Consider the following 56,923-nt stretch of genomic DNA (forward strand, 5'->3'; position numbering starts at 1 on the left):
GGATGGCATGGAACCCCGGACGTTTGCCGTGGACCTTGTTCAGTCCCCTGATCGTGACGATCGGCAACCGGTCGCTAGGCGGCAGGTCGACAACGCGCGGACCGTAAAGTGGCGGCACAGCCTCCAGCAGAGCCTTGGTATAGACCTCCCTGGGGCTGCTCAGGATCTCGGCGCAGGGACCGGTCTCGACGATATCGCCGTGATGCATGACGACCACCCGGTCCGCCACCTTACGCACGACGCCGAGATTGTGGGTGATCATCAGCAGCGCCATGTTCTCCTCCCTCACCAATTGGTTGATGAGGTTGAGAATTTCGTCCTGCGTCGTCACATCGAGCGCGGTGCCTGGTTCATCGGCAATCAGAAGCTTCGGCTGGTGCAGCAGCGCAAGGCCGATCAGCACGCGCTGGCGCATGCCGCCCGACAGTTCGGACGGATAGGCATTCATGATGCGGTCGCCGTCGGCCAGTTGCACCCGACGCAAAACAGCCGCGATCCGAACCCGTCGCTCCGCCTTCGATGAGACGATCCCATTTCGCCTGTCGGCAAACCGCATCACGTCATCGAGATGGGTTCCGATCTTGAACACGGGGTTGAACGACGACAACGGGTCCTGCATGATCAGCGAGAAGGCAGTGCCTTTCAAAGCCTCGCGCTCGGCACGCGGCATGGCGAGCACATCCTGTCCCGCGAAGCTGATTGTACCGGCCGTGATTGTCGCGTTCTTCGGCAGCGTGCCGATGATTGCCTTGGCCGTCACAGACTTTCCCGAACCCGTCTCGCCGATCAAGGCGACACGCTCGCCGGCTGACACCATGAAGCTAACATCGCGCAACACCTGGCGGCTGCGGCCATAGGTGGCGAAGGAGAGGTTGAGGCTGTCTACGTTCAGAAGCGGTTCGACCATCTCAGCTCTCCACATCAAACATGTCGCGAAGGCCGTCGCCCAGCAGGTTGAACCCGAGCGTCACGTAGAAGACCACCGCACCCGGGCAGAGTACCTCCCACCAGAAATCGGGCATGAACTGCCGGCCGTCTGCCACCATGGAGCCGAGGTCCGGGGTCGGTGGTTTGACGCCGACCCCGAGGAAACTGAGCGTCGCACCGAACAGGATGACGAAGGCGGCATCGAGCGTCGTCTTGACCGAGATAACGGAGAGGCAGTTGGGAAGGATTTCCCGAAAAAGGATGTGGAACGGTCCGGCACCGGCCAGACGCGCCGCCTCGATATAATCCTCCGACGCGATCGATTTGGACACCGAGTAGATCAGTCGCGCATGCCAGGTCCACCATAGGAGCGTGATGGCAATCATCGCATTTGTGAGCGTCGGCTCAAGCAGATTGGAGACCGCGAGCGCCATGACCAGCGGCGGCATGGCGAGCATGACATTGGTCAGGCCGGTGATCAGCTTTTCCACCCAGCCGCCGAAATAGCCCGCGATCAGCCCGAGTACGGTACCGACCGGAACCGAAATTCCGAGCACACCGACAACCAGGATCAGTGAGACCCGGAGCCCGAAAACCGTACGTGAGAAGATGTCGCGACCGGCCTTGTCAGTGCCGAACCAGTGTGCCGCATCGGGCGGCAGATGTCGTGCTCGAAAATCGACGACTGCGCCGACATGCTTCGGATAGGGTGTCAGCCAGGGAGCGAAGATGGCCAGGATGACGATCGAGAGCAGGATCAGCGTGCCGATCACGGCCGCCGGATTGCGGCTGAAGCGGTACCAGACCATGTAGCCGGCGCTCAGCCCACGGTCGGATGCGTCGAGCATTTTCATTTCGGCCATCAGCGAGCCTCCTTGCGGCGCAGTCGCGGGTCGATGATCGAGATCACGACGTCGACGATGAGGTTTGCAACGATGAAGAAAAGGCCGGCGACCAGCACCACGGCGGTTACCGCGTTCAGATCCTTCTGAAGGATGGAGGTCAGCCCGTAGGACGCAAAGCCGCCCCAGGCAAAGACCATCTCGATGACGAAGGCACTGCCGATCAGCGAGGCGAATTCCAGCCCCATGATCGTGAGCGGTGCGATCGAAGACAGTTTCAGCAGGTAACGGAAGATGATCACGCGTTCCGGCACGCCGAAGCTCTTGAGCGTCAGCACGTGGTCCTTGCGCTGGTTCTCGATCATCGACGAGCGGGTGATGCGGGTGATCTGTCCGATGCCTGCCATCGACAACGCGAATGCCGGCAACGCCAGATGCTGAAGCGCGTTGCCCACCACGTCGAAGCGTCCGGCAAGGACACCATCGACTAAAAGGAAGCCTGTCGGTCCGCCCTGCCAGTTCAGCCCGTGATCGATCCGCCCGATGATCGGCCAGCCGGTCAGGTAGCGGGCGGCAAGCAACTGCATGGTGATCGCGAACAGGAAACTCGGGATCGTAACGCCGGTCAGCGACAGAAAGCGGCCGATGTAGTCCACGGTCCGATTTCTGTAGTGCGCGGTGATCACGCCGAGCGGGATCGCCACGATGAACATGAAAATGACGGAGACGAGCACCAGTTCGACCGTTGCCGGCACGGTCTGGGAGAGGTCTGTGGTCACCGGACGCTGAGAGACCAGCGACATGCCGAGATCGCCATGCAGCGCCTTGCGGACATAGTCGAGATACTGCAACGGCAGCGGCTGATCGAGGCCCATTTGCAGGCGCAACGACTCAACCTGTTCCTGAGTTGCCGCCGGACCGAGCGCCATGCGTGCCGGATCGCCTGGAACGACGCGCGCCAGCACGAAGATCATCATGGATAGGGCGATCATGACGAGCACGAACGTGCCTAGCCGGGTCACGATCGCGACCAGCGAGTTCTGCTGCATCCGGTGAAGGTTCCTTTTGGATCGTCTGCGTGAAGCCTGACAATCTAACGGCCTCCCCTGTCAGGCAACCGACGGGAAGTATAGTTTTTCTAAAAATTGGTATAGGTTTTTGACTAATCCTGGCATATGGAACGGCCATGAGCATGCTTTTGCCGCGCCCGCGGCTTTGCCACCGGATCACTAGTGAAACCGCGGCCGTGATCTTTCTGCGCGCGCCCGCCGGCGCCGGCAAAACCGTCGCTTTGCAGATGGCTGCGAAGGCGTTGAACAGGCCGGTTTGCATCTTGCCGCAGCCGCGCGTCAATGACGTACAGGACGGTTGGCTGTTGTGGGATGTGCCCATATCCGCAAGGTCCGCTCGGCTTTCCGCCCAGGTCCTCGATGTTGCAAGGCACATCGTGATCGCCTGCCGCCCTGATCAGCGCATCAGCGGATTGGCGCGACAGATCCTGCATGGCGGCTCCGCGACCCTTGATGCCCGCGACATGGCCTTCGGTGAGGACGAATTGCGCGCGCTTCCAACCGAGCAAGCCCGGCAACTGTTTGACGGTTATGCCGGCTGGCCAGCATTTCTGCCCCTTGCCGCCTGTCCTGACGAGAGAGTGTGCGTCGACTATCTGCGCGAGACCTTCTTGAGCCACCTCTCTCCCGGGCAGACGACAGCCGTCTCGATCTGGCTCGAGACCCCGTCTGCCTCTCCCGCTTCCGATTGGGTTTCCCTGTTGCCGCCGTGTCTGACGGAGGCGCCGCAACGGCATCCCGAGCTGCTGCGGCTGCTGGCCATTGCCATCGATGAGCGCCTCAAGACATTCGAGGCCGAAGGCGCCGTGATCGAGGTCGCCGCAGCACTTGAAAAGGCAGGGCGTTCGCTGGACGCCATGGCCCTCCTGCTGGACCACGGCCATGAGACGCACGCCGCGCAGATTCTCGAACGCGCTCATGGCCGGGAGCTCATCTACCGAAGCAGCCTGACAGCGTTTCGCGACATCATCATGCGGTTCTCGCCCGAAACGATCGCGACCAACGAGACGGTGCTGCTTGCCGTCACGCGCACGCTGCTGAAGCAGGGCGAACTGCAGCGCGTTCGTCACCTTGTCAGCCGGCATCTGGGATCGGACTATCTAGACGCGTTCAAGGTCCTGTCCGGCGGCTCGCGGTTTTCCTTCGCGGCCCGGACCTTCCGGCTCAATTTGATGATCGGCGAAGATCTGACCCCGAACGACGCGATGATCGCCCGCCTCGGCGAATTCATGGCGGATTATCCTCTGGGCGACTACGGCAAGTGGGCGGCCTACTACAATGCACTGCTCGAATTCGAGATCCGTCGCCGCAATTTCCGTGAGGCGGAGGCGGCCGCGGCCCGGGCCCTTGTCTACCTGCGCAAGATGGGCGGCCAGCCGCTGCTCGAATTCTTCATTCACCTGCATCAGGTCGTGTTGCGTCTGGTGAGTGGCGACGCACTGCTGGCGCGGCGTGCCGCTCAGGAAGCCCGGGCGAGACTGGAGCAGGTACCGCACAAGGCCGAACAGGAGTTCCGCATGCTTCGACTGGCGGAGGCCTGTGTCGCCTATGAATCCGGCCGGCCGCGTGATCTCGTCGATTTCGTCCAGAACGAGTTCGACAATTTCGCCGCCGCCGAAATCTGGCCGAGCCTGATGCAGTTCGCGCTGCATTACGCCTCGCAGGTCCTGGCCGATCACTTTCCGATGATGATCCGGCCCGGCTTTCTCGATGGCCTGTGGATCCACTTGTCGGAGCGTCTCCAGTTCCATGCCATGATGGAGATCCGAACTGCGATTGCCTACCAGAACGCCAATCGCTGGCACGACGCAGCCGCGACGCTTTCAGCCGTGCGAATGCCCATCGGCCGCCACTGGATCGAAAGCGCGACCGATGAGCTGACGCGGCTGACGCGGCGCGACGAGATATCCTACGTCATGGCTTGGCTGCGAGACAATGTCCGGCTCTGGACGCCGCGACCCTATCTCTCCCGCCAACTTCAGGCGCTGATCGCAAACCCCAGCGTCACGAACCGGGAAAAAGTGGCATTGCAGCTCTGGCAGAGTTACGCCGCACACCAGCGCCGCGACAATGCCGCAGCGCGCTCACACATCCTGTCTGCACTGGAGGATGCGACACGGCTCGGATGCAATGGCGTGCTGTCCGAGGAGCGGATATTCCTGTCGCCGCTTTTGAAGAACCGGCGCATCCGAACCCTTCTCGAAACCTCCTCCGATGTGCGCACCGCTCTGACGATCTTTGCCGCATCGGTGAACTCGCCACAGGCGCGCGCGCTGCATGGTGGGCTGTCGCAGCGCGAGGCGCAGATGCTGCAGTTGATCGCCAGCGGCATGTCGAACAAAAGCGTTGCCGACACGCTCAGCATTTCCGAGGTGACGGTAAAGTTTCACCTCGGAAATCTCTTCCGCAAGCTCGGTTGCAACAAGCGGGCGGAAGCGGTTCGTGCGGCAATTGCATTGGGATGGCTCTGACATCAGGCGAGGCTCGCGTTCGGCGCGACGCGGGTCGCACTATGTCGGTGATCAAGCGACCTCAAGATGGGCGATCTCACTCCACACCAACATCGCGGCCTCTCGCAGCTCGCGACAATGGTGAGATGGGATGTCGGGCGTGGATAGGGATCCCGGTTTCCCACTAGGTCTCGTATGATCGGCGCCAATGCGCCGATGACGTCTACAATCTTGAGACGGTGCCACTGTCGCCACGTCAATGGCAGCGCTTACGCGAATGGCAGTATGTAAAGATCGTGCATTTGCATACTTTGCGTTATCGGTATGCGTGTGTCGTCGGCGCGCATTGTCTGAGCCTGTTACACTATTTTCACGTCGACCCCAGCGTTATGAAATGCCGAGGATAGTGTTTTCAAAACGTCGGCCAGGATCTCGCGATCCTTTCCGGCAAGAAGCAGGCCATCGCCGTCGACTGCGGGAGCGATCAATAGCAGGGCTTCCGGCGGGAACACCTGCCTGCTCCAATCCCTGACCCGGCGTAACCTTTCAAGACAATCCCACTTAGGCAACGACGCACATAAAACAAGGGCGATCTGCCCCTGCACCTGCCACTGCTGTTCGAAGAGTTCCTGCACATCGGGTGTCGTTGTGGCGATGGCAAGATCGGCAGGCCACCGGCGGGTCAGTCGCTCAATGATTCTCAAAGGAAAGGACCTGAGAGGCGCGGGTATGATGGTGGTCATCGGAGACAGTGTGTGCTCGAAGAAAATTCGAAACGCGACGGGACCAAGGGAAGCGATCGTTGCGGCAACGATCTGCTTGACCGTTTCTGGTACTCCTTCGTCGACAGAAGCCGGGTGGACGGACCAATGGAGGAGAAGGCCGAAAGCATCTTTCGGACGCAGGGCGGCAGTTTGCCAACCAACTGCGTCCCATCGCTCCTGAATCATCACCTGTGTTCGACTTTGCATCCCTCATGTTGAACAGACTTGCAGGCGGACGACAACCGGCTCAATGCAGCATCGCCTTGATGCGAACTGCCCTCACGAGAATCACAGATCAACACGCCACTCCAGACACTCGCGCAGGTCTCCTACCCCTTCTTGTTGGCAGGATTGTCGCGGAAACCTTACCTGACTCTATGGCTCTTCGAGGTAGCGGATCACCGTCACCTTGAACCACGGAATCCTCGGCCAATCTTCGCGTCGTCTGAGCAGGGTTTCGCCAGACGTCATTGAGATCTGATAAGATGCCGCACCATCTTGCAGCCAACCGTCGCGGCGCGCAGTCCCGATCGAGTCCCAGCCGCAACAGGCGAAGCGGAGAACGGGCATGTTGGCCGCCTTGACGAAATAGTGCTCGATCGGCTCGGCATAGCGACCTTCGACCCGATAGTCGCTGACGATAGCCCTGAGACCGTACACCTTATCCATCCGGCAACCGAGGAAATCGAGCCGCCGCGGTTTGTGCTCAAACCGAAGCAGAATGTCGCCGCACACCGTCACATCCGCCGGCCCCGTGCGCTCGCCAGCAGAGGCGCTGTCCGGAAGGGCGGCCGGCCCAACGCTCTTCAGCAGCGTCACAATGAGGATAGCAGTGATAATCCGGGCCATGGTCATTCCACTTGTGGGGCATATCATTTCAAGCCGTAATGCGCATGGTCGCCATCGGCAGAGATGCCAACTCCCCCGAGAGCCAACGGGATGCACACTAGAAGAAATCCTGACAACGGCAAATGGTCCCGCGAGCAAACCGCTGCGGTATAAGGGGAGGAAGGGATTCGAACAGCGGGCCTACAATTTGGATCAGGCAGTTCGACGCAGCGTTTCCCGGACCGAGATCCTGCACCGACTACATTCCCCAAACGACGGACTGCTCGTGTCGTTTTATGAGAGATTTCAGATCCCCAAAGGATGCACCAATGAAACGCGCAAACTGGTCGATGGCCGGTATCCGAAGTGCATCGGCGCGCTTGAGGAGCCCGAGCGCGCGTTCGGGATGCGGGATCGTTACCGGCAAGGCCGTGATCGATTTCTCGCTGCGGAGCGCGAAGACGACGCTGTGTGGCATGATTGTCAATGCCTGCGATGTCTTGAGAAAATTGACGACGCTCATCAAAGACCCCCCGGAATAGCGGATCTTGATCTCGGTTGCACCGAAGGACAGCAACATGCCGCGAAGGTCGGACATGAGTGGACTGCCCGGCGGCGGCGCTATCCAAGGATAGCCGAGCAAATGCGAAGGCTGCGGCCGTCTCTTCAGCAGCAGCGGATGAGTGATGCTGCAGGCGACAACGTTGCGACCGGGAAGGACCTGCTCGAAGGCTAGGCCTGATCCTTCGTCAAGAATGTCGATCGGACAGATCGCGAGATCAATCTGGTCGGCATGCAGTGCTGCGCGAAGATCTGGAAAATAGCCATAGGTAAGATCAATCCTCACATCCGGATGACGGGTCTGAAACTCCGCGATCATCGGTGCGATCAGGGCATCCATGAAGAACGGCGTACCGCCGACCCGGACAATGCCGCTATTGCCGACGCGGAAGCTATCGATCGTATCGGAGGCCTTGCGGCCTGCGGCGAGTATGGCGCTGCCATGTTCGGCAAGCGCGCGGCCGAGCGGCGTCGGTTGCAGCGGTCGTTTGCCCTTGACGAACAACGGTTCGCCGACTCGCTTCTCAAGCAGGGATATCGTGCGCGATAGGGCCGGCTGCGCCAACCCCAGGAGGGCGGCACCTTCGGTGACCCCGCCCGATTGGACCACAGCGGCAAGTTGCACAAGATGGCGCTCGTCGATTTTCATAACAAATCGTTATACAGAATGGCAATAAAATCATCAACGCACCAGATCTGTTTTGCTAGTGTCGCTCCAGGACATTATCTTGGAGGAGAATATGCGGCCGGGGAACTCGGCGCCAAGTTTCAGCGAGAGCAACTCCGCTGACATTTTCGCGCAACGCCTTGCCAGTACCGAGTTGAAGCCGCTGCCGCAAATCCTGACGGCGGCCGTGCAACACCTCCATGCGCTGATTAAGGAATTTCGCCCGACGCCCGAGGATTGGAAGCGCGTCATCGCATTTCTGACCGACGTGGGGCATGCCTGCGACGAACGCCGCCAGGAATGGGTACTGCTGTCGGACCTCCTCGGGGCCTCGGCGCTCGTCGAGGAAATCAATTCCCGCCGACCGAAAGGCGCGACACCCAACACTGTGCGCGGCCCTTTCTATCGCAAGGACGCTCCGCAATATCCGCTTGGCGCTTCGATCTCGCTCGACAGGGCTGGGGAGCCGCTTCTGGTGTCAGGGCGTGTACACGATCTCGATGGCCATCCGATTCCAGGTGCAATGGTCGAGACATGGCAGGCGAATGCGCTGGGGTTCTACGAGAACCAGCAGCCCGACATGCAGCCGGAATTCAATCTGCGCGGCATATTCAAGACCGACAGCGACGGCGGATTTCGCTATTCGACGGTGCGGCCCTCCGGTTATGGCGTGCCGGACGATGGGCCTGTCGGCATACTGCTCAAGCAGGCGGGTTATCCGCTACGGCGCCCCGCGCATCTGCATTTCATTGTCAAGGCGTCGGGTTTCGAGCCGATCACCACCCACATCTATGACGCCAACGATCCGCATCTCGACGAGGATGCGATCTTCGGTGTCAAGCAGGACCTCGTGCTCGACTTTGAGCAGACCGGCAGCGGCTGGAAGACAGACATGACCTTTGTCATGGCACGGTCGAGAAACGGAGGACGTGCATGAGCCGCAAATTCAACTATCAGGGTAGCGCCGCGCACATCGTTTTCGGCGAAGGACGTAGCCAGGCCGCTGGTGAGTGGATCCAAAATCTCGGTTGCGGCCGCGCCCTGGTGCTTTCCACGCCGCATCAGAAAGCGGATGCCGAAGCGTTGGCTGCAAGGCTTGGCCCGCTTTCGGCCGGCGTGTTTACGGGTGCTGTGATGCATACGCCGGTTGACGTCACCGAAGCGGCCATGGAGGTGGTTCGCCAGAGCCGTGCCGATTGCGTCGTCGCACTCGGCGGCGGATCGACAACCGGCCTGGGCAAGGCGATCGCCTACCGCACCGACCTGCCACAGATCGTCATTCCCACCACCTATGCCGGTTCCGAAGTGACATCAATCCTTGGCCAGACCGAAGGCGGGCGCAAGACCACGATCAAGGACCCGAAGATTCTGCCTGACGTGGTGATCTATGACGCGGCTCTCACCACCGGCCTGCCGGTCGGGCTTTCGGTCACATCGGGGCTGAACGCCATGGCCCATGCGATGGAGGCGCTTTATGCGCAGGACCGAAACCCGATCTCCAGCCTGATGGCCGTGGAGGGGCTACGTGCCTTCAAGTCTGCGCTGCCGGCAATCGTGGCGGCACCCGGCGACCTTGCTATGCGCACCGACGCACTTTACGGCGCGTGGCTCTGCGGCACGGTGCTCGGCACTGTCGGCATGGCACTGCATCACAAGATCTGCCACACGCTGGGTGGTGCGTTCGATACGCCGCATGCCGAAACCCATGCGATCATGCTGCCGCACACCGCCGCATTCAACGCTGTTGCAGTACCCGAACTCCTGTCTCCGGTGGCGGAGATTTTCGGCGATTCCGTGGGTGGCGGGCTGTGGGATTTTGCCAAGTCGATCGGTGCACCAATCGCCCTAAAGCACCTGGGATTGATCGAGGCCGATCTCGACCGGGCAAGCCAGATCGCCGTCGAGAACCCCTATTGGAATCCGCGGCCCATCGACAAGCGGTCGATCCGCGAACTCTTGCAGCATGCATGGGAAGGCAGTCGGCCGACATCATAGCGAACTCTCGGGAGGAGGAGCACAATGACAACAAGACGTGAATTCCTGAAGCAAACGGCCGCCACCGGTGTATTCGCGGCGACATCAGGCCTTGCGATGCCCGCCATCGCCCAGGTTGCACCCGTCAAGCTCGGCTATGTCAGCCCGCAGACCGGTCCGCTTGCCGCTTTCGGCGAAGCCGACAAATTCGTCATTGACAGCTTTCTGGCCACCACCAAGAAGATGGGCCTGAACTACGAGGTCGTGATCAAGGACAGCCAGTCCAACCCCAACCGCGCGGCCGAGGTGGCCAAGGAACTGATTGTCACCGACGAGGTCAACCTTGTGCTCGTGTCCTCGACGCCGGAGACCACCAACCCGGTCTCGACCACTTGCGAGGCCGAGGAAATGCCCTGCATTTCCACCGTGGCGCCCTGGCAACCCTGGTTCATTGGCCAGCAGGCCAATCCCGGCGATCCGGGGTCGTGGAAACCCTTCAACTTCGCCTACCATTTCTTCTGGGGGCTGGAGGATGTCATTGCGGTGTTCACCGGCATGTGGGCGCAGGTCGAAACCAACAAGCAGGTCGGTGGCCTCTTCCCGAACGATGGTGACGGCAATGCCTGGGGCGATAAGGTCGTAGGCTTCCCGCCTGTACTCGAAAAGCTCGGGTATACCCTGACCGATCCCGGCCGCTTCCAGAACCTGTCCGATGATTTTTCGGCACAGATCAACGCCTTCAAGCAGGTGAATGCGGAGATCGTCACCGGAGTCGTCATCCCGCCGGATTTGGCGACCTTCTGGAACCAGGCCAAGCAGCAGAGCTTCAAGCCGAAGGTGGCTTCGATTGGCAAGGCTCTGCTGTTCCCGCAAACGGTGGAATCGCTGGGCGAGGCCGGCCACAATCTCTCGACCGAAGTCTGGTGGACACCTAGTCATCCGTACAAGTCCTCCTTGACAGGCGAGACGACTGCGCAGGTGGCGGACGCCTTTACCAAGGCCACCGGCCGTCCCTGGACGCAGCCGATCGGCTTTGCGCATGCGCTGTTCGAGCTTGCCGTCGATGTCATGAAGCGTGCCGGCGATCCCACCGATGGCGAAACCGTCGCAAAGACGATCGGCGAGACCAGGCTCGACACACTGGTCGGCCCGATCGCCTGGGGCAGCAGCAACCTGCCGCCCTTTGCCGCCAAAAATGTCGCCAAGACGCCGCTCGTCGGCGGTCAGTGGCGGCTCAGAAACGGCGGCGGCTACGATCTCGTCGTGGTCGAGAATGGATTGGCCACGAACGTGCCGCTTGGCGGCAGGATGGAAGCGATCGCCTGACCGTGGCCAGATAGTGCCAGCAAGGGGCCGCAAGGAGGCGGCCCTTCTACCCCGGGAGAGATGCATGCCGATTCTTGAGCTGGACGGAGTGTCGAAAAAATTTGGTGCGCTGACTGTCGCCGAACAGATTTCGTTCGCCGTCGGCAAAGGCGAGGCGCTCGGCATCATCGGCCCGAACGGCGCCGGAAAATCGACGTTGTTCAATCTGCTCACCGGCAATATCGCCGCCGATTGCGGCACAATCCGGTTCGAGGGGCGCGACGTGACGCTTGCGCCGCCGATGCAGCGCTGCTTTGCCGGCATAGGGAGGACCTTCCAGATTCCACAGCCTTTCGAACAATTGACCGTGTTCGAGAACCTGATCGTCGCCGGAGCCTTCGGAGCGCAAAAAACCGAAGGCGAAGTGACCGACCGCTGCGCCGAGATCCTGATCGAAACGGGGCTGATCGACAGGGCGAACGCCACCGCCGGCAGCCTGTCGCTTCTGCAAAGAAAGCGGCTGGAACTGGCCCGCGCCATGGCAACCGACCCGAAACTGCTGTTGCTCGACGAAATCGCGGGGGGCCTGACTGAGGGTGAATGCCGGGCGCTGGTTGCCACCATTCGCGGCGTTCACGAAAAGGGGGTCGCGGTGATCTGGATCGAGCATGTGCTGCATGCGCTCAATTCCGTGGTCGAGCGGCTACTGGTGCTGCACTTCGGCAAGGTGATCGGTATCGGCAAGCCTGAGGAGATCATGGCGTCCAAGGATGTGCAGGAGATCTATCTGGGGATCGAGGTCTGATGAGCCTGATCGAAACGCGTGCACTCACGGCTTTCTATGGCGATTTCCAGGCGCTGTTCGGCATCGACATCGTGTTCGAGCAAGGCGAGACCATCGCCATCATCGGCGCCAACGGTGCGGGAAAGACGACGCTGATGCGCTCGATTGCGGGCATCCTTCGAAATGATCCGGGCTCCATTCTCTATCGCAACGAGCCGATCGGGGCGCTGGCCGCCCCAGATGTCATGGGCCGGGGCATCGCCATGGTGCCGGAAGGCCGTCGGCTGTTTCCGTCTCTGAGCGTCGAGGAGAACCTGCTGGTCGGCAATTATGGCCGCAAGGTCGCAGGTCCCTGGACCCTCGAAACCATCTACGATCTGTTCCCGATTCTCAGGGAGCGCCGCCACAAGCCTTCGACCGCGCTCTCCGGTGGCCAACAGCAGATGGTGGCGATCGGTCGCGCGCTGATGTCCAACCCGGATGTGCTTCTTTGCGACGAGATCAGCCTCGGGTTGGCGCCGGTCGTGGTGCGCGACATCTACGCAGCCTTCCCCCGCATCCGCGAGACCGGTGCTGCGATTGTCGTTGTCGAGCAGGACATCGCCCAGGCGCTCAAGGTCGCCGATCGGGTCTATTGCATGATGGAGGGACGCATCATGCTCACCGGCAAGCCGCAGGATCTGCATCGCGACGCCATTCACAAGGCATATTTTGGAGCGGATGGTCATGAACCTGCTTGATACCCTCCTCCAGGGCGTGCTGCTCGGCGGTCTCTATGCGCTGTTTGCGGCCGGCCTCAGTCTCGTCTTCGGCATCATGCGGCTGGTCAACCTTGCCCATGGCGACCTGATCGTTCTCGCCGCCTTCGTGATTCTCGTTCTTGTATCCGCCCTCGGCCTCCATCCCTTCGTCGCCACGCTGGTTGCCGCGCCGTTGATGTTCGCCACCGGCTGGCTACTGCAGTTCCATCTGCTCAACCGGACCCTTGGCAAGGACATGATGCCGCCGCTGCTGGTGACGTTCGGTCTGTCCATTGTCATCCAGAACGGCTTGCTCGAAGGCTTCACCGCCGACAGCCGGCGCATATCGGCAGGATGGCTTGAAACCGCGTCCATCCCGCTAGGCCCGGTAAACGCCGGCGTCATGCCGGTCCTGACTTTTGCCTCGGCGATCCTGATCATCGTCATGCTCAACCAGTTGATCTACCGCACGTCCGTGGGCCGCGCCTTCCGCGCCACCTCGGACGATCCGGTCACAGCCGGGCTGATGGGCATCCAGCCGAAACGCATTTTCGCGCTTGCCACCGGGCTTGCCATGGTGGTGGTGACGATCGCTGCGCTCTATCTCGGGACACGCGCCAATTTCGACCCGACATCGGGACCGGCGCGACTGATCTATGCTTTCGAAGCAGTTATCATCGGCGGGCTCGGTTCGCTGTGGGGCACGCTCGCCGGCGGCATCATCCTGGGCGTCGCGCAGACGCTCGGCGCCGCCATCAATCCGGAATGGCAGATCCTCAGCGGTCATCTTGCTTTCCTGCTCGTCTTGTTGTTCAAGCCGCGCGGCCTGTTTCCGCGCGCGGTTGATTGAGGTGCCGATGACCGTTCTCCCCCGACAGGCATTCAACGTCGAGACCCGCACAAGGACATCCTCGGCATTCGCGGGCGTAGCCGCGCTGGTCGTCGTGGTGGCCACGGCAGCCCCATTCCTGGTTTCGCGTGGGGCAATCCAGGACCTTTTCTTTATCCTGACGATGTTGGTTCTGGCGCAGTGCTGGAACCTCCTGGCAGGGTATGCCGGGCTTATTTCGGTCGGCCAACAACTGTTCGTCGGCTGCGGCGCCTATGCGATGTTCGCGGTCGTGACGCTGGCGGGGCTCGATCCCCTGGTCGCCATTCTGGCGGCGGGACTGTTTGCCGCGCTGGTTGCCGTGCCGACGGCGTTCTTCACCTTCCGGCTCTATGGGCCGTACTTCGCCATCGGCACATGGGTGATTGCCGAGGTCGGCCGCCTTCTCTTCGCCCAATGGAAGGCGCTGGGTGGCGGCACCGGAACATCTCTACCACGGGAGGCGATCCGCGACATGGCCGGTATCGATCTCCTCAAAAATACGTTCGGCATGAAGTCGGCGCAGGCCGGGGACGCCCTCACCTATTGGCTGGCGCTGATCCTGACGGTTGCCTCGATCAGCTTCATCTACCGTCTTCTGCGCTCCAAGCAGGGGCTCGGTCTCGCGGCCGTCCGCGACAATGAGCAGGCAGCGCGTGCCGTCGGCGTCGATGCACTGCGGATGAAGGCTCTGGTCTACCTTGCGACCGCCTTCATTACCGRCATGGCGGGCGCGCTTATCTATGTTCAGAAGCAGCGAATCTCGCCGGATGCCGCATTCTCGCTTCTCGACTGGACGGCCTATGTGATCTTCATCGTGGTGATCGGTGGCATCGGTACGATCGAGGGGCCGATCGTCGGCGTCATCGTCTTCTTCCTGCTGCAGCACCTGCTGGCCGACTTTGGCTCTTGGTACCTGCTGATACTGGGTACGATCGCTATCGCAACGATGCTGTTTGCGCCCCGGGGGCTCTGGGGCTTGTTCTCGGCGCGCACCGGAATCCAGCTCTTTCCCGTCCGCCGCATCCTCAAGGGCGGGGCTCTGGACATTTCGAATTCACAAGACATCAAGGGAGGGCCGCATGGCTGACATCACCACCGACGTACTCATCATCGGCACAGGACCGGCGGGATCCGCCACCGCGGCGCTGCTCTCGACCTACGGGATCGAGAACATGGTCATCAACCGCTACCGCTGGCTGGCCAGCACGCCGCGTGCCCACATCACCAACCAGCGCACGATGGAAGTCCTGCGCGACCTCGGTCGCGACGTGGAAGACGAAGGCTACATGTTTGCCACCGGGCAGGATCTGATGGGCGAGAACGTCTTCTGCACCTCGCTGACCGGCGAAGAGATCGGCCGGATGAAGAGCTGGGGCAAACATCCGCTGTCGCGTGCCGAGCACCAGCTTTCGTCGCCAAGCCACATGAACGACCTGCCGCAGACCTTCATGGAACCGCTGCTCTTCAAGACGGCCTGTTCGCGTGGCACGCAGGCCCGCATGTCGACGGAATATCTCAGCCATGTCCAGGATGCCGATGGCGTGACCACCACCTGCCGCGACCGGCTGACAAACAAGGACATCACCATACGCTCAAAGTTCCTGGTCGGTGCCGATGGCGGCAACTCCAAGGTCGCCGAACATGCGGGCCTGACCTATGAGGGCAAGATGGGCGTCGGCGGTTCGATGAACATCCTGTTCGAGGCGGATCTGTCGCGCCACGTCGCCCACCGCCCGTCGGTACTATACTGGGTGCTGCAGCCGGGTGCCGATGTCGGCGGCATCGGCATGGGACTGGTGCGCATGGTGCGCCCCTGGAATGAATGGCTGATCGTCTGGGGCTACGACATCAACCAGCCAGCGCCCGAAGTGAGCGACGATTTCGCCATCAAGGTGGTGCGCGACCTCGTCGGCGATCAGGAGCTGACGCCGAGGATCAAGTCCGTCTCGACCTGGACGGTCAACAACATGTATGCGACGAAAACAGCCAGCGGCCGCGTGTTCTGCGCGGGCGATGCGATCCACCGCCATCCGCCTTCGAACGGTCTGGGCTCCAACACCTCGATCCAGGACAGCTTCAATCTGGCCTGGAAGCTGGCGATGGTGCTGAAGGGACAGGCAGGCATAGGGCTGCTCGACAGCTACGACACCGAGCGCGCGCCGATCGCCAAGCAGATCGTGACCCGCGCCAACAAGTCTATCGAGGAGTTTGGACCGATCTTCAAGGCGCTCGGTCTGCTGGACTCCGTCGATCCGGTGAAGATGCAGCAGAATATGGATGCCCGCTGCGATGACACGGACACTGCCGAACTGCAGCGCGTTGCCATCCGCAAGGCGATTGCCTCCAAGGTCTATGAATTCGATGCGCATGGTGTCGAGATGAACCAGCGCTACAGGTCGAACGCAATTGTCACCGATGGCCAGCCGGAACCGGCGTTCGAGAAAGACGCCGAACTGCATTTCCAGCCCACCACCTGGCCTGGCGCCCGGCTGCCGCATGCCTGGTTGTTCGGCCAGAACGGAGAAAAGGTGTCAACGCTGGATCTCACCGGCCATGGTGTCTTTACCGTGCTGACGGGGATCGGCGGCGATGGCTGGGTCGAGGCCGCAAGGTCGCTGGGCAAGGCATTCGCCATGAGGATCGCCGTCCACAAGATTGGACCGCGTCAGGAATGGCAGGACCTTATCGGTGACTGGGCCAACGTGCGTGAAATCCGTGATTCGGGCGCCTTGTTGGTTCGGCCCGATCATCATGTCGCCTGGCGTGTCGAAGGGATGGTTGCCGATCCGCAAGCTGAACTCCGCCGTGTCCTCAACTCCATCCTGAACAAGTGAGATGATCATGGGAGCGCACGAAAAAGGCTTTTTCACCGAAGACGATTCCGTCGTGGTCGTTACCGGCCGCAATCGGAATGCGAAGGATGAGCGGCTGAAACGGGTGATGGAGGTCATCACCCGCAAGCTGCACGAGGCGGTCAAGGAGATCGAGCCGACCCAGGACGAATGGATGCAGGCGATCCTGTTTCTGACCCGGACGGGCCAGACCTGCAACGAGTGGCGTCAGGAATACATCCTGCTGTCGGACGTGCTGGGCGTCTCGATGCTGGTGGATGCGATCAACAACCGCAAGCCGTCCGGTGCATCGGAGAGCACGGTTCTCGGCCCCTTCCACGTTGCCGACGCGCCGGAACTGCCGATGGGCGCCAATATCTGCCTCGATGCCAAGGGCGAGGACATGTTCATCGAGGGCCGTATTCTGGATACGGACGGCAAGCCGATCGCCAACGCCGTCATCGATGTCTGGCAAGCCAATGACGAAGGATTCTACGATGTCCAGCAGAAAGGGATTCAGCCGGATTTCAACCTGCGCGGCATTTTCCGCACCGGGCCGGACGGCCGCTACTGGTTCTGCGCCGTCAAGCCGAAATACTATCCGATCCCGCACGATGGTCCCGTGGGGCAGTTGCTGGGCCAGCTCGGCCGCCATCCCTACCGCCCGGCGCATCTGCATTACATCATCAAGGCCGACGGTCATGAGACGCTCACCACCCACATCTTCGATCCCGACGATCCCTATATCAACTCGGATGCGGTGTTTGGCGTGAAGGAAAGCCTGCTGGCCAAGTTCAACAGGGCGCATGATCCGGCACGCGCTCGGGAATACGGTTTTGCCGGTGATTTCTGGGATGTGGACCATGATTTTGTCCTGGCCAAGAAGGGAGAGACATGAGGCTCGGCATCCGGTCCGGCGGCCATTTCACTTTTCAAGCCATCGGCTTGCGGTCGCGTTCGGCAAGGAAAGGCCCGTGCGCCCAGGGAATGGAGCTATCGTGTTTTTCGATCATGCGGCGCAGCTCGGAGAATTCCCGCCGGAGATGACCGATGAACTTGCGGCTCGCGGGATTGGCATAGGGTTTGCGCTTGGTCATGATGCCGAGCGCGCGCTCGGGCTGGGGAATGTCGAGCGGGATGACAGTGATCTTGCTTTCGCGGCGGAAGCAAAAGGCGACGGAAAGCGGCAGGATGGCCAGCGCATCGGTACCGGTAAGGTAGTTGATGACACTGAGAAGCGATCCGCCGGCATAGCGGATCGAGACTTCGGGTATGCCAAGCGTCAGCAGGATGTTGTGGAGATCGAGAACCAGCGGGGAACCCGGCAAGGGCGCCACCCAGGGGTAGTGGACGATGTCCTCTATGGCGATGGTCCGCTTGTGTACGAGTGGATGGCCGACGCTGCAGGCCAGCACGTTGCGAGCCGAGAGAATGGGTTCGAACGCATAATCCGCCCTGAGATCCGATKCGCCGGTCGGTGTCACGGCAAGATCAATCTGTCCGGATTCCAGACCCGCCATCAGATCGGGATAATTGCCGTAGGACTGATCAATCATGATCCCCGGTTCACTCCGGTAAAAGGAGGCGACCATCGGCGAGATCACGGCATCCATGAAGAAGGGAACACCACCCAGCCGGACGCGCCCTGACGAGCCGGACTTGAAGCTGCGGATGATCTCGTCCGCCTTTCTCGAGGATGACAGGATGGCCTTGCCCTGTTGGCCCAATTGCTCGCCGAGAGGCGTCGGCTGCATCGGCCGGCGCCCCGGGATAAAGAGCTGTTCGCCGATCCGCTTTTCGAGCATCGAGATCGTGCGCGACACGGCCGACTGGGTCATGCCGAGCAGGGCGGCCCCCTCGGTTACCCCGCCTGTTTCGATGACGGCGGCCAGCTGGACGAGATGTCGTTCATCTAACTTCATAGCAAATTGCTATAATGGTTATGAGTAATCGCAACAAGAGGGCGTGTGGGGTGTGTATAGTCTGCCCATCTCTGGAAGCGCTACGATAGACCGGCACGCAGCAGTGCGGTTGTCGCGGCGACACGTGGGAGACGTGCCGGAGATTGGACGAAGTCCTTGAGGAGGAGAACAGGGCGATGGCTTTTGTCAGCGGATATCACCATTTGACGCTCAGCACCGACGGCGTGCAGGAAGACTACGATTTCTATACCAAGATACTCGGTCTGTTTTCGGTGAAGCGGACCGTGCTGTTTGATGGCAGCGTTCCGGTCTATCACCTGTATTACGGCTCGCGCGATGGCGATGCCTCGACCATCATCACCACCTTTCCCTTCCGCAAGCCGGCGATCTTCGGGCGGCGCGGTACCAACCAGTCGAAAATCATCCAGCAAGCCATCCCCGTCGGGGCGTCGGAATTTTGGGTCGACCGGCTGAATTCCAAGGGCATCGAGGCAAAGACGTTCAGCCGCTTCGGCTTGAGCCGGGTCGACTTCAAGCATCCATGCGGCATTCCGCACGAGCTGGTGGAAAGCCCGGCCGATACACGTCCCTCGATCGTCAACGAGGCACAGGGCGTCGATGCACAGCATGGCATCAAGGGCATTTACGGGGTGGCAATCGCCGTTTTCGACCGCACGTCGATGGACGACTTCCTCACCGTCGGCATGTCGATGAAGAAGGAGGCCGACAGCGAGGAGGGGCTGATGTTCTCGGTGCCGAACACGGCGGGTCCAAGCAGCATGGTCGAGATTCTGCACGAACCGAACGATCGCCAGGGAACCTGGACGCTCGCCGGGGGCACGATCCACCATCTCGCGCTCAACACCGGCAATGAGGAAAATCAGCTGAAGCTGAAGGCGCATCTCGAAGGTCTTGGTTTTACCGATGTTTCGGACCAGAAGGACCGCAACTATTTCAAGTCCTGCTATGTCCGTTCGCCGGGCGGCGCACTGTTCGAAATCGCCTGGTCGGTCGAAGGCGGCTGGGCGCTCGACGAGCCCCCGGGCAAGATCGGCACCACGCTTGTATTCCCTCCCTGGTTCGAGGATCGCAGGGCGGAGTTAATCGCCGGGCTCGAACCGGCCAACTTCTGAGCAGCGCTATGGCGACGCATGATGTTCCATTGCGCCTGGGGGTGCCACCTGGGGAGGCCAGGGTCCTTTGCGTATTCGTCCACGGGCGTACTCAAGCGCCCGAGGACATGCGCGAACAAGTGATCGGCAGGCTCAAGACCGCCGGTATCGCTTTCGTGCTACCGCGCGCGGCGGGCAATAGCTGGTACGACGCCCGCGCCATCGATCCGCTGACGGATGCTGCGCGCCGCCAGCTCGACGCTTCGCTGATCCATGTTCGCCAGATCGTAGCCGATTTCGCCCGGGATGGCGGACGGCCTCTTCCGATGCTCGTCGGCGGTTTCAGCCAGGGCGCCTGCCTGACGCTGGAATACGCGATGAAATATGGGCCTTGGGATGGAGCGATGGTGAACCTGACTGGTTGCCGTGTCGGCACGCCGACCTGCGACCGGCCTTTCGCCGATCTTGACCGCATGCCGGTCTATCTCACGGGCTCCGACAAGGATCCGTGGATACCGGTCGAGGCCTTCGCCGGGGCTGCGGAAGCGCTCGGTAAGGCACGCGCCGAATTGCGCTGCGACATCTTTCCCGACAGGGCACATGAAGCATCCGACACGGAGGTGGCGCAGCTCGACGAGATATTGTCGACGCTGGCTTCCGGCAGAAAACCGTTCCGGCCGGTTGCCGGATAGTCACGCATTCGACTGTGTCATGGTGGGAGAAAAACATGATGAAGCGAAGAACACTTCTGAAAGGTACCGCCGCCGCTGCGGTGGGGACGACGTTCGGTGTCTTTGCGACGCCGGCGATATCAAAGAACGTCAAGATCAAACTGGGCTATGTCAGCCCGCAGACAGGCCCGCTCGCTGCCTTCGCCGAAAGCGACAAGTTCAACATCGGTCGCTTCCTTGCGACCGATGTCGGCAAGAATTTCGAGATCATCGTCAAGGACAGCCAGTCAAATTCAAACCGCGCCGCCGAAGTCGCCAAAGAGCTGATCGTTTCCGACAGGATCGATTTGATGCTGGTGGCGTCCACGCCGGAAAACACCAATCCGGTCGCGACCACCTGCGAGGCGGAGGAAATCCCCTGCATCTCGACGAAGGCGCCCTGGCAGCCTTGGTTCATCGGCCAGCAGGGCAACCCGGGCGACCCGGCATCCTGGAAACCATTCAACTTCGCCTACCACTATTTCTGGGGTCTCGAAGACGTCATCGCCGTCTACACGAATATGTGGGCGCAGCTTGAAACCAACAGGAAGGTCGGCGGCCTGTTCCCGAACGACGCAGACGGCAATGCCTGGGGCGATCCCCACAATGGACTGAAACCGGGATTGGCGATTGCGGGGTTTGAATTGAACGATCCCGGCCGCTACCAGAATCTGAGCGACGATTTCACCGCCCAGATCAACGCTTTCAAGGGCGCCGGCACCCAGATCATCACCGGCGTGGTGATCCCGCCGGATTTCACCACCTTCTGGAACCAAGCCAAGCAACAGGGTCTGACGCCCAAAGCCGTGACGGTCGCCAAGGCGATCCTGTTTCCGCAATCGGTGGAAGCGCTCGGCAAGAACGGTCATAATCTCTCGTCGGAAGTGTGGTGGTCAGCCAGCCATCCCTTCAAGTCATCGATAACCGGCCAGTCGTCGGCGGATCTGGCGGCCGAGTTTACCGCGAGGACGGGCAGGCCGTGGACCCAGCCGATCGGCTTTATTCACTCGCTGTTCGAAATGGCGGCGAACGTGATGGGCAGGGTCGACGACGTGACCGATGCCGAAGCGGTTGCGGCCGCGATCGGGGCATCCAAGGCCGACACTGTCGTCGGCCGCGTCGAATGGAACGGTGCGGGCTTGCCGCCGTTTGCGGCCAGGAACGTCGCCAAGACGCCGCTGGTCGGTGGTCAGTGGCGTCGTCAGCCGGACGGGAAATTCGAACTGGTCATCGTCGACAACAAGACCGCAACCTTCATTCCCGTCGGTGGGACGATGGAACCATTGAACTGAACGGTAGAGCACGTGAGGATCGTTGCCAGCGGGGCTGCGAGCCCCGGCTGGATCTTCGAACTGAAGCTGATGCATCAGACGGCGAGCGTTGGAACCGGCTCAAACGGTCTTTTCTTGCTTGGGATCGTTTTGCCCATTGACACGATATGCAAGCTGGGGACGCGTTAGGCCGAGAAGGCGCGCGGCAGCCGAGAGGTTTCCGCCTGCGCGTTCGAGCGCCGCTCTATAGACCGATTGCTCGAAATCGGGGAGAGATAATTCCTGCGCCCCCATCATAGTTTCGAGCAGGGACGACACGAATGCACCATCTTTGACCGCCTTGCCGGCCATGGGCATTGGGTTGGCAAGGCGCGAGAGCTGCGTTGCAATTTCCTGCGCGGTGATTGGACCTGGGTTCGAATGGCTTGCGAGCGTTGCGCTTAGCACGCCGCGCATCTGATGGAGGTTGCCCGGCCAGCTATGGTCCTCGACAAGCCTCGTTGCAGCATCGTCCAAAATCGGTGCCTCCATACCCATCCGGGTGGCAAGCATCGACAACAGTTGCATCGCGATGTCAGCACGCTGGCCGGTTCGCTCTGCGAAGGCCGGCAGACGGATTGACAATGCCGACAGGGCCGCCCGGAGTTCGGGCGATAGGCCGGGAAAGCTGGCCGTCTGGCCTTTCTCCGACAGGGCGACAATGCGCGGCCCGCCGATGAGAATTCCATCTTCGATCGAGCGCGCGAGCTGCAACTGAATGTCGGCCGGAATGGTCTCAACGCCATCGATCAGGATTGTCTCCCGTCCGGCATTTCGCTTGGTACCTTTACGGGGCAACGCGATCTCGGCGCAGAATTCAAGATTGACCTGCGCGCCGAAGATCCGCCGCATCTCCACCGCCTGCGTCGCCGACGCACGATGAAGGTAATGCGCCGCCCGGCTCCTGCCGGTGCCCGAGGCCCCAGATATAAGAACCGGCAGCGCCATGGGCGCTAGCAGGTCGAGTTGAGGCAGGACAGGGGCGAGCAGCATCCGGTCCAACCCGCTGAGAGAGACTTCAGGCAAGCGGGCGCCGGATTTGCGCATGGGTTCGGGTGGCGGTGTCTCCTGTGTGGCCACGATCCGGTCGCGAAACAGTGCGACCTCGGGATCTGAAGCGCCCCATGCATCAGCATGCTTGCCGACCACGCGACAATGGCTATGTCCCTGACCAACGCATTCCACTTCCTTGTAGACGATCAGCGTGTCGAAGAATTCGCTGGCATAGCCGGATGCATAGCCGAGCTGCGTCCAGCAAACAGGATCTGGAGAAGGCCGGTTGTGGCGAAATTCCGCTGCCTCGACGCTGTCATGCCAGAGGAACTCGGCCGTGAGCTTTTTCTTGCTGAAATCGTAGGTGTTGAACACCGTTTCAACCCGCACCACGCCGCTGAACGTGTGAAGCCGGGTACCGGCTGTGAAGGCGTCGCGGGCGTTGAGATTGGGCCAACTGGCCCGTACGAAACGCGCATCGGACCGGCCTGAAAGGAAGCCGATCCGGATGAGAAACACGCGCGCCTCCTGCGGTCCCAGCGTGCGAATGAGCTCGCGCCGGAGCTCTGTGCTGACGGCGGTTCGCTGCATGACGATGCGCGCGCCATTGAGACTGATCATGCCATCGCTGGGGTTGAACACGATACTGGACAGCAGCTCGCGAACGGTCGGATTGCCGCCGCGATCCAGCACTTTGGATGGTTCAATCGGAGCGATCATCCCATGTTCTCTCACGCCATCAAACGGCTGGTTGCAGCTTCAGGATTTTCATCAAATGGTCAAGTGAATCTGATGATTTCATCAAGTGGATTCACGGATGCCTATTTTGCATTGCATCAAAATGTCAGAATAATCCATTTTAATTCAAGTACTTGACGTTTTTTGATCAAATGAAATTCCGATTTCAGTCAGAAATTTGACACGCCCATGCGTTTCGACGTCCTAATCATGTCATGGACATGAAGCCGCTGCCGGGGAGGAGCGGTCAGTGCCCGGAGAAAACGGTTCGGCGCGGGTGAGAGTGCACCTGACGAACCGCCAGATGCAGTGGCGTGGGAGCAAGCATGACGACTTTAAAGGACATGTTCGACGTTCGCGGCAGATCGGTCATCGTGACTGGCGGGGCAAGCGGGATCGGCCGCGCCTATGCCGAGGTGATGGCCGACAACGGCGCGCGTGTTTGCATTTTCGACATGAACGCAGATCATCTCGATGCGGTCGTCGACGACATGAAGGGTGGCGGTGCCGACGTCTGGGGACAGGTGATCGACGTGAGCGACCGAACCGCCATGGCCTTGGCGTTTGACGCCGTGGCAAGCCGGAACGGCCGGATCGATGTGGTTTTTGCAAATGCCGGCATCGATGCAGGCCCCGGCTTTCTGTCAACCGAGGGTGGCCGAATTGCGGAAGGTGCGATCGACGTGCTGGACGATCACCACTGGGACAGGGTGATCGAGGTGAACCTCACCTCCGTCTACACAACCGTCAAGCATGCCGCTCGGCACATGAAGACGACCGGCGGCGGCAGGATCATTGTCACGTCGTCGATCGCGGCCCAGATCAACGAAGCGATCGTCGGCACGCCTTACATGCCGGCCAAGGCCGGCGTGGACCATTTCGTTCGCCAGATGGCGATGGAGCTTGGGGGCTTCGGCATTCTGATCAATTGCATATCGCCCGGCCCCTTCATGACCAACATCGCCGGCGGGCGCTTGAAAATCCCTGCGGACCGCAAGGCTTTCGAGGCGCAATCCCTGATCGGCCGGATCGGCGATACGGAAGATATCAAGGGGCTGGCGCTCTACCTTGCTTCGCCATGCTCGTCCTATGTGACCGGAAGTCAGATCGTCATCGACGGAGGCGCGATGCACCGCATCAAATGAAATACGCAATGGCCAGCCTGCGTGGAGGACGCGGCCGGCCATTGCGCACATCAACAGAGATATCAAAGGGAGGGACATGATGGAACTGACAGGCAAGATAGCGAGGCCGTCGCGTCGAACGGTACTCAAGGGCATGGGTGCTGGCCTCGTGGCCTCGACGCTCGGAGCGCCGATGGTTGCACGCGCGCAGTCGGGCGGCACGATCAAGATCGGCTTCGTCACACCGGTGACGGGTCCACTCGCGCTCTTCGGCGAAACGGACGGTTGGGCGCTGGGTAAGATCAACGATCTGCTCAAGAACGGACTGGAGACGAAATCCGGACGCTACGACGTCGAAATTCTGATGCGTGACAGCCAGTCCGATGCGAACCGGGCGGCGGAAGTGGCGGGCGACCTCATCCTGAACAAGGGCGTACACCTCCTTCTGCCGGCTTCGACGACCGACACGGTCAGCCCTGCGGCCGACCAGGCCGAACTCTACGAGTGCCCGTGCATCTCGACAGGAGCGCCCTGGCAGGCCATCATCTTTCCGCGCGGCGGAAAGGATAAGCCTTTCAAGTGGACCTACCATTTCTTCTGGGGACTCGACGAGGCGCTCAATACCTTCGTCGGTCTCTGGAACACGCTCGACACCAACCGCAAGGTCGGCATGCTGTTTCCGCAAAACGCCGATGGCGAAACCTGGGGCAATGATGGCTATGGCCTGCCCGCGCCGACCCAGAAGGCTGGCTTCGAGATCGTGGTGCCCGGATATTTCCAACCGCGCACCAACGATTATTCCGCCCAGATCAACGCCTTCAAGGAAGCGGGCTGCGATATCATCGGTGGCATCACCTATCCGGATGATTTCAAGACTTTCGTCAACCAGTGTGCCCAGCAGGGCTACAAGCCCAAGGCCATGACTGTGGCCGCGGCGTTGCTCTTCCCATCCGGGGTTCAGTCGCTCGGGCCGCTCGGCGACGGCATGTCATCGGAGGTCTGGTGGACGCCGGCCTTCCCCTTCAAGTCGACGCTGACGGGGCAGGCAAGCCGCGATATCGCCAACGTGTGGGAAAGCGAAACGAAGAAGCAATGGACCCAGCCGCTTGGCTACAGCCATGCGATCTGGGAGGTCGCCCTGGATGTGCTCAAGCGCTCTGCCAATCCGCTCGACCGGGAGGCCAATCTTCAGGCGATCGTCGCGACCAAGCTCGACACGCTGATCGGTAAGGTCGACTTCTCCAGCGGGCCGCACAAGAACGTCTCCACGACGCCGATCTTCGGCGGCCAGTGGAGGAAGGGCGACAAGTGGCCCTACGATCTGAAGATCGTCGACAACACCGTCAACAAGCTGTTCGTGCCTGAACAGAAGATGGTGCCGATCCCCTGGTCGGTCTGATCAAGGCCGAAACTCCGAAACCGGGCCTGCCGCCTTCATGGGCGGCAGAACGAGACAGGCGGCGGTGAGTTGCCGCCTGACGGCCACGCATGAGTTTGGGATGGAGAAGCATGGCAAACGACGTATTGCTTGCGGCGCAGGGACTGAGCAAGTCCTTCGGGGCGTTGCGGGTCCTCCACAATATCACCTTCGACGTCCGACGCGGCGAAGTGCTGGGTATTCTCGGTCCGAACGGCGCCGGTAAAACCACGCTCTTCAACCTGGTGAGCGGTGATATCCGCGTCGACGACGGCGAACTGGTCTTTGCCGGCGACAGACTGGTCGGCCAGCCGCCCTACAGGCGCTGCCAGATGGGCATTGGGCGGACTTACCAGATTCCACGGCCTTATGTCGGCATGACGACGTTCGAGAACCTGCTCGTCGCGGCCTCCTTCGGCGGCGGCCGGTCGGAAGCCGCAAGTTATGCGCGATGCGCCGAGATTCTGCGTCACTGCGAACTCGCCGACAAAGCCAACCGCCCGGCACGTTCGCTGACGCTTCTCGATCGCAAGCGGCTCGAGCTGGCACGTGCGCTTGCCTCCGGGCCGAAACTTCTTCTGCTCGACGAGATTGCCGGCGGCCTGACCGACGACGAAGGCAAGGCGCTTGTCGCGCTCATCCAGCGCATCCGCGACAGCGGCGTCACAATCATCTGGATCGAGCATGTCCTGCATGCTCTGCTCGCCGTCGCCGACCGGATCATGGTGTTGAACTTCGGGGAGAAGATCGCCGAAGGCGCTCCGGACGATGTCATCAACAATCCCGAAGTCAGACGCGTTTACATGGGGATCGAAGCATGAGGACGGCGCTTCTGTCCACGCATGGGCTGGTGGCTCGCTACGGCGACTTCCAGGCCCTCTACGGCGTTGATTTCGAAATTGGCGAAGGCGAGGTCGTGGCACTGATCGGCGCCAACGGTGCCGGCAAGTCAACGCTCCTGAAATCGATCATGGGCCTGCTGCGTGTGGCCCCGGACATGGTGCAGCTCGATGGCTGCCCGGTCGGCGGCAGCCAGCCATATCGCATGGTGGCCGCTGGTGTCGCGATCGTACCCGAAGGAAGGCGCTTGTTTTCGGGCATGTCGGTCGCTGACAATCTGCGCGTCGCCATGGACCATGCCGCCGCCCCGCACGGCTGGGCATGGACCATCGATCGGGTCTTCGCGCTTTTCCCGATCCTCAAGGAAAAACAGGCCGTGCCGGTGCAATCGCTGTCGGGTGGCCAGCAGCAGATGGTCGCCATCGGCCGGGCACTGCTCAACCAGCCGCGCCTGCTTCTGTGTGACGAGATCAGTCTCGGCCTCGCGCCAAAGGTGGTGCGGGAAATCTATCAGTCCATTCCCTCGATCGCGGAAAACGGCACCGCTGTCGTGGTGGTCGAACAGGACGTGGGCTTGGCCCGCTCGGCCTCAAACCGGCTCTACTGCATGCTCGAAGGCCGCGTCACCCTTGCCGGCCGGTCGGCGGATATTTCCCGCGAGGCCATCGGCAAAGCCTATTTCGGAGCGTCTCATGCATTGGATTGACGGCCTCGTTCAAGGTATTTTGCTGGGCGGCCTCTATGCCCAGTATGCGCTGGGCATGGCGCTGATGTTCGGCGTCATGCGTATCGTCAATATCACCCATGGCGACCTGATGATCCTGCTCGCATTGATCGGGATCAGCCTCGCCTCGACCTTCTCGCTCGGCCCATGGTCGGTGCTGGTCGTGCTCGTGGTGCTGGGAGGCGTCTTCGGCGTGCTGCTGCAGAGCCTGATCCTCAACCGGGTGGTTGGCGACGATCCTCTGCCGTCGCTGATCGCCACGTTCGGCCTCTCGGTGGCGCTCCAGAATGCGATGCAGCAAATCTGGTCGGCCGATACCCGCTCGCTGCCAAGTGCAGGTCTCGCGCAGGCATCGGTGCAACTGGGGCCAATCTTCGTGGGCATGTTGCCCGTCATCGTCCTCTGCACGGCGACCTTCCTGACCGCAGGGCTCCACGCCGTGCTGGGCCACACACGGTTCGGCCGGGCGCTGCGCGCCGCCTCCGCCGATGTCGAGGCAGCCGCCATGACCGGCGTGAACCCGAAGAAGATCTATGCCGGCGCGACCGCGCTTGCCGTGGCGATCCTGGGTTTTGCGGCGGTCTTTCAGTCGCTGCGGGCAACTGTCGCGCCTGCAGACGGAGCATACCAGCTGATCTATGCGTTTGAGGCCGTAATCATCGGCGGCATGGGGTCGATCTGGGGCGCATTCATCGGCGCCATGGTGCTCGGGATCAGCCAGTCGATCGGTTTCCGTATCGATCCTGGCTTCGGCATTCTTGCCGGACATCTCGTCTTTCTCTTCATTCTCGCCCTGCGACCGCAGGGCATACTTGGAAAGGGTTGAGCCATGGCAGACATATTTGCTCCTGCTCATGCCGAGGCCACTGTACCTACAGCCGTGCGTGTGCAGCGCCAGACCGCCTCGGCTGTCGTGGCGCTGATCATCGGCCTTGGTGTGCTCGTCACGATCGCCTCCATGCCGCTCTGGGCGAGCCAGGGCCTGATCCGCGACGTCGTCGAGCTCTGCTGCTACATCGCGGTCGCGCAGATGTGGAACCTGCTTGCAGGCTATGGTGGCTTGGTATCGGTCGGCCAGCAGGCTTTCGTCGGCGTGGCTGCCTATATGATGTTCGTGATGGCCCAGCTCTGGGGCTTCAATCCGTTCGTCGCCGTCGTGCTGGCGATGATCGCACCCGCGATCCTGGCCGTTCCCACCTACGGCCTGCTGCACCGGCTTGACGGCCCCTATTTCGCCATCGGCACCTGGGTGGTCGCCGAAGTCATGCGGCTGGCGACCTCGGTCTTCGGCTATGTCAATGCAGGCGCCGGCATGAGCCTCCGCGTGATGACGGGTTATTCGGCCGACGAACGCGCGCTCGGCATCTCACTGATCTCGGCGCTGATGCTGCTGCTCACCGTCGGCGGTAGCTATGCGCTTCTCCGCTCGCGCTATGGTCTGGCGTTGATCGCCATCCGGGACAACCCTGTCGCCGCGGCAAGTCAGGGCGTCAATGTCGGGCGCGTGCGCTTTCTGCTCTGGGTGGCTGCGGCCATGGGCACCGGGCTTGCCGGCGCAACCTATTTCCTCGCCCAGCTGCGCATCACGCCGCCGTCCGCTTATGACCCGAACTGGGCCAATATCGCAATCTTCATCGTCATGGTCGGTGGTCTGGGATCGCTCGAAGGCGTGCTGATCGGCGCGCTCATCTATTTCTTCGCGGACAGGTGGTTCGGTGAATATGGCACAACCTACATGGTGGTGCTGGGCCTTCTCACCCTGATCATGGCGTTGTTCGCGCGCGGCGGCATCTGGGGCCTGATCTGCAAGGTGGTGGATGCCCCCTGGTTTCCGACCCGGCGCATACTTCTGGAGGACAAGGCATGAAGGCCGCTCTTTTCCACCGTGTCGGGCACCCCTTGCGTATCGACGATATCGAGATCCCCGAGCCGGCCGATGACGAGGTTCTGCTCCAGATCGCGGCTTGCGGCATCTGCGGCTCCGATCTGCATATGACCGAGGATCCGGTGACCTTCGGCATCAAGCCCTATGACGTGCTCGGGCATGAATTCGCCGGAGAAGTCGTTCGCTGCGGCAGCGGCGTCAGTGATTTGAAACTGGGAGACCGGGTGGCGGTCGCACCGATGCGCGGCTGCGGCGATTGCGAAAGCTGCCGGCATGGCGAGCCCGCCTGGTGTGACGAAATGCGGCTCATCGGCGGCGGATATGCGGAATTTGCGACGGTCGCGGCCCGGCAATGCCGCATCCTGCCCCAAGATCTGCCGACCGCTGAAGGCGCGCTTGCCGAACCGCTCGCGGTGGCCCTGCATGTGGTCGTGCGATCCGGCTTGAAGCCGGGCAATCGCGTTCTCATCCTCGGCGCCGGCCCGATCGGTCTGCTGGTCGCCTTCTGGGCCCGGCGCTACGGCGCCAGCGATGTGATCGTCGCAGATCTCGGCCGCCACCAGGAGGCGCGTGCGGCGGCACTGGGAGCAACGGGTTTTGCGCTGTCGGGGCCCGGCCTCGCCGCAGAGTTCCGGGACCAGGCGGGTGCCGCGCCGGATATCGTCTTCGAATGCGTCGGCAAGCGCGGACTTATCGATTTTGCCTGCCGCCTCGTCCGCCGCAACGGAACCGTGATCGGGGTCGGCCTTTGTGTCGGCGGAGACGAGTGGGACCCGTTCGTCGCACTGTCGAAGGAGATCAGCTTGGTGTTCGCCGTGTTTTTCAGCATGGCCGAATTCGAAACCGCGCTCGACGCGCTCGGACCCGGCCGCTTCCGGCCACAGGAACTCATAACAGCGCGGATCGGCTTCGAGGATGTTTCCGAGACATTCGAGGCGCTCCGCCGCAGGACGACACAATGCAAGGTGCTGATTGCCGCCGAGGCAGGCCGATCGGCGAATTCCGGGAGGAACTGATGGATTTCGAAACACTGACCCATGACATTGACGGCGTATCCGTGGTCGTGAAGGCGATCGGCACGGGGCCGGCGGTGCTGGCATTGCATGGTGCCGCCACCCTGGAAGGCCACGAATGGGCAAGGGGGCTTGCTGACCGCTTCCGTGTCTATCTGCCCTTCCATCCGGGCTTCGGCGAAAGCGGCGAGGCGCCGCAGTTTGCCGGGATGCAGGATCTGGTCGTGCACAATCTGCGTTTGATCGCGGCGCTGGGTCTTATGCGGCCGCACCTCGTCGGCCATTCGATGGGCGGGTGGATGGCTGCGGAAATGGCGGCGGTGGCCGGTGAGCGCTTTGACCGGCTGGTCCTCAATGCCCCGGCCGGGCTCAACCATCCGGATCATCCCGGCGCCGATCTGACGGCAATTGGCCCCGAAGCGCTGCCAGGGTACCTGGCGCATGATGTCGATGTTGCCCTGCGCTATTTCCCCGGCGGCTCGCAATGCCCGCCGCTGGAGGACTTTCTTACTGTCCGCGAGAAAGAGGGCCGGGCGCTTGGCCAGATTCTCAAAGTTCACGGCATGGGCCACCCCAATCTTGGACGCTGGCTAAGCCGCATTCCGAATGAAACGCTCATTGTCTGGGGCGACAAGGACCGCATGTTGCCGGCATCGCAGGCATCGATCTGGGCCGAGCGCATCCCGGCTGCCCGTACACTGATCATCGCGGCTGCCGGCCATCTCGCCATGCAGGAGGATCCGCATGCGACGGTTGCCATCGGAGATTTTCTCGCGGGCTGAAGCGCCGCGGCTCTTGTTAAGAGACGCGGCAGGGCCTGCCGATACCGGCCCTGCCGCACAATCGGAAATGCCAAGGAGGAATAGTCATGAATGCACCACTGAAGCATGAGAACGCATACTGGGGAACGAAAACGGATTTTTCGTCCCTGATGGAGCAAGTACGCAAGATTGGTCCTGTTCTCGAAGAGAACTCGCAGGACAATGAAAAGCTCGGGCGCTTAAACGAGGCAACGTTTGAAGCCCTGAAGTCGCTGCGGATGTCGCACATCTTCGCCGGCGAGGACATCGGCGGCGCGCAGCTTTCCCCGACCCGGGGACTGCAGCTCATAGAAGCGATCACCTATTACAGCGGGGCGGCCGGCTGGATATCGATGGTCCATGCCTGCATCGGCGCGATGTCGGCGGCCTTCCTGCCCGATACAGCCATCAATCGCCTGTTCGGCGGCGACGTTGATAACCGCTTTTCTGGACAGGGCACGCCAACGGGCATGCTCAAGAAGGTCGACGGCGGTTACCTGCTGAACGGCAAGTGGTCCTATGCGAGCGGCATCTATCATGCCACCTTCACCCACACCGCAGCGCTCCTCGACGATGGCACCGGTCAGCCCGCAAAGGATGAAAACGGCAACGTGATCGTGCTCTGCGCCCACGCCCCGGTCGATGATCACGACCTGCTCGGAAATTGGCACTCGCTGGGTTTGCAGGCGACCGGCAGCATCGACTACGCTGCCAAGGACGTGCTCATTCCCGAGGACATGGTGTTCCCGATCCTGACTGCCGAACCGCAACGCATGAAGGAATTCTTCAGCCTTGGCGTGGTTGGGCTTGCCTCCATCGGCCATTCGGGCTGGGCAATCGGCGCGTCGCGGCGCATCCTTGACGAGATGGCGCAATACGCCCTCACCAAGACCGGTCGCGCCGGCCTGCTTGGCGAGAGCGACAAGTTCTGGTTTGACTTCGGCCGGGCCGATGCCCGCGTGCGTGCGGCGCGTGCCTTCCTCTTCGAAGTGTGGCGTGATGTCGAAGCCTCCGTCGAGGCCGGCAATCGCGTCTCGACCCGTCAGATCAGTCTTGTACACCTTGCCAAGTCCGAGGTGCACGAGGCCGGCGTCGATGCCTGCCAGTTCGTCTACCGGGCCGCCGGCGGGGCTGCGCTGCGTTATGGCGTGATGCAGCGGACCTATCGCGAGATGCTCACCGCGGCCAATCATTTCACGATCAATCCCAACATCGTGGGGGCAGCGGGCCGCGAAACCGCCGGGCTGTGGAGTGACCGTGTCTGGCAGTTCTACGATTTGGTCGAAAAGAAATGAGCGGCGCGGTTAAACCACAGGATCAGCCCGTGACGAGCGCGGCCACGGACAGCGGCGCCAGGGATCCGGTGATGGAGGCCTTCTTCTCGGCCTTCCGTCATCATCCATCGGGAGTGGCGATCATCACGACCGATGCTGGTGGCGGACCCGTCGCACTCACGGTCAGTTCGCTGATTTCGGTTAGCGCGTCGCCACCAACGGTGGCCTTCTCACTCTCGGCATCATCATCGACTGCGAAGGCGGTTGAGCAGGCGCAAACCGTGGTCGTGCATTTCGTGCGGCGCGGGGATATGAAGCTTGCGAGGCTGTGCGCCACCAGCGGGGTCGACCGCTTCGGAGCCGATGTGCGCTGGGAGAGGCTCGCTTCAGGAGAGCCTTACTATCCTCAGGTCGGCCTGTGGTTCCGGGCGGTGCTTCGCGACCGGCTTGTCGTGCCCGGTGCCTGCCTGGTGGTCGCCGAGCTTTTGTCGGCATCGCCATTGGGGCAACAAACGCGGGGCGATGATACATTGGTCTATGCTAACCGCACCTGGCACGGGCTGCGGACGATATCGGAGGAGAACAAAGAGCTGCTGCTGTTGTGGCCCGAGGATTCGGCAACGTTCTAAAAACGTGCGTCTATGTGGCATAGCTGGCGGGTGGATAAGACCTGTTTTAAGGAGTCATTCGCGACCGTCGGAACCTGCAACCCTCTCCCTACGATGAGCCAAATTAGAAGTCGTGTGACTATCGCCACCGGCTCTTGAAATGTCGTCCGCCGCTTGCGTTTGATTGCTAGATGATGGCGCGATTGAACGAATTGGGGATCGCCGCAGCATCGATTGTGCGAAAGTGTGAGTTGACCGTTTTCGATGGCGAGGCGACACTTGCAACCTACAGCAAGACAGGAGGAAAAATGATGGACGAGCCAGACCGCTGGCGCCACATGACAACCGCGCCGAGAGACGGCAGCCGGATCCTCGTCACGATCCGCTCGTCCGAACAGGGGCCGGCAGCAGTCGACCTCGCGTATTGGTCAAATGGCGATCAGTTCGGTGCAGAAGGCTGGCGTGCTTCCGATTCCTCGCCCGGCCGCCTCGTCGAATATGCTGAGCCGGAATTGAAGTGCTGGATGCCGATGCCCTCGGCCAATCTCAATAGCACCACCACGCCGTCTCCCTGGGAAGGCGACGACGCCCAGCAGCTCGACGGGTCAGGGATTTGAAACTCGCGCCGCCATGTCGCGAGGGGTCGATACGCGGCGGGTGGCAAAATCCAGTTGAGCAATCGGCAACTTTCCTTTGCGTAGGAAACACGAGCGCACCTTGAGTCGCGACGGCTGTGTTGCATGTGACATCATTCTTGGCCTGATGAAGACCTGCGAAAGCTCGGACCGTCCTTTTACCAGTATCTCGGAGATCGACTTGGGTTCAGCGGCAAGGTCATTCCGCCGTTGGCAGGGCTCGTCGCTGCAAAAGCATGACGGCTCCCTCCCCGCGATATTGCAACGGCACGAGCCGATAACGCTCTTGCTGGTATTCGAACCTCAGTCGAGCGAAAAGACTGAAGGCGCACGAAGGGAGAAAAGCGCGCAGGTGCGCGACCATCCCGGCAGCAAACTTGGCGATCTATGGATCGTGGCCGCCTAAGGAGACCTTCGCTTAAGTCTGCTCGCGCTCACCACCAGCATAGACTTTTGCCAAAATGCTAACAATCTCCGCCATTTTGGCGCGAAGCTCCGGTGGCTCTAATACTTCGACTTCCGCACCAAAACGCAGGATCTCCATCGAGGTGTGAGCGATAGAACCTACCGATAGAGTTACCCGCCGCCAGCCCTGTTTGTCAGCCTCTTTAGAAACCACCGCCCCGGCGCGGACATAGGGGGGCAGAAAGTCGTCCATCACTTCAATGCCCCAAGGCGAGAGACGAATTTCAGCGTAGTTTGGATGAAGCTCTGCCTCGTAGCGCCGGATGCTCTCGGTCCAATATGCACCGAGGTCGAAAGCCTTTGGGTATTCAAAGCGCTCATCGAGAACGTCCATTTCCCTAATTCGAGAAATGCGGTAGGTGCGGGCGATACCGTCGACTTGAGCGACCAGATACCAGACACCACCTTTCAGGACGATGCCAAGAGGCTCGACCCGTCGTTTCTTTTCTGCCTTCCGGCTTTGATAGTGCATACGTATAGGTCGCTCGTTCCACACGGCATCGGCAACGAGTGGCAGGTGGATCAAGCGCTCTCAGCGAACCAGGCCGGCGCGTCAAAGTGGAAGCGTGCCTTCATCGCGCCGGATCGCATTTCTTCTGGCAATGCAGCCAAGAGTTTCTTGCGCGCACTTGCCGCAACTGCGCCCAATCCCAGATCAGCCGCCTGGCGCGTGAGCCCGGCCAGGAACAGCGCCTCAGCCTCGGTCGAGGATAAGCCGTTTAGGCAGACCCGATAGCCTTCGAGCAGTCGATAGCCTCCGCTGCTGCCCCTTTCGCTGTAGATCGGGATACCTGCTGCGCTGAGCGCATCCACATCTCGATAGATTGTGCGCAGCGAAACCTCGCACTCGTCGGCGAGCGCCTGGGCGGTGACATGTCCCTTCGCTTGCAGGGTAGTCAGTATGGATAGAAGCCGGCTTGCACGCATCTGCAAAGCCATAATCCAACCTGACACGAATTGACAGGTATGGCCGCTTAAAATGCCGTTGCCGGCGAGGAGCTGGCAACACGCCGAAATCTACTCCGACCTCATTCAGACCCGGGGAATTGATCTCGGAAACAATCTTGGAACTGGGAAAATCATGCAACGCGCCATCAAACATCTACTTATTGGAGTGCTACTCGCCATGACCACTGGAATTGCAACAGCGACGACGGCTAGTGAGAACGATCGCAAGCTCACTATTGTCAAATCCGCGAAACCTCTACGACCCGACACCGAATGGTTACAGCTCGGCGGTGATTGTGCCCGGCGGAGCCAAGGTGGCCTACATCTCCGGACAGGGCGGCCAAGACAGCACGGGAACCTTGTCGCCCGACTTCGCTGCACAGGTTAAGCAGTCCTACGCTAATTTGCACACCGCCCTCGATGCGCTCGGAGCCAAGCCAAATCAGGTCGCCAAGCTCACGGTCTTCGTGGTCAATCACGATATGTCCAAGCTTGAAGTGTTGACCAGGAACGTCAAGGAAATGTTCGGTGAGGCGCTGCCGGCGCAGACCCTGATTCCTGTTCCCAAGCTTGCGATTGACCCCATGCTCTTCGAAGTGGAGGCCGTCGTCATTCTGGAATAACGACCGCTTTCGCAAATATCCTCACTCTGATACGTCGCAAGCCGGCGTGCGAGATGTCTATCGATCCCATCTGCACGGTGCGACCCGCTACGAGCGAAACCGACGCCCTCTCCCATTTCCAAATTCGGAGAGGGCGGCGCTTCACCGACGTTGTTTGAAGCAGCAGATCCTATGCCAGCCGGCTCGACGGCGCTGCTCTACTGCAGATACGTCTCGCAGAAGTCCTGATTTTGCGCGCCAGCGCTTTGCTCGGGCAGACCGGGACTTTCGCGACAAGCTCTTGGCGGCGTTGGATAGCTGCCGTTCCGCTGCGGACGCAACAACTCGTACCAAACTTCGCCGTACTCACTTTCCGCAAAGGGACCGGGCCAGCGTTCCGTTTCTGGTGAAGAGTGGACGACGGCAAGCGATGAAGACGCTTCACGCGCAGTCCGGGAGTATCTGGAGACGCTCGACGATGCCGCCTTTGGTGTAGCCTCGGACGTCAGGCCCCCGCTGATCCGGCGGCGCAATGGACGGGAGCCCATAAGGGACATGCCTTCTTCGCTTATGCCACCAATTACCTGATCGATACCGACAATGCGGTCACTCTCGACGTCGAGGCCAGCCGCGCCATCCGCCAGGCTGAAGTCGGCGCATCACGCACGATGATCGACAGAACCGAGGCGAGCCTCGGGCTCAAGCCCGAATGGCTTGTGGCCGATACGGCCTATGGTTCGGCACCGAACCTTGCATGGCTGGTGAAGGACAAGGGGATTACGCCGCATATTCCGGTCTTCGACAAATCTAACCGCACCGACGGGCCTTCTCGCGGGCCGACTTCACCTTTGATGCGGATGCAAACCACTGCGTCTGCCCTGCGGACAAGCTTCTGGTGCAATTCCGACGCAGCTACGAGACGCCACGAACCGGCATCACCAAGGCCGGAACCAAGCTCTACTGAGCCAGCAAGTAGGGACTGCTCGGTATGCCATCTGAAGCCAAAATGCTGCCCGAACATGGTCGCTCGAAAGGTGCCCCGCGATATGCATGTGGATGCTCGTGACGTTGCCCGCGCTTTAGTCGGAACCCCCGACTACGAGCATGCCCGACACCTACGAAAGAAGGTCGAAATGCTGTTTGCGCGTCTCAAACGTATTTTGAGACTTGGGCGGTTGCGACTGCGAGGTCGGCGCGGCGCACGAGACGAGTTCCTTTTGGCCGCCACGGCGCAAAGTCTAAGAAAGCTCTCAAAATTGCGACCTCTCATGGCTCCAACCTGCCAAACGGTGGCATGAGGAGCATGAAGATGCCAACGGTGCCTGCCGATAATCTGAGTCGTCAACCAACGGAACAGCCGCTTCCGGGGGCCGGGCGCGTTGAGGTCGCGACTAAGTCAACAATATCCGCCGAAAGCCGTCATTTAGCGTTAGCGTCTCCTCTGCTGCCAGCATTTGCGACAAGATCGATTGCCGAAGGCCATTGATATCGCAGCAGTTCGACTGCACTCCCCGCGCGCAGGACCTCGCATTTTTCCGCCACGATGCCGCCAAGCCGATCATACACGGCCACCGCTTTCATGTTCATGGCATAGACGAGCAGGTGGATGGGTTCAACTTTTCGCAGATCGTCGAAGGTGGCAATTGCCTCACGAAGGAGCGAACTTGCCACGCCACGCCCTTGGAAGGCCGGCCTTACGTATAGATTATGCAAATAGGTTCCAAACTGCATTTGTTCGTTGAACAGAAAACAGCAGAGGCCCACGATATCCAATCCATCAGTGGCGACAAAGATGGTGTGATCGGAGGGACTCGCAGTGAACCTCTTCTGCCAAAGGGTCCGCTTTTCCACGAGAAGAACACCCTGCAGGTAATCTTCCGGCAGAATATTCGCATAGGCTTCCCGGCTGGTTTCTACATGCAGGTGCACAATCCTAGGCATGTCGGAAGCGAGCGCCTGTCGGTACTGCAACATGAAGGTATTGGTCTTTCTATCGAGATTGAAGCTCAAGCATTCAAGTCGCCACGTCCCCGGAAAGCAAGGGGACGCTGCACTCTTCGCAATGACTGCAATGGGCCGTACGAACGCAATGACCGACTGCGGTCTTGATACACACCTCACTCTACAGGACAATTCCACGGTAGGAGTTCCTCGATCCGGCTCTGCTTGTGGCCTGCGACAAAGGCGGTGAGCGTGCTGGTCTGGTACCGCAACGGACGCTGATCAGGCCATCAGGCAAGCACTTTCAGGATGGCACGCATCGACTTAATTCGCTTGTAACCCTGAGTGGAATGCGGATAACTGCCCGCATTCCGCCCTACTGGGCAGATCGCCCTTATTCCCTTCCGTCGGCGATGCGGCGGAGGCCCGCTTTGAGATTGCGTTTCCGATGTTTCATTCCCTTCGCCAGATCCGTGCCCGGCCGCAATTACTGCTCCTTGCCTTCATGATTTTCGTCCAGGGTTCCGCCTATGGCTCGACCCTGCCCTATCTGTCGATAACGGCAATCCGCGAACTGGGCATCAGCGATCAGGCCTATTCGGTTCTCGTCTTCGTGACATCGGTGTCGGCGGTCACCATCAGCGTCTCGCTCGGCATTCTCTCCGACCTGATCGGCGACCGGCGCAGGATCATGATCGCCATGGCGCTCATGGGCGTGGCCGGCTATGGCGCCATCTTCCTCTTCCCCTCGGTGCCGGTGTTCATCGTCGCCACAGCGTTCGTCATCCCGTTCTTCCAGTCCGTCAGCTCGCTGATCTTCGTCGGCGTTCGGGCCGAAACAACCGGCCTTCCCGGCCGCGACGCCGCGGCGATCAACGCCACCGTCCGGGCTTTCATGTCGGCCTCTTGGGTGGTTATGCCGGCGGCAATGGGATTGGCATTCGCCGGCTCGGCGAGCATGATGGGCGCCTGGGGCGTTGCCGGGCTCTGCGCGCTCTCGATCTTGCTGTGCTCCACATTCCTGCTGGCAAAGCCGGCGGGCGATGCGGCCCCGGCAAAATCGCAAACGGGGTTCTTTTCCGCGCTTGGCGAACTCGCGGCACCGGTCATGCTGGCCCGGATGCTCTCCATGGCCGCGCTCACCGGCACGATCCGGCTTTCAAGCACGCTCTGGCCGCTGATACTCATCGTCAATCTCGGCGGCAAGACCGCCGATGTCGGGGTCATCGCGGGGATCATCGCCTTTCTCGAAATTCCGTTCATGCTGATCTGGGCAAATCTGCTGAAACGGCTCACTATTCTTTCGATCCTGATCGTCGCCGGCCTGATCTATGCCGGATTCATGGTCGCATTGGCCTTTGCCACCACCCCTTGGCAAATCTACACCTTGACCATACCCGCTGCAGCCGGCGCGGCGGCGCTGCTCTCCATGCCGCTGACCTATTTCCAGGATCTCTTTCCCGGCCGGCCGGGCCTGGGCACATCGTTCAACCCGATCAATTCCTTCCTGGGGAACGGATTGACGGCGATGGCGTTTGCCATAGGCGCACACTTTTTCGGCTATTCGGGTACGGCCTGGCTCGGCGTGCTGATGGCGCTTGCCGGCATTCTTGGCCTGGTCCTGCTTGAAAAACGTCGACCGGCCGTGGCTACCTGATCACGGCATCAACCGCCCCGGGTGGTCGATTCCTCGCTCCTCACTCTTGGCGCTGAGGTCGCAGGCACGATTGCTGCGATTGGTGAAGGCGTCACTGGTTTTGAGATTGGGATGAAGGCGTTTGCAACACCTGGTGCCGGTGGCTATGCACAATATGTCAGCGTTCCAGCCGCTATTGTCATCCCTCTGCCGGAAGGCCTCACACCCGTTCGAGCGACTGCATTGGTTGCGCATGGCCTGACCGCAGCATTGACATTGCGCCAGGCCTCCCGCCTTCAACCTGGAGAAAGCGTCTTGATCGAAGGTGCCGCGGGGGGCTTGGCATTTTCACAATCCAGCTCGCCAAGCTTTTTGGTGCTGGGAAAGTCATTGCGGCGGCGAGCACGCCGGAGAAACGCGCTTTTGCCGAAAGCCTCGGCGCAGACGGTTCCGTTGACTACACTGCACCTGATTGGGCAGCGCGTGTCCGCGAACTGACAGATGGACGCGGCGCGGACATTGTTATGGAAACCGCCGGCGGAGAGACTGCAAACGAAGCCCTCGACGCCATGGCGCCGCTTGGCCGCATGGTATTCATCGGCCAATCCAGCGGCGAGAAGACGGTTATCGAACCGTGGCGGCTGACAGTGCCCAACCACACGATCACCGGCTTTTATGTCGGCGCTTACCTGGCGTTTCCGGAGATCGTCCAGAACACGCTCATGGAAATCATCGGTTTCGTGCTGTCCGGCAAATTGACGCTACATGTCGGTGCCGTGCTGCCGCTGTCCCAGACCAGCGAAGCGCATCGCTTGCTCGAAGGACGCAAGACGACCGGCAAGGTTGTCCTTGAGCCATGGCCCGACGAGTAGAGGCCGGAAGAACCGAAAGCGGCGTATCGGCTGACGACGGATACGCCGCAGAGCCCGCGAACGCGATCTGCGTCAGGCCACATGATCAAAAAGGGGCAAGATGCCGTGAGAGCATTCGCCATTGACGCCTACAAAAGCAAAGCGGGGCAGACCCTGCGCGAAATGCCCGTGCCGCAGGTCGGCAACAAGGACGTCCTCGTTGAGATTCATGCCACGAGTGCAAATCTCCTGGACGCGAAGATCCGCGATGGCGTGTTCAAGCCCGTCCTGCATTATCGCCTGCCGCTGATCCTCGGCAATGACCTCGCGTGTGTCGTTGTCGCTGTCGGACGCGACGTGAAGAAATTCAAAATTGGAGACGAGGTGTTCGCCCGCCCCGACAAGGATCGGATCGGGACTTTCGCCGAATTCATCGCCATTTCGGAAAAGGACCTCGCTCTAAAGCCGGTCTCCCTGACCATGGAGGAAGCAGCCTCCATACCCCTCGTCGGCCTTACTGCATGGCAGGTGCTCGTAGAACGGGCCAAACTAAAATCCGGGCAGACAGTCCTTATTCAGGCTGGATCCGGTGGCGTGGGTACGATTGCCATCCAGCTTGCCAAGCATATCGGTGCAAAGGTTGTGACAACCACGGGCACTTCGAATGTGAACTGGGTCAAGGACCTCGGCGCCGATCAGGTCATCGACTATAAGAGACAAGACGTCGAAAAGATGGTCTCGAAGGTGGACGTCTTCTTGGATAGTCAGGGTGGCAAGGAAGTCGATAAGACGCTTTCCGTTATGAAACGCGGCGGCCAGATTATCGGCATCCAGGGCCCGCTTGATCTTCGCTTTGCGGTGGAAAACGACCTCGGGTTCTTGATGCGCCAAGTCGCGCGCTTGATGAGCTTCAATATACGCCGGAAGGCGAAAGCGAAGGGCGTCGATTACAGCTTCGTTTTTATGCGCGCTGAAGGTGACCAACTGGCAAAAATTGCCGACCTCATCGATGCTGGTGCAATCCGGCCGATCATCGACAAAGTCTACCCGTTCGAGCAGCCCCCCCAAGCACTCGAATACGTCGAGAGCGGCCGAGCAAACGGCAAGGTTGTCATCAAGATCAAGTAGTCGAAGCGAACAGCACGCAAGTCCACATGCCAATTTCCTCGCTGACTCAGGCCCGTGTACGATACACCATCTGGACATTCCGGACAATCCGCACTATGTTGGCGACGTGTACCAGATGGAGGCGAAAATGGTAGCGCCAGCTCGGAATTCACGAAATGGCGCTCGGATTGATGTTGGCCCAGCCGCCATTTCCGACATTCTTAAAGTACTTGCTCGTCACAATCCAAAAATTTCCAAGGCAGCATTGGAGGCGACGGGCAAGGTGATGGCTGCGATTTCAGCGGCGACCGCTCACCTTTCGGCGGAACAGCGGCGCGATCTCCTGGCCCACGAGAGAGAACTGACAGAGGCAATGGAGGCCGTAGTTGACGACTTGACCACCAAGCGCGGGAAGCTGATAGCCCTTCACGCCGACAAGCCTGTCGAGATCAGTAAGGGATCTGGGCTAGGGAAATTGGTGGATATCGAAGAKGGTCGGCGGCGCCTTGCTGACTATGCAACGGCTGAGCGATTGGAAGACTGGGCAGGCACGGTCGCCGGTCCGAGCGAGATTGAAAAGAGATTCGGTACCAAGCGCTCTACCTTGCACGATTGGCAGAAGCGCGGAGCCATTATCGGGTTACTCAAAGGCGAGCGCAAGCATGTCTTTCCTCTTGCGCAGTTTGTGGATGGCCGGCCAGTTGAGGGCATGTCGGAGATTACGAAGATCATTCGGAACCAGCGTGCGGCTTGGCAGTGGCTGATCCAATCCAAACCGAGCATCGGTGGATCGCCCCTCGATGCTCTCAAGTCAGGACACATCAACGACGTCATCGAAGCTGCTGAGCGTGATTTCGGTTAGATCGTGAAGCTTAACCCAAAGACCGTCAAGGAACAGGCTCTAGAGTTCCAGCCGCAATCCTACATTCGTGTGATGCCGATTGCTCACATGGCGACACCGCTCGGAATGGGCTTCGGCAATACGCGATTCTCAAGCCCCGTTTGCAAATTTCGCGTCGTCTACATTGCTCGCGATCTTCCTACGGCGATCGCCGAGACAATTGTCCGTGACAGGTTCGAGGGCACCACGAAACGTGTGCTCGACGAAAGCGACGTTGAGGGATGGGTAGTGGCGGACGTGACAGCCAATGCCCCTCTTCTGGTTCTCGATCTCCGCACCACCGGTTTGCTTAAGCTGGGGGTAAGCACGGATGCAGCCCGAGCGAAGGAGCACAGTGAAGGGCGACGACTCAGTCAAACCATTTACGACTCGTTCGCCGTCGATGGATTGCTCTACTCCTCACGGTTGACCTCCGCCGAGTGTCTGGCCGTCTATGATCGGGCGGTAGAAACCAAGCTGGTTTCCTCCTCCGCCGTGAACCTTGCGCGGCAAGATAACCTTGTTCCCGCACTAAAATCTATTGGAGTAGCGATCAGGCGGACGCGCTAATTGCCGGTGGCGCGCTTCGCATGTTTACGGCTGTCACAAGGTCATCCGAAATATGTTTTCGCGGCACGCCAGGCCATCCAACAAGACAGCATTGAGAGTGCCAGCAGCAGCCAACCCAGTTTCGCGCAAATGGGCGATGAACACTTCGGTGGGTGCTTTTGTAGCCGAGGCACTTGCGAGGCTGCGAATTCAACAGTTGGGCGAGGTGGACCAGCTGCTGTTKAGTGATGAGTGACAGGTGCGTATTCCCAGGCATGAAGCGTCGGATTCGCTTGTTGGTGTTCTCGACAGTTCCTTTTTGCCACGGCGAATTCGGGTCGCAGAACCAGCTCTTTGCGCCGATGCCGTCTTCCAAAGCCCGAAAGCCAGCAAACTCGGTGCCGCGGTCAAACGTAAAACTGCGGCGTGCAGAGGACGGCAAAGGTGCGAAGGCAGTGACGATCTTGTCCATGATCGGACGCGAGTGCCGACTGCGGTTCTTGATCATGACGGTGTAGCGGCTCACACGTTCAACGAGCGACGTCACGTTGTAATGGCCGAGCTTGCGATCGACGATCATGAGATCGCCTTCCCAATGCCCAAACTGCGAACGATTTTCAATAAAATCAGGCCGTTGAGAGATCCGGCACTTAAACGGGATCAAGCCGTCACGGGGCTTGCGGGATCCGCGAGGCAGGCGCCTGCGTCGTCGTTCGGGCAGGTGATCGTAGAGGCCGAGTGGATAATCCTCCTTGCAGTAGATGAAGCGATAGATCGTCTCGGGGCAAACGCGGATGACACTGAGACCGTCGGCAAGCAACCGTTTTGATGTTGCGAAGTACCACCGTGCTTCTGGCAAAGCGGTAGAAACCGCGGATTCGTCGATGGTTGCGAAACGCGGACATCAATGCTGCTGCCGCTTCACGGAGCGACCGTGCTTGTGCCGCGTTGACCCGCACAGAGTCTATGTCCGGCAGCGTGGGGACAGATGCTACCAGATGTTACGGGCCATTCCCGTCGTTCGACTGTAGGGATAGACCGATTGCAACGATCAGCTCGGAGGGCCTCGGTCGATGACCAGATCACCACCAAGTTCCAGTCCGGGGCTGCGCGTTCGGCGTCTGCTATCGTTAAGACGAGGCAGTCGAGATAATTTTTGATGAGGGCGATCCGTGGGCAGTCGAAGTAGCGTAGCCTGGGAGTCGGCTCGAACGAGCTGGGTCCGTTGGTTTCTTGTATGTGCGGTGATTACAGCATTGCCCGGATGCGGAGGACATCCGAAGGATGTGTTGACGCCGGTGGCGAACACCTCTCCGCAATCGCCGAAGGTCGACATGCTGATTGCCACGACCCGCACCCGCTCCACTGTTCCAGGCGAGATGTTCAACGGCGAACGGGCGCTGACTCCGGCCTTTGCCGACATGACGATATCTATTCCGCCGAGCAAGGTTCGCAAGGAAGGACAGGTCGCCTGGCCGAAGAGGTTGCCGTCCAATCCCGCCACCGACTTCGCCACCGTCAAGGCCGATGATCTCAACATCGACGAAGCCAAAAAATGGCTGAGCGCGACCGTCAGGAAGACCCCGGACGGAAGCGTGCTCGTGTTTATTCATGGTTTCAACAACCGGTTCGAGGATGCCGTCTACCGTTTCGCGCAGATCGTCCACGATTCCGGCGTTCATAGCGCACCCGTCCTGGTGACATGGCCCTCGCGCGGCAGCCTGCTCGCCTATGGCTATGACCGCGAGAGCACCAATTACACGCGCAATGCACTGGAGACGCTCTTCCAGTATCTGGCGAAAGACCCCGAGGTGAAAGAAGTCTCGATCCTCGCGCATTCCATGGGCAACTGGCTGGCACTGGAATCCTTGCGCCAGATGGCCATTCGCAACGGCCGGCTGCCTGAGAAGTTCAAGAACGTCATGCTTGCGGCCCCTGATGTCGACGTCGATGTGTTCCGCCAGCAGATCGTCGACATGGGCAAGCAGCACCCTCAGTTCACGTTGTTCGTATCGCGTGACGATAAGGCGCTGGCGTTCTCGCGCCGGGTCTGGGGCGATGTCTCCCGGCTCGGTGCCATCGATCCGGAGCAGGCTCCTTACAAGAAGGAGTTGGAGGACAACAAGATCATGGTGATCGACCTCACCAAGATCAAATCCGGGGACAGCATGAACCACGGTAAGTTCGCGGAGTCGCCGCAGATCGTGCAGCTCATTGGCCAGCGGATTTCGGAGGGGCAGACGCTCACCGACAGCAGGGTCGGGCTTGGCGATCAGATCCTTGTAGCAACTACGGGCGCGGCAGCTGCGGCTGGCAACGTCGCCGGTCTGGTTCTCGCCGCGCCTGTAGCCGTCGTCGATCAGGATACGCGTGACAACTATGCCAGCCACATCAGCAGTGCGGCGGGCTCGAGCGGCCGTCAGGCCACAGCGGCGGTCAAGAATTGCGGGGAAGGAAGACCGACGCCCAACTGCAACGCTAGGTCGCCAGCTCGACTGGCGACCGGAGTTATGCCTTGATCCGGCACATCCGATCATCGGCGTCATGTTTCCAAATCTCGCTCTGACGAGAGCACGCTTAAACTGAGGGATACCGAAATTGACAATGACATCAAACCGATTCGTTTTGCTCAGTCTGGCGCTGGGATGCAGTGCCGCCTGCGCCCATGCCCAGTCGAACGAGGAGCTGGCCAAGAAGCTCTCAAATCCGATCGCCTCGCTAATCAGCGTTCCTTTCCAATTCAACTACGACCACGGTTACGGTCCTGAAGACGGCGACAAGGCGACGCTAAATATCCAGCCTGTGGTTCCGATCGAGATCAACGAGGATTGGAACGTCATCTCTCGAACCATTCTCCCGGTCACCTGGCAGAGGGACGTCGTCGGCTCATCGGGAACCCAGTTTGGTTTAGGCGACATCACGCAGAGCTTCTTCTTCTCACCAGCGAAACCGACGGCGAGCGGCATCGTCTGGGGTGTCGGTCCCGCCTTCCTGCTCCCGACGGCGACAGACGAGTTGCTGGGCACCGGCAAATGGGGTGCCGGACCGACAGCTGTCGTTCTTAAGCAGGAAGGTCCGTGGACGGTCGGTATGCTAGGCAATCACATCTGGTCGTTCGCGGGCCAGAGCGATCGTCCAGACGTGAGCTCGACATTCCTGCAGCCGTTCATCGCTTACACAACCAAGGACGCATGGACATTCTCGCTGAATACGGAGTCCACCTATAACTGGGAGGCAAAGGACTGGTCTGTTCCGATCAACTTCACGATCGCCAAGCTGATTGCGATCAACAAGCAGCCGATCAGCCTGACGGCTGGCATCCGGTATTGGGCGGACGCGCCGGACAACGGCCCGAATGGACTTGGCGTCCGCGTCGCGCTGACATTCCTCTTCCCCAAGTAGGCCTGTCTCCTACGAAACGACCGCACATTCGCACCATGCGGTAACACACTGTTGGCATCGGGGCTTTCGCTGGTGTGCAGCGCGCTGCCAAATGGGCGGGACCCGATCTCGAAACATAAGGGATACAAGTATATGAAAGTCCTCAAGACCACCGCTAAAGTGCTTGCGACGATCTCGGTTCTGATGCTGGTCTCCGCACCGATCCTCGGTCCGTCATCGGTCGAAGCAGGACGGGCGGCGGCGTGCGGCCCGAGAGGCTGTGCTGCGGCCGGGTGCGGCCCAAGCGGTTGCGCAGCCGGAGCCGTTAGGCGTCCCCCCGGTTATCGTCCGGTTCCGGTACCGCGCCGCGGCGTGGTCGTCGTCGCACCGCATCGCTACTGGAGGCCGGGCGGTGCGATCGCCGCGGGTGCTGCGATCGGCTTCGTTGCCGGGGCGACGGCGGCCTCGATCGCCGGAACGCCACCCAAGCCCGGCTATTGCTGGTACTACACAACTCCCACCAAGACGACCGGCTTCTGGGACGTGTGCCCCTCGTAGTACGGCCAGATCGAGGTTGAGATGACGACTTCACGGGCGCGATATTCGTGGCTGTTGACGACACAGGCGATTGGCTCAGTATCCTTGCTGAGCCAATGCTATCCCCTGTACTCCCGATTACTGGATGATCCAGGGCATGTGCAGGTGCACGCTGATATGCCGGTGGTTTCGGTTGTTGGGCTCAGCATCGCGCTGGTGCAGTGCGCGCACTGGTATCGGGTTTTCGAGGTTCCTTTGCCGGTAAGGGACGCCAACGTGGTCCTTGGTCAGCTTGTCCTGTTCACCAGTCGCCTCACGTTCATCATCGCAAGTGCCCTGTTTTCCCTCGTGCTATTCCGACATCTGCCGGAAATCGATTTTGGCCAGCCCTGGGGCGGCTACGTCTGGCGCGGCCTGCTCCTCCTGGCGGTCTTGTTTTCCGTTTTCTGCTTCACCACGGAATTGGAGCGCCTCGGGCTGGCGCTCCGCGGACAGGAGAAAACATCAGACGATTGACCCGTTCAGGATCCCTCTGACTGGCGCGTCGCGCGCCACCGTCAGCCGCGTTCTCAACGCGTTGATCCAGCCGCGCCGGATGTGCGCTATGAATATCCGAAGGCCGGCGGTTCTATCCATCTCGTCATCAAACATAGTGTTCATGCGAAGTGGCGTTCGGTCACCACTCCTACGACGGTCTTCGTGGAGACGGTTCTGGCGGGTAAGTCGCAACTGGAGCGTCTCGTATCATGCCCTGCCCCCAGACGGTTAGCGCGTGACTTCGTGGCGACGGCCGATCTCGGCTCGCTCGGTCGGGCACCATCCACAACAGAACATACCAGATGTTACGGGCGTTCGGCGGCGCAACCGCATAGTTGTTGAGCGCAGTCACGTGAAGGAGAAGTCATGAAGCGCCTGATCACAGCCATCGTCGTGTTCGCGGCAACCGCCGCCATCGCATATGCACAAGATCCGATTGTTGGAAACTGGAAGACCGAGCTTGGAGATACCGCAGCAATCGCTTCCTGTGGCAGCGGCTATTGCATCACCCTGAAGTCAGGCAAGCACGCCGGCATGCAGATTGGCACATTCAGAGGCAACGACGGCAGCTACGAAGGCAAGATCACCGATCCCGATGCCAACAAGACCTATGACGGCTCCGTGACGGTCTCGGGCAACGCTCTAAAGCTGAAGGGCTGTGTATTGAAGGTCGTGTGTGAATCGCAAACCTGGCCTCGTCTCTGAGAAGAGAGCAAAGATGGGGTCCATCGCAATCGCCAGCCGTCTTGGCCCCTGGTCGCCGCCGTGCTCGCCTGCGTGCCGCCAACGGCGTTGGGGTCACTCGCGCCAGCGGCTCGACGTAGGTTGAGGTCAGATCATAGCGTAACGCGAACTAGCGGTCCCACGAGCCGCCGATGACGTCGTGCGGGTTGTCTGGCTTCACGTCTCGGCGGATGGAAATTTTTTGACTTCTCGTTCGGCCCGCCTCGCGGTTGCCAAAGAGGCTGGTCCGTTCGGCTTTGCAAGAGTTGTGGTTCGTTGTCGTTGTCGCGTTGAGAAGGCCCCGGCGGCTGGACCCTTATTGTGACCGGTTAACCTGCACCATCGGCTGGGCGAAATCGATGTCATTTTCGCCAAATGTCTGCATCAGCAATGTGTATGCTTTTCTTCGGATCGAAGTCTGTTCGCCTGGCTTGCAGGTGAACCCTACAGCCACTTCGATGCCGTATTCTCCGATTTTCTCGACGCCGGTCAGCTTGAGCGGCTTTATGAAAGATGACTTGAATTCCGGATCCGCCTGGAGCTCGACGCCRATATCCTTGATTAGTTTGCTCACTTTATCCAGGTCCGTTTTGAAGGGGATATGGAAGCGAAATTTGTCGACTGCCCAGTCGCGGCTCGAATTTTTGATTGCGCCAAGCGTGCCGAAAGGCACCGTAAATATTGGTCCTTGATAGTGCCTCAGTCGCACGGATCGTAGACTAAATGACTCGACGACACCTGCGTAGCTTCCCGCCTCAATGTATTCCCCGACTCGGAACGCATCGTCCAGAAGATAAAAAACGCCGCTGACAATGTCCTTGACGAGTGTCTGCGAGCCAAACCCGAGAGCAACACCAACCACACCTGCGCCGGCGATAAGCGGGCCGATCTTGACACCCATTTGCGAGAGAACAGTGAGAACGGCCACTGTAAGAAGCCCCGCGGCCAGCGCGTTACGAAAAACAGGGAGCAAGGTGCGAATCCGGCTTTGGCGCGCCATCTGGTTCGGGTCGAGCGCTCCTTCATCGCCGTAATCGCTGAGCTTGCGTGCGATGTATGCGTTGCCCAGTTGCCAGATTAGGTCGAATACAAGCAGAATAACGACGCTGTTGAATATGCCGACAACAATTGACTGGACGAGGGCCAGGTGACTGCCTACCGGCTGAAAATTCTCGTGCCAAACGTAGGCGATCCAATCCACTGCCGCGATGACGATAACAGCTCTCGCACCCCGAACAAGCATAACGGCTTTCAGGTCCGTCGTACCGTCGTTGTTCCAGCGTGAAGCTGCGAAAGCGAAGGTTAGCTTGTCAGCGATTGAAAGAGCGCGTGGCACAACGACAATCATTATGCCGATCCAAAACAATCCCAGGAAACCGCTGCACCAAAGTAGCCAGAGAAAGATCATGCCGGCGACGATAACTGCACGAGAGACCGGGTCTCCCAACCGATTCCTGTTACCTGAGCGGGCGCGGCCCACTGTATCGATCGCCATCAGGAGAAAGACTGTCGAAAATATAAGGGCCATCAGCGAACGGACGTTCGATGCTACGCCGAGCCTCTCGCCAATAGCCGAAAATGCCAATGCCACTGTCAGCACAGCGACGAGCAGTCGGACACGTGGATAGACCCTGGCCATCGATTCGGATGCGGCCATCGCGAGCCGATAGAGCGCCATTGCGCCTTGGAAGGCGACTGTCGCCAGAAGCGAGTAGAGAACGACCAACCGCACAAGCGGTGGCCAGGCGACGAGTAGATACAAAAGCGCAGCCGTAGCCGTGAATATCAACAGCGGCGTAATCTCCATATGCGCTTGCTTCAACAGAGGGTTGGCTGGAAACACGTCTGGCGCCGAACGACGAATGGATCGACCCGCGCCAATGGCTGCGACGATACCAAGCAACAGTATTCCAGGGGCAAAGCCACTGTCGTGCGCCTCTTGCCAAACTGAACGCGATACGCGGTAGAGTTCGCTGCCAAATAGCGGCACGGCGGAAAGCAGTCCGTCGAGGTGGGTGCGTGATCGGGTCTCCAATTCGTCGATCACCCGCACGGCTTCTGTAGGCGCGCCTTCAGGAGCCACAACTTGCCTTTGCGCCAACCATGTCTTCACGTCCGCGTCTTCGAGAAGGCGGAGCAGTTCCGTGACCTTCGACGGCTCTGCAGTGCTCGTCGAAAGCGCCGACGCGGCCGACGGTGAACAGCTCAACAGACAAAGGAACAGGTTGAGTAGCAGAATGCGAATGGTGAACATTTAGCCTCGCGCAGCCAACCGACGCTTCTTGATGGTATAAATCGTTGGCATGAATGGTGTTGAATTTCCACGCCCGTTGATAAGGGAGCAGATACTTGCCGCCTTATACGATCCGGACCAGAGTTTCCGATTCTCCGAAGTGGCTCCCGGAAAGTTCTGAGAAATCAGATACGAACAGAAGCAATGTCAGTCTGTATGCACCTGCTCATGATCGAGGACCATCGTCAGAATGCGCGCGTTTTGCTCGCAACATATCGAACCTTCCAACATCGGTCATGATGTTGACCAGAACACTGCCGGTCCATCCGAAGGTAAATAACCCCGACATGCCAATGATCGGCCCGAGCAGACGCCATCGATCGGGCAGAGTGACGTTGCCTTCCCCGAGCGTCGTGTAGCTCTCCAAAACGAAATAGTAGCTGTCGCGCATCGAGGGGATGATTGAACGCGCATAAAGAGGAACCGACCAGATCAGCGTCTCTGCAAAATGCAGGATTGCCAAGGCAGCGATCGTCACTGCGAGCACCAGATTCAGGCGCCAATGCCCCCTGGCGCTCGTGACATGCATCCAGGATTTGCTGAACTTCCAACTGATGGCCCGTATTCCTACGCCGTGCACGAATATCACCACGATCAGAATTACAGTGCCGACAAATATCTCCAGAACTGGGTTTGGAGCCGATAGCAGGTCCACAAGTGACATCCTCGGTAGTCTGGCCGCAGGTGTGGAAGGCTTCTCTCAAGCCTCCCACCGGTCTGTCGCCAGCGCAGGTGTTGCAGTTCCCTCGCGCTAGTAACAAAGTGGATAAGGGTAGTATCCGCATGCTGGAGGCGGGTAGTAGGGTCGATTGGCGGCGACCGCGGCTGCGCCTATCGCAGCACCCGCAACCACGCCTGCTCCGTAGTATGCACCAGGATGTGCATACCAGCCCCCCCTCCAGACGGGGGCGCGGACCCCAACGCCCCCGACGGCCACGCCGCCATACGGTCCACGGGCGGCAAACCAGTCGATGAACAGGGATGCCGGGCCATCCGCTCCGTCGAGATCGCCTTCGAGAACGGCAACGTMAAATGTTAGATTCTCGCCCTCGAGCTTCGGCGTCTTCAGCACGACGACAGCATCGGCAACTGAATCCCCCTTAACGCTCAGGACCGATATCGTCGCATTGGGAGGATCCTTGGCGAAGCTATCGGTCCCCTCGCCCCACTGCTTGATAAATTCGGAGGTCAGGACGTGGCCCGCCGATCGCACCGGGCGGTCAGCGAACACGATGGAATTGGTCGAAATCCTGCTCATCGTGAGCTTGCCGTTCTCCAGCTTCGCTCCTGCGGAGTTGAGTACGGCCAACGACGGGACCATTTTCGGTTTTGTTGCGCCGATGGTCTTCTGCGCGGGGGCCGAGATGGCGTCTTGCGCGCCGACCGGTGAAGTGGAAACGAGGCTCGCGGCGACCGCGATGATGCAGATGTGAGAGATCCTAAGCACTATTTGTCCTCCGGTGGGCCACGAGGCCTCTACTTCAAAAGTCCCAGATTGATCAGTTGAACGCGCCTGTTATCGGCAGCCTCCGGGTGGCCGGCGTCGATCGGCCATTCTTCGCCCGCGCCAACCGAGAAGAGACGATCGGGCGAAACCGCGAACGTAGTCGACAGCGCCTCGTTGATCGCGTCGGCGCGTTTCTGGCTAAGCTCGAGGTTGTGTTTGGCCGTTCCCGTCGCGCTGGAATGCCCGACGATAAGGAACTTGTAGCGGAACAGATCCGGGTGATGCAGTGCATCTGCGATCAGGCCAACGGTACGGTAGGATTTCGGCTCGATGGCAGTGGAGTTGTTTTCGAAATCGATCTCGACGATCAGCTGCGAAAGCTCTGCGAGCTTGCTCCAGTTGGGGAGTGCTGCAACGCCCTTCCCGACGTTGGCGTCGGCTTCCTCTACGAGCAGAGCGACATCGACCGCAGGGGCTGCCGACCTGACCTGTCCAAGTGTGYTCATGATCTGACTGTTGTCGAGCTGTTGAGCGGAAGCGATGCAGGGAGCCAGCAGCAGGCCGAGTGCGAGTGAGAAGCTAAGGCGACGAACAAACATTTTCTTTTCCCCGGTTCGGATCATGTTCAACGCCATCCAGCGTCGGTGATGGCCTGGTTGCATGCCTTGTTGTCGACGCGTTTCGTCTCAACGAGGCAGGAAAGGATGTTGCCATCGCCCTTCACGCTGTTGCAGTATTGAGAGATGTCATGCTGGCAGACCTTGAACACCGACGCCTGCGCTTCCTGGCGTTGTGCAATCGATGTCAGGACGCTGCCAAGCGTCGACGTGCAGGTTGGCGAAACCTTTGATGCATTCTTCTCAAGGCAGGCCTGGATCCGGCCCTGTCCAAGGTTCTCGCCATTGCAGAACTTCTTGATGTCGCTTCCGCAATCCTTGGCAAGGGCAGTCACCGCATCTGCATAGCTCATTGTGTCCGCCCAACCCGCTGCAGCTAAGGTAAGGAAGGCGGCTAGCGCCGCTCCTCCAAAGACGCCAATTCTCTTCGACATAGTGTATCCCATCCTGGAGCGATTGATCGGAGAAGGTGTTTCCGGAGACTTCCGTCGCGCGTCGGGATCAGAAAGGGAAGTATGTTACAGTAACAAACATCAACAACGCTCGTCGCATTGTCATCGTCGCGGCCGCGTGAACGGCACGATGGCCACTCTGTCCAGGGCCAGCTCGATCTCGATCTGAAGACTGTCTATGAGCTCTGTATACTCGGCGACGCGCTCAGCACGCTCCGGTGCAGATGAACGTTTCCAATCCAGTCGCCCGTCATAGGCAGTGGCGAAATCGTCGCAAAGGTCGCGAAATCCCTCGCTCCGCGCAGCGAGCTCTTCGATCGCCCTGACGCGCTGCTTGAAATAGGTCTTCGCGAATTCGACACCCTTTTCCATCGGTCTTCATCCACTCGCATGCCGCCTGATAGCAGCGATCGCCCTTAAGCGTGTGTTACCGCAGCAAACGTTCATAACATCTGGGAATCAAAAAAAGCTGCCGTCCGCTCGACGACCAACCGCAATCCTCCGGTCGCGCAACCTGGATGGTTAACTAGTACTCGCATAGACGCAGCTGCCATAGTGACCTGAGATCTTGGAAGCGCAAGTATACAACAGTAACATACGGCGCATGACGCCCGTGGGCTCTTGTCCCAATCGCCTGCTAGAATAGGAACAAACACTGGGGCAAGAAACAGATACGGCGCGGGATTGCTCGTGGACGACGAATAAATTCTGCGTTAGGTTTAATTTTGCAATTGCAATTAAAGTTCTGGTAGCGTCCCTCAAGAGCGGGTGAGGAGAGAGCAGTGGAGAATGAAATGCAGGAGCGGCGCGATATTACGCCGTCACCCACGCGCGCGCCCCCAAACACCGACGACATTCGCACTCAACTTGCGCGCATTCTCAGCAGTGAAGAATTTCCTCAAGTGGGCCGCAGCGTTTCGTTTCTTGTTTATGTGGTCGAAGAAGCGCTTGCCGGCCGGGGTGATCGGATCAAGGGCTACAGCATTGCCATCGAGGTCTTCAAGCGTCCAGAGGGGTTCACGCAGGATGATCCTGTCGTCCGGATCGAGGCCGGACGACTGCGTCGCGCCCTGGAGCGTTACTATCTCGTCGCAGGACAGGGCGACCCTGTCACGATAGAAGTTCCAAAAGGCGGTTACGCTCCATCGTTCACATGGAAGGCATCTGCGGTATCCGAAGGCAATGACGACAAAGTGTCAGTTGGTGGGTCTCGAAGACGGCTCTACCTGCCATGGCGCAAGATTATGCCGATGGCCATTGGAGGAGCATTGGCGATTGGTGTCGTCACGATGGTGCTGGCATTATCCGCGCATATAGCTGTGCAATCGAAGCGTTCCCCAGCGATCGACGGACCCACCCTGGTGATCGTGCCGTTTGTCAGTTTCAGCGAGGACCCTCAGGCTGCACTCTACGCAACAGGTTTGACCGAGGAGCTGCTGACCGCCCTTCCCCGCTTCAAGGAAATAAAGGTCTTCGGTCGCGAGACATCGAAATCCCTGTCACCTGAGACGGAGACGGCTCGGGTCCGTGATGAATTGGGCGCCCGGTTTCTTCTCAAGGGTGCCGTTCGCGTTTCCGGCAACGCTGTTCGCGTTACGGCGCGACTGCTTGACACCGACACCAACGAGATCATTTGGTCCCAGACCTATGACGACAAAATTCAGACGCGCGATATGTTCGCCATCCAATCGGACGTCGCAAACAAGGTTGCGACGGCGGTAGCGCAACCATACGGAATCATCGCGCAGGCCATCGTTGCCAAGCCCCCGCCGAACGATCTCGGGAGCTATGGTTGCACCCTTCCCTTCTATGCCTACCGTGCTGAGCTAAGTGCCATTCGGCATGCCGAGGTGCGAGAGTGTCTCGAGAGCGCGGTCGGCCGCTTTCCAACCTTCGCGACAGCCTGGGCGATGCTCTCCATCATCTACCTGGACGAGGACCGTTTCAAGTTCAATCCGAGCAACGACGCATCGTCGCCGATAGATCGCAGCCTACAGGCGGCCCGCCGTGCCGTTCAACTCGATCCCGGCAACGCCCGAGCCCAGCAGGCACTGATGACCGCGCTGTTCTTCATGCAGAATGTACCGGAAGCTCTCCGTGTCGGCGAACAGGCGCTATTGACCACCCCGAATGATACCGAATTGCTTGGCGAGTTCGGAACCCGTGTTGCAATGAGTGGTGCGTGGCAGCGCGGTGCGACGTTGCTGGATCAAGCCATTGCCCTCAATCCAGGTGGCGGCGGCTACTATCATGGAACCCGTGCACTCGCCGCTTACATGCTGCACGACGACAAGACCGCAGTCATTGAGATCAGGCAGGCGGACCTTCAGAAGTTTCCTCTCTTCCACGCCGTTGCCGCCATCATCTACGTCGATGCCGGGATGATGGAGGAGGCGCGTCGGGAAGCCGCTCGTTTCAACGAGATGCGCCCGGATTTCGTCCGGAACATCGTCGCTGAACTCAGATCCCGCAATCTCCAACCTGACGATCGGGCCAGAATGATCACCGACATCAGAAAGGCGGGATTGCCAGCCGTGGATGAAGTGCGATCGACCATGCTGGCGCCGTCCGACGGCAATGTTGCAGTTTGGCCACGATAAGGACTTGTCGAACGCGTTCCGGCGAGAGTTAGGGCACAGAGCGTACGAGATGTTACGGGTGTTTGCTGGCTTCCGGCTGTAGGCATTGATGGTCGTTGGACGATTTCACAGGCGGTCGAGCGCCCCCGGTGATTCTCCAGAGAAGAATTGCGACGGTGTAAAACCAACCCCGAGCTGCAAACGTTGATTTCGCTAGCAAAGGCTACCGTAACGGAGAGGCCGGTCGATATCCAGTGGAACAGCGAGACCAATCGGGCGAATTGAGTTTCGGACAAAAGAGAGGAAATTTATGAGAGTCTTGTTGATCCAGGCCGCGCTCTTGTGCGCTGCCCTGGGAATTGCGTCGTCAGCACAAGCAGCCGACATAGCCCCCGGGATTCCGGACGCAAAGGTGGTCGTGGCTGATAGCGGCTGGACCTATACCGCCGCGCCCTATTTCTGGGCTGCAGGTCTATCTGGAAACACTGCGCAATTCGGTTTGCCCGAAGTCCATATCGATTCCAGCTTCGGGGACATCCTGGACAATCTCGATTTCGCGTTCATGGCTGCAGGCGAGGCTCGATACGACCGCATCAGTATTTTCGGCGATATCCTGTACACCAAGCTCGGTGCGGATGCGAATACCCGAGATGGTATCCTCGCCGATAATGTCGAGGTGACCTCAAAGACCTTTGCCGGATTGCTCGGCGCAGGATATTCAGTACTTGAGGATGAGGCGGGACATCTCGATATCGTCGGAGGTGTTCGAGTATGGTCGGTCGATACAACGATCAGCTTCAACGGCGGGTTACTTGGCGATCGCGAAGCCGACGACGGCGCGACCTGGGTTGATGCTCTTGCAGGGGTCAGGGGCAATTATTTCTTCACTCCCGAAATTTACGTCACCGGTTGGGGCCTTGTTGGCGGTGGTGGCGCGGATCTCGACTGGGATGTGTCCCTCGCACTCGGCTACAAATTTACAGATACAATTTCGGCAGTTGCCGGCTACAGGGCGTTGGGGGTGAACTACAACCACGGGGGCTTTGTCTTCGACGTTGTCGAGCAAGGACCAATCATCGGCGTCGCGTTTCACTTCTAGACCGATGTCGAAGGTCTAATGTTCCAATAAAGACTAGATCCATCAATGGAGCCGCGGATTGCAACGCTCGAATGTATGCCGGAGATCATTTTCACACTGCCGGATTGCAACCTGCCTGGGGATACAAAGAGGTACGCTCCAGCCGAGCGTTCCCAAATTTGGAAAGCCGTGTCTGCCTCGATATTGGCCCGATTGCTGTGCTGACAGATCCAGCCCGCAATATTCGAGAAACTGACGGTGATGGTGAAAGTGGCGCAGATTTGGGCTTTGCAATGATCGTCAGCGCGTTGATCGGTTCGATGCCCGGGATTTGCCGCAGGACTGATAGTCCGCACTGACGTGGAGCAGTTCGTCTGTTTGGGGTTCGATTGACCTGCCACTGAACTTTCATCCAGCGGCGACTAGAGCCCCGGCGGTTTTGAATACGCCAAGTGGCGCGGTGTGAGCAACCGGCGGAAACGCGAAGCTTTCATCTTGCGCAGCGTTGGAGCCGGTTGCGGCGATGGTCCCGGCAAAGTCTGCCGGGGTTTTGTATCCGAGCGATGAGTGCGGCCGAAAAT

General features: G+C 60.0%; 56 protein-coding genes and 4 pseudogenes (2 of these 60 only partly in view). 40 read left to right on the plus strand and 20 right to left on the minus strand.

Annotation, left to right across the window (positions count from 1 at the left end):
* The 3 genes in view from AC1DMK_RS15235 to AC1DMK_RS15245 are tightly spaced (at most 1 nt apart) and all read right to left on the minus strand, a layout consistent with a single transcriptional unit that may run on beyond the window.
* Positions 1–907 carry the 5' portion of an ATP-binding cassette domain-containing protein gene (locus tag AC1DMK_RS15235; RefSeq protein WP_477860064.1) on the minus strand. Its footprint begins 740 nt before the window's first position, so the window shows 907 of its 1,647 coding nt (coding positions 1–907); it begins with the start codon at positions 905–907; its stop codon lies beyond the left edge, outside the window.
* 1 nt (position 908) lies between these two features.
* Positions 909–1,790: an ABC transporter permease gene (locus AC1DMK_RS15240; RefSeq protein ID WP_477860065.1), complete on the minus strand. Its 882-nt coding sequence runs from the start codon at positions 1,788–1,790 to the stop codon at positions 909–911.
* Positions 1,790–2,818, minus strand: coding sequence for an ABC transporter permease (locus tag AC1DMK_RS15245; protein WP_477860067.1), 1,029 nt, complete (start codon positions 2,816–2,818; stop codon positions 1,790–1,792). Before AC1DMK_RS15245 ends, AC1DMK_RS15240 begins: the two co-directional genes overlap by 1 nt.
* A 137-nt stretch (positions 2,819–2,955) precedes the next feature.
* Between AC1DMK_RS15245 and AC1DMK_RS15250 the strand changes: the two genes are divergently transcribed.
* Positions 2,956–5,310, plus strand: a complete 2,355-nt coding sequence (locus AC1DMK_RS15250) for a helix-turn-helix transcriptional regulator (protein ID WP_477860069.1) — start codon at positions 2,956–2,958, stop codon at positions 5,308–5,310.
* Positions 5,311–5,648: 338 nt separating this feature from the next.
* Here AC1DMK_RS15250 and AC1DMK_RS15255 read toward each other — a convergent pair whose 3' ends face one another.
* The 3 genes from AC1DMK_RS15255 to AC1DMK_RS15265 form a co-directional block, all read right to left on the minus strand.
* Positions 5,649–6,239 carry a hypothetical protein gene (locus AC1DMK_RS15255; protein WP_477860071.1) on the minus strand — a complete coding sequence of 197 codons (591 nt, stop codon included), beginning with the start codon at positions 6,237–6,239 and terminating at the stop codon, positions 5,649–5,651.
* A gap of 189 nt (positions 6,240–6,428) precedes the next feature.
* The gene (locus tag AC1DMK_RS15260; protein WP_196246793.1) at positions 6,429–6,902 is read right to left on the minus strand and encodes a DUF4952 domain-containing protein; all 474 of its coding nucleotides are present in this window, start codon (positions 6,900–6,902) and stop codon (positions 6,429–6,431) included.
* 238 nt (positions 6,903–7,140) lie between these two features.
* Complete coding sequence (locus AC1DMK_RS15265) at positions 7,141–8,091, minus strand: LysR family transcriptional regulator (RefSeq protein WP_477860073.1); 951 nt, start codon at positions 8,089–8,091, stop codon at positions 7,141–7,143.
* A 91-nt stretch (positions 8,092–8,182) separates the two neighbouring features.
* Between AC1DMK_RS15265 and AC1DMK_RS15270 the strand changes: the two genes are divergently transcribed.
* The 9 genes from AC1DMK_RS15270 (at position 8,183) to AC1DMK_RS15310 (ending at position 17,512) form a co-directional block, all read left to right on the plus strand.
* Positions 8,183–9,046, plus strand: a complete 864-nt coding sequence (locus AC1DMK_RS15270; RefSeq protein WP_477860075.1) for a dioxygenase family protein — start codon at positions 8,183–8,185, stop codon at positions 9,044–9,046.
* Positions 9,043–10,104 (plus strand): maleylacetate reductase, encoded by a 1,062-nt coding sequence (locus AC1DMK_RS15275; protein WP_477860077.1) that lies wholly within the window; start codon positions 9,043–9,045, stop codon positions 10,102–10,104. The genes AC1DMK_RS15270 and AC1DMK_RS15275 overlap by 4 nt, the downstream gene beginning before the upstream one ends.
* Positions 10,105–10,128: 24 nt before the next feature.
* Complete coding sequence (locus tag AC1DMK_RS15280) at positions 10,129–11,409, plus strand: ABC transporter substrate-binding protein (protein ID WP_477860079.1); 1,281 nt, start codon at positions 10,129–10,131, stop codon at positions 11,407–11,409.
* A gap of 64 nt (positions 11,410–11,473) precedes the next feature.
* Positions 11,474–12,193 (plus strand): ABC transporter ATP-binding protein, encoded by a 720-nt coding sequence (locus AC1DMK_RS15285; RefSeq protein ID WP_477860081.1) that lies wholly within the window; start codon positions 11,474–11,476, stop codon positions 12,191–12,193.
* Positions 12,193–12,912 carry an ABC transporter ATP-binding protein gene (locus tag AC1DMK_RS15290; protein ID WP_477860083.1) on the plus strand — a complete coding sequence of 240 codons (720 nt, stop codon included), beginning with the start codon at positions 12,193–12,195 and terminating at the stop codon, positions 12,910–12,912. The genes AC1DMK_RS15285 and AC1DMK_RS15290 overlap by 1 nt, the downstream gene beginning before the upstream one ends.
* On the plus strand, positions 12,899–13,762 hold the full coding sequence (locus tag AC1DMK_RS15295; RefSeq protein ID WP_477860085.1) for a branched-chain amino acid ABC transporter permease: 864 nt from the start codon (positions 12,899–12,901) through the stop codon (positions 13,760–13,762). Before AC1DMK_RS15290 ends, AC1DMK_RS15295 begins: the two co-directional genes overlap by 14 nt.
* A gap of 7 nt (positions 13,763–13,769) precedes the next feature.
* On the plus strand, positions 13,770–14,870 hold the full coding sequence (locus tag AC1DMK_RS15300; protein ID WP_477860087.1) for a branched-chain amino acid ABC transporter permease: 1,101 nt from the start codon (positions 13,770–13,772) through the stop codon (positions 14,868–14,870).
* Positions 14,863–16,617: an FAD-dependent oxidoreductase gene (locus AC1DMK_RS15305; protein ID WP_477860089.1), complete on the plus strand. Its 1,755-nt coding sequence runs from the start codon at positions 14,863–14,865 to the stop codon at positions 16,615–16,617. The genes AC1DMK_RS15300 and AC1DMK_RS15305 overlap by 8 nt, the downstream gene beginning before the upstream one ends.
* A 7-nt stretch (positions 16,618–16,624) precedes the next feature.
* A complete protein-coding gene (locus AC1DMK_RS15310; protein ID WP_477860091.1) occupies positions 16,625–17,512 on the plus strand; it encodes an intradiol ring-cleavage dioxygenase in 888 nt (295 codons plus the stop codon).
* 34 nt (positions 17,513–17,546) lie between these two features.
* On the opposite strand, the gene AC1DMK_RS15315 is transcribed toward AC1DMK_RS15310, so the two are convergent.
* Positions 17,547–18,536 (minus strand): LysR family transcriptional regulator, encoded by a 990-nt coding sequence (locus AC1DMK_RS15315; protein ID WP_477860093.1) that lies wholly within the window; start codon positions 18,534–18,536, stop codon positions 17,547–17,549.
* Between the two features lie 176 nt (positions 18,537–18,712).
* On the opposite strand from AC1DMK_RS15315, the gene AC1DMK_RS15320 reads away from it, so the two are divergent.
* The 3 genes from AC1DMK_RS15320 to AC1DMK_RS15330 all read left to right on the plus strand — a co-directional run bounded on the left by AC1DMK_RS15320 (position 18,713) and on the right by AC1DMK_RS15330 (position 21,650).
* On the plus strand, positions 18,713–19,669 hold the full coding sequence (locus tag AC1DMK_RS15320; protein WP_477860095.1) for a VOC family protein: 957 nt from the start codon (positions 18,713–18,715) through the stop codon (positions 19,667–19,669).
* 107 nt (positions 19,670–19,776) lie between these two features.
* On the plus strand, positions 19,777–20,340 hold the full coding sequence (locus AC1DMK_RS15325) for an alpha/beta hydrolase (protein WP_477860097.1): 564 nt from the start codon (positions 19,777–19,779) through the stop codon (positions 20,338–20,340).
* Between the two features lie 35 nt (positions 20,341–20,375).
* On the plus strand, positions 20,376–21,650 hold the full coding sequence (locus AC1DMK_RS15330; protein ID WP_477860099.1) for an ABC transporter substrate-binding protein: 1,275 nt from the start codon (positions 20,376–20,378) through the stop codon (positions 21,648–21,650).
* Positions 21,651–21,749: 99 nt separating this feature from the next.
* Here the strand turns inward: AC1DMK_RS15330 and AC1DMK_RS15335 are convergent, their stop codons facing one another.
* Positions 21,750–23,381, minus strand: a complete 1,632-nt coding sequence (locus AC1DMK_RS15335) for a XylR N-terminal domain-containing protein (RefSeq protein ID WP_477860101.1) — start codon at positions 23,379–23,381, stop codon at positions 21,750–21,752.
* Positions 23,382–23,725: 344 nt separating this feature from the next.
* On the opposite strand from AC1DMK_RS15335, the gene AC1DMK_RS15340 reads away from it, so the two are divergent.
* The 12 genes from AC1DMK_RS15340 to AC1DMK_RS15395 all read left to right on the plus strand — a co-directional run bounded on the left by AC1DMK_RS15340 (position 23,726) and on the right by AC1DMK_RS15395 (position 34,125).
* Complete coding sequence (locus AC1DMK_RS15340; RefSeq protein WP_037065250.1) at positions 23,726–24,544, plus strand: SDR family oxidoreductase; 819 nt, start codon at positions 23,726–23,728, stop codon at positions 24,542–24,544.
* A 76-nt stretch (positions 24,545–24,620) separates the two neighbouring features.
* The gene (locus AC1DMK_RS15345; RefSeq protein ID WP_477860103.1) at positions 24,621–25,922 is read left to right on the plus strand and encodes an ABC transporter substrate-binding protein; all 1,302 of its coding nucleotides are present in this window, start codon (positions 24,621–24,623) and stop codon (positions 25,920–25,922) included.
* 110 nt (positions 25,923–26,032) lie between these two features.
* Positions 26,033–26,761 carry an ABC transporter ATP-binding protein gene (locus tag AC1DMK_RS15350; protein ID WP_477860106.1) on the plus strand — a complete coding sequence of 243 codons (729 nt, stop codon included), beginning with the start codon at positions 26,033–26,035 and terminating at the stop codon, positions 26,759–26,761.
* A complete protein-coding gene (locus AC1DMK_RS15355; protein ID WP_477860108.1) occupies positions 26,758–27,486 on the plus strand; it encodes an ABC transporter ATP-binding protein in 729 nt (242 codons plus the stop codon). The genes AC1DMK_RS15350 and AC1DMK_RS15355 overlap by 4 nt, the downstream gene beginning before the upstream one ends.
* Positions 27,473–28,330, plus strand: a complete 858-nt coding sequence (locus AC1DMK_RS15360) for a branched-chain amino acid ABC transporter permease (RefSeq protein WP_477860110.1) — start codon at positions 27,473–27,475, stop codon at positions 28,328–28,330. Before AC1DMK_RS15355 ends, AC1DMK_RS15360 begins: the two co-directional genes overlap by 14 nt.
* A 3-nt stretch (positions 28,331–28,333) precedes the next feature.
* The gene (locus AC1DMK_RS15365) at positions 28,334–29,371 is read left to right on the plus strand and encodes a branched-chain amino acid ABC transporter permease (protein ID WP_477860112.1); all 1,038 of its coding nucleotides are present in this window, start codon (positions 28,334–28,336) and stop codon (positions 29,369–29,371) included.
* On the plus strand, positions 29,368–30,405 hold the full coding sequence (locus tag AC1DMK_RS15370) for a zinc-dependent alcohol dehydrogenase (protein ID WP_477860114.1): 1,038 nt from the start codon (positions 29,368–29,370) through the stop codon (positions 30,403–30,405). Before AC1DMK_RS15365 ends, AC1DMK_RS15370 begins: the two co-directional genes overlap by 4 nt.
* Positions 30,405–31,184, plus strand: a complete 780-nt coding sequence (locus tag AC1DMK_RS15375; RefSeq protein ID WP_037065258.1) for an alpha/beta fold hydrolase — start codon at positions 30,405–30,407, stop codon at positions 31,182–31,184. Before AC1DMK_RS15370 ends, AC1DMK_RS15375 begins: the two co-directional genes overlap by 1 nt.
* 86 nt (positions 31,185–31,270) lie before the next feature.
* Positions 31,271–32,497, plus strand: a complete 1,227-nt coding sequence (locus AC1DMK_RS15380) for an acyl-CoA dehydrogenase family protein (RefSeq protein WP_477860116.1) — start codon at positions 31,271–31,273, stop codon at positions 32,495–32,497.
* On the plus strand, positions 32,494–33,105 hold the full coding sequence (locus AC1DMK_RS15385) for a flavin reductase family protein (RefSeq protein WP_477860118.1): 612 nt from the start codon (positions 32,494–32,496) through the stop codon (positions 33,103–33,105). The genes AC1DMK_RS15380 and AC1DMK_RS15385 overlap by 4 nt, the downstream gene beginning before the upstream one ends.
* Before the next feature lie 290 nt (positions 33,106–33,395).
* Positions 33,396–33,701 carry a hypothetical protein gene (locus tag AC1DMK_RS15390; protein ID WP_477860120.1) on the plus strand — a complete coding sequence of 102 codons (306 nt, stop codon included), beginning with the start codon at positions 33,396–33,398 and terminating at the stop codon, positions 33,699–33,701.
* Between the two features lie 100 nt (positions 33,702–33,801).
* A complete protein-coding gene (locus AC1DMK_RS15395) occupies positions 33,802–34,125 on the plus strand; it encodes a hypothetical protein (protein ID WP_477860122.1) in 324 nt (107 codons plus the stop codon).
* Positions 34,126–34,137: 12 nt separating this feature from the next.
* On the opposite strand, the gene AC1DMK_RS15400 is transcribed toward AC1DMK_RS15395, so the two are convergent.
* Both AC1DMK_RS15400 and AC1DMK_RS15405 read right to left on the minus strand, forming a co-directional pair.
* Positions 34,138–34,710 (minus strand): helix-turn-helix transcriptional regulator, encoded by a 573-nt coding sequence (locus AC1DMK_RS15400; RefSeq protein WP_477860124.1) that lies wholly within the window; start codon positions 34,708–34,710, stop codon positions 34,138–34,140.
* Positions 34,707–35,123, minus strand: a complete 417-nt coding sequence (locus AC1DMK_RS15405; RefSeq protein ID WP_477860126.1) for a helix-turn-helix transcriptional regulator — start codon at positions 35,121–35,123, stop codon at positions 34,707–34,709. Before AC1DMK_RS15405 ends, AC1DMK_RS15400 begins: the two co-directional genes overlap by 4 nt.
* A gap of 142 nt (positions 35,124–35,265) precedes the next feature.
* On the opposite strand from AC1DMK_RS15405, the pseudogene AC1DMK_RS15410 reads away from it, so the two are divergent.
* A pseudogene (locus AC1DMK_RS15410) lies at positions 35,266–35,755 on the plus strand (RidA family protein).
* Between the two features lie 563 nt (positions 35,756–36,318).
* Positions 36,319–37,032, plus strand: coding sequence for a transposase (locus tag AC1DMK_RS15415; RefSeq protein WP_477860166.1), 714 nt, complete (start codon positions 36,319–36,321; stop codon positions 37,030–37,032).
* Between the two features lie 121 nt (positions 37,033–37,153).
* On the opposite strand, the gene AC1DMK_RS15420 is transcribed toward AC1DMK_RS15415, so the two are convergent.
* Entirely contained in the window at positions 37,154–37,744 is a 591-nt protein-coding gene (locus AC1DMK_RS15420; RefSeq protein ID WP_477860127.1) for a GNAT family N-acetyltransferase, read from the minus strand.
* A 379-nt stretch (positions 37,745–38,123) separates the two neighbouring features.
* On the opposite strand from AC1DMK_RS15420, the gene AC1DMK_RS15425 reads away from it, so the two are divergent.
* From AC1DMK_RS15425 to AC1DMK_RS15450, 6 genes are all read left to right on the plus strand, one after another.
* Positions 38,124–39,332, plus strand: coding sequence for an MFS transporter (locus AC1DMK_RS15425; RefSeq protein WP_477860129.1), 1,209 nt, complete (start codon positions 38,124–38,126; stop codon positions 39,330–39,332).
* Between the two features lie 21 nt (positions 39,333–39,353).
* The gene (locus tag AC1DMK_RS15430; RefSeq protein WP_477860130.1) at positions 39,354–39,809 is read left to right on the plus strand and encodes an alcohol dehydrogenase catalytic domain-containing protein; all 456 of its coding nucleotides are present in this window, start codon (positions 39,354–39,356) and stop codon (positions 39,807–39,809) included.
* Positions 39,701–40,183, plus strand: a complete 483-nt coding sequence (locus tag AC1DMK_RS15435; RefSeq protein ID WP_477860168.1) for a zinc-binding dehydrogenase — start codon at positions 39,701–39,703, stop codon at positions 40,181–40,183. The genes AC1DMK_RS15430 and AC1DMK_RS15435 overlap by 109 nt, the downstream gene beginning before the upstream one ends.
* Positions 40,184–40,288: 105 nt before the next feature.
* On the plus strand, positions 40,289–41,290 hold the full coding sequence (locus tag AC1DMK_RS15440) for an NADP-dependent oxidoreductase (protein ID WP_477860132.1): 1,002 nt from the start codon (positions 40,289–40,291) through the stop codon (positions 41,288–41,290).
* Between the two features lie 127 nt (positions 41,291–41,417).
* A complete protein-coding gene (locus AC1DMK_RS15445) occupies positions 41,418–42,131 on the plus strand; it encodes an antitoxin Xre/MbcA/ParS-like domain-containing protein (protein WP_477860134.1) in 714 nt (237 codons plus the stop codon).
* 3 nt (positions 42,132–42,134) lie between these two features.
* Entirely contained in the window at positions 42,135–42,719 is a 585-nt protein-coding gene (locus tag AC1DMK_RS15450; protein WP_477860136.1) for an RES family NAD+ phosphorylase, read from the plus strand.
* Positions 42,720–42,839: 120 nt separating this feature from the next.
* Here the strand turns inward: AC1DMK_RS15450 and AC1DMK_RS15455 are convergent.
* Positions 42,840–43,551: pseudogene (locus AC1DMK_RS15455) on the minus strand (IS30 family transposase); the annotation flags it as partial.
* A 391-nt stretch (positions 43,552–43,942) separates the two neighbouring features.
* On the opposite strand from AC1DMK_RS15455, the gene AC1DMK_RS15460 reads away from it, so the two are divergent.
* The 5 genes from AC1DMK_RS15460 to AC1DMK_RS15480 all read left to right on the plus strand — a co-directional run bounded on the left by AC1DMK_RS15460 (position 43,943) and on the right by AC1DMK_RS15480 (position 47,858).
* On the plus strand, positions 43,943–45,217 hold the full coding sequence (locus tag AC1DMK_RS15460) for an alpha/beta hydrolase (protein WP_477860138.1): 1,275 nt from the start codon (positions 43,943–43,945) through the stop codon (positions 45,215–45,217).
* Between the two features lie 85 nt (positions 45,218–45,302).
* On the plus strand, positions 45,303–46,100 hold the full coding sequence (locus AC1DMK_RS15465; RefSeq protein WP_477860140.1) for a transporter: 798 nt from the start codon (positions 45,303–45,305) through the stop codon (positions 46,098–46,100).
* A gap of 132 nt (positions 46,101–46,232) precedes the next feature.
* Positions 46,233–46,637, plus strand: a complete 405-nt coding sequence (locus AC1DMK_RS15470; RefSeq protein WP_477860141.1) for a hypothetical protein — start codon at positions 46,233–46,235, stop codon at positions 46,635–46,637.
* Between the two features lie 21 nt (positions 46,638–46,658).
* Entirely contained in the window at positions 46,659–47,132 is a 474-nt protein-coding gene (locus AC1DMK_RS15475) for a hypothetical protein (protein WP_477860143.1), read from the plus strand.
* Between the two features lie 387 nt (positions 47,133–47,519).
* Positions 47,520–47,858 (plus strand): DUF2147 domain-containing protein, encoded by a 339-nt coding sequence (locus AC1DMK_RS15480; protein WP_477860145.1) that lies wholly within the window; start codon positions 47,520–47,522, stop codon positions 47,856–47,858.
* Between the two features lie 334 nt (positions 47,859–48,192).
* Here the strand turns inward: AC1DMK_RS15480 and AC1DMK_RS15485 are convergent, their stop codons facing one another.
* From AC1DMK_RS15485 to AC1DMK_RS15510, 6 genes are all read right to left on the minus strand, one after another.
* Positions 48,193–50,130 (minus strand): mechanosensitive ion channel family protein, encoded by a 1,938-nt coding sequence (locus AC1DMK_RS15485; RefSeq protein WP_477860147.1) that lies wholly within the window; start codon positions 50,128–50,130, stop codon positions 48,193–48,195.
* Between the two features lie 205 nt (positions 50,131–50,335).
* Positions 50,336–50,824: an ion channel gene (locus tag AC1DMK_RS15490; RefSeq protein ID WP_477860149.1), complete on the minus strand. Its 489-nt coding sequence runs from the start codon at positions 50,822–50,824 to the stop codon at positions 50,336–50,338.
* Positions 50,825–50,920: 96 nt separating this feature from the next.
* The gene (locus AC1DMK_RS15495; RefSeq protein ID WP_477860151.1) at positions 50,921–51,616 is read right to left on the minus strand and encodes a hypothetical protein; all 696 of its coding nucleotides are present in this window, start codon (positions 51,614–51,616) and stop codon (positions 50,921–50,923) included.
* Positions 51,617–51,645: 29 nt separating this feature from the next.
* Entirely contained in the window at positions 51,646–52,215 is a 570-nt protein-coding gene (locus tag AC1DMK_RS15500; RefSeq protein ID WP_477860153.1) for an OmpA family protein, read from the minus strand.
* A 26-nt stretch (positions 52,216–52,241) separates the two neighbouring features.
* Complete coding sequence (locus AC1DMK_RS15505) at positions 52,242–52,667, minus strand: cysteine rich repeat-containing protein (protein ID WP_477860154.1); 426 nt, start codon at positions 52,665–52,667, stop codon at positions 52,242–52,244.
* 120 nt (positions 52,668–52,787) lie between these two features.
* Positions 52,788–53,057 (minus strand): hypothetical protein, encoded by a 270-nt coding sequence (locus AC1DMK_RS15510; RefSeq protein WP_477860155.1) that lies wholly within the window; start codon positions 53,055–53,057, stop codon positions 52,788–52,790.
* A 410-nt stretch (positions 53,058–53,467) separates the two neighbouring features.
* Between AC1DMK_RS15510 and AC1DMK_RS15515 the strand changes: the two genes are divergently transcribed.
* Entirely contained in the window at positions 53,468–55,285 is a 1,818-nt protein-coding gene (locus tag AC1DMK_RS15515) for an adenylate cyclase (RefSeq protein ID WP_477860157.1), read from the plus strand.
* Between the two features lie 289 nt (positions 55,286–55,574).
* Entirely contained in the window at positions 55,575–56,363 is a 789-nt protein-coding gene (locus AC1DMK_RS15520) for a hypothetical protein (protein WP_477860158.1), read from the plus strand.
* Positions 56,364–56,426: 63 nt separating this feature from the next.
* Here the strand turns inward: AC1DMK_RS15520 and AC1DMK_RS15525 are convergent.
* A pseudogene (locus AC1DMK_RS15525) lies at positions 56,427–56,735 on the minus strand (IS110 family transposase); the annotation flags it as partial.
* A gap of 15 nt (positions 56,736–56,750) precedes the next feature.
* A pseudogene (locus tag AC1DMK_RS15530) lies at positions 56,751–56,923 on the minus strand (integrase core domain-containing protein) (its annotated part continues 208 nt past the right edge of the window); the annotation flags it as partial.

Source organism: Rhizobium sp. 05L419, assembly GCF_056397845.1.

Bases quoted from the DNA above. Each gene is read 5' to 3' on its own strand.
- AC1DMK_RS15310 (WP_477860091.1), top strand. From the start codon at position 16,625: ATGGGAGCGCACGAAAAAGGCTTTTTCACCGAAGACGATTCCGTCGTG.
- AC1DMK_RS15290 (WP_477860083.1), top strand. From the start codon at position 12,193: ATGAGCCTGATCGAAACGCGTGCACTCACGGCTTTCTATGGCGATTTC.
- AC1DMK_RS15285 (WP_477860081.1), top strand. From the start codon at position 11,474: ATGCCGATTCTTGAGCTGGACGGAGTGTCGAAAAAATTTGGTGCGCTG.
- AC1DMK_RS15245 (WP_477860067.1), bottom strand. From the start codon at position 2,818: ATGCAGCAGAACTCGCTGGTCGCGATCGTGACCCGGCTAGGCACGTTC.
- AC1DMK_RS15350 (WP_477860106.1), top strand. From the start codon at position 26,033: ATGGCAAACGACGTATTGCTTGCGGCGCAGGGACTGAGCAAGTCCTTC.
- AC1DMK_RS15480 (WP_477860145.1), top strand. From the start codon at position 47,520: ATGAAGCGCCTGATCACAGCCATCGTCGTGTTCGCGGCAACCGCCGCC.
- AC1DMK_RS15355 (WP_477860108.1), top strand. From the start codon at position 26,758: ATGAGGACGGCGCTTCTGTCCACGCATGGGCTGGTGGCTCGCTACGGC.
- AC1DMK_RS15360 (WP_477860110.1), top strand. From the start codon at position 27,473: ATGCATTGGATTGACGGCCTCGTTCAAGGTATTTTGCTGGGCGGCCTC.
- AC1DMK_RS15510 (WP_477860155.1), bottom strand. From the start codon at position 53,057: ATGGAAAAGGGTGTCGAATTCGCGAAGACCTATTTCAAGCAGCGCGTC.
- AC1DMK_RS15265 (WP_477860073.1), bottom strand. From the start codon at position 8,091: ATGAAAATCGACGAGCGCCATCTTGTGCAACTTGCCGCTGTGGTCCAA.
- AC1DMK_RS15370 (WP_477860114.1), top strand. From the start codon at position 29,368: ATGAAGGCCGCTCTTTTCCACCGTGTCGGGCACCCCTTGCGTATCGAC.
- AC1DMK_RS15325 (WP_477860097.1), top strand. From the start codon at position 19,777: ATGCGCGAACAAGTGATCGGCAGGCTCAAGACCGCCGGTATCGCTTTC.
- AC1DMK_RS15520 (WP_477860158.1), top strand. From the start codon at position 55,575: ATGAGAGTCTTGTTGATCCAGGCCGCGCTCTTGTGCGCTGCCCTGGGA.
- AC1DMK_RS15320 (WP_477860095.1), top strand. From the start codon at position 18,713: ATGGCTTTTGTCAGCGGATATCACCATTTGACGCTCAGCACCGACGGC.
- AC1DMK_RS15275 (WP_477860077.1), top strand. From the start codon at position 9,043: ATGAGCCGCAAATTCAACTATCAGGGTAGCGCCGCGCACATCGTTTTC.
- AC1DMK_RS15365 (WP_477860112.1), top strand. From the start codon at position 28,334: ATGGCAGACATATTTGCTCCTGCTCATGCCGAGGCCACTGTACCTACA.
- AC1DMK_RS15380 (WP_477860116.1), top strand. From the start codon at position 31,271: ATGAATGCACCACTGAAGCATGAGAACGCATACTGGGGAACGAAAACG.
- AC1DMK_RS15255 (WP_477860071.1), bottom strand. From the start codon at position 6,239: ATGATTCAGGAGCGATGGGACGCAGTTGGTTGGCAAACTGCCGCCCTG.
- AC1DMK_RS15295 (WP_477860085.1), top strand. From the start codon at position 12,899: ATGAACCTGCTTGATACCCTCCTCCAGGGCGTGCTGCTCGGCGGTCTC.
- AC1DMK_RS15240 (WP_477860065.1), bottom strand. From the start codon at position 1,790: ATGGCCGAAATGAAAATGCTCGACGCATCCGACCGTGGGCTGAGCGCC.
- AC1DMK_RS15260 (WP_196246793.1), bottom strand. From the start codon at position 6,902: ATGGCCCGGATTATCACTGCTATCCTCATTGTGACGCTGCTGAAGAGC.
- AC1DMK_RS15375 (WP_037065258.1), top strand. From the start codon at position 30,405: ATGGATTTCGAAACACTGACCCATGACATTGACGGCGTATCCGTGGTC.
- AC1DMK_RS15470 (WP_477860141.1), top strand. From the start codon at position 46,233: ATGAAAGTCCTCAAGACCACCGCTAAAGTGCTTGCGACGATCTCGGTT.
- AC1DMK_RS15465 (WP_477860140.1), top strand. From the start codon at position 45,303: ATGACATCAAACCGATTCGTTTTGCTCAGTCTGGCGCTGGGATGCAGT.
- AC1DMK_RS15250 (WP_477860069.1), top strand. From the start codon at position 2,956: ATGAGCATGCTTTTGCCGCGCCCGCGGCTTTGCCACCGGATCACTAGT.
- AC1DMK_RS15305 (WP_477860089.1), top strand. From the start codon at position 14,863: ATGGCTGACATCACCACCGACGTACTCATCATCGGCACAGGACCGGCG.
- AC1DMK_RS15390 (WP_477860120.1), top strand. From the start codon at position 33,396: ATGGACGAGCCAGACCGCTGGCGCCACATGACAACCGCGCCGAGAGAC.
- AC1DMK_RS15475 (WP_477860143.1), top strand. From the start codon at position 46,659: ATGACGACTTCACGGGCGCGATATTCGTGGCTGTTGACGACACAGGCG.
- AC1DMK_RS15385 (WP_477860118.1), top strand. From the start codon at position 32,494: ATGAGCGGCGCGGTTAAACCACAGGATCAGCCCGTGACGAGCGCGGCC.
- AC1DMK_RS15280 (WP_477860079.1), top strand. From the start codon at position 10,129: ATGACAACAAGACGTGAATTCCTGAAGCAAACGGCCGCCACCGGTGTA.
- AC1DMK_RS15270 (WP_477860075.1), top strand. From the start codon at position 8,183: ATGCGGCCGGGGAACTCGGCGCCAAGTTTCAGCGAGAGCAACTCCGCT.
- AC1DMK_RS15340 (WP_037065250.1), top strand. From the start codon at position 23,726: ATGACGACTTTAAAGGACATGTTCGACGTTCGCGGCAGATCGGTCATC.
- AC1DMK_RS15425 (WP_477860129.1), top strand. From the start codon at position 38,124: ATGTTTCATTCCCTTCGCCAGATCCGTGCCCGGCCGCAATTACTGCTC.
- AC1DMK_RS15505 (WP_477860154.1), bottom strand. From the start codon at position 52,667: ATGTCGAAGAGAATTGGCGTCTTTGGAGGAGCGGCGCTAGCCGCCTTC.
- AC1DMK_RS15405 (WP_477860126.1), bottom strand. From the start codon at position 35,123: ATGGCTTTGCAGATGCGTGCAAGCCGGCTTCTATCCATACTGACTACC.
- AC1DMK_RS15335 (WP_477860101.1), bottom strand. From the start codon at position 23,381: ATGATCGCTCCGATTGAACCATCCAAAGTGCTGGATCGCGGCGGCAAT.
- AC1DMK_RS15345 (WP_477860103.1), top strand. From the start codon at position 24,621: ATGATGGAACTGACAGGCAAGATAGCGAGGCCGTCGCGTCGAACGGTA.
- AC1DMK_RS15330 (WP_477860099.1), top strand. From the start codon at position 20,376: ATGATGAAGCGAAGAACACTTCTGAAAGGTACCGCCGCCGCTGCGGTG.